The sequence below is a fragment of the Candidatus Nomurabacteria bacterium genome, from assembly GCA_020632075.1.
Classification (GTDB): domain Bacteria; phylum Patescibacteriota; class Minisyncoccia; order Phycocordibacterales; family UBA918; genus OLB19.
In genome coordinates this window covers 57,672-115,342 of record JACKGH010000001.1, presented here as the reverse complement: position 1 = coordinate 115,342, position 57,671 = coordinate 57,672, and the positions used below count along the sequence as shown (strand labels likewise).

60 protein-coding genes (2 of these 60 cut by a window edge) are annotated in these 57,671 nt (G+C 45.4%); 14 read left to right on the top strand and 46 right to left on the bottom strand.

Annotated features, from left to right (window positions below; all coding sequences use genetic code 11):
- The 7 genes from H6786_00615 to H6786_00585 all read right to left on the bottom strand — a co-directional run.
- Positions 1 to 974 carry the 5' portion of a beta-galactosidase gene (locus H6786_00615; GenBank protein MCB9815872.1) on the bottom strand. Its footprint begins 22 nt before the window's first position, so the window shows 974 of its 996 coding nt (coding positions 1-974); it begins with the start codon at positions 972 to 974; its stop codon lies off the left edge, out of view.
- Between the two features lie 18 nt (positions 975 to 992).
- Entirely contained in the window at positions 993 to 1,925 is a 933-nt protein-coding gene (locus tag H6786_00610; GenBank protein MCB9815871.1) for an EamA family transporter, read from the bottom strand.
- Between the two features lie 4 nt (positions 1,926 to 1,929).
- Complete coding sequence (locus tag H6786_00605) at positions 1,930 to 3,159, bottom strand: glycoside hydrolase family 1 protein (GenBank protein MCB9815870.1); 1,230 nt, start codon at positions 3,157 to 3,159, stop codon at positions 1,930 to 1,932.
- Positions 3,160 to 3,185: 26 nt separating this feature from the next.
- The gene (locus H6786_00600; GenBank protein ID MCB9815869.1) at positions 3,186 to 3,911 is read right to left on the bottom strand and encodes a ribonuclease H-like domain-containing protein; all 726 of its coding nucleotides are present in this window, start codon (positions 3,909 to 3,911) and stop codon (positions 3,186 to 3,188) included.
- Positions 3,912 to 3,914: 3 nt separating this feature from the next.
- Entirely contained in the window at positions 3,915 to 4,679 is a 765-nt protein-coding gene (locus tag H6786_00595; GenBank protein MCB9815868.1) for a hypothetical protein, read from the bottom strand.
- 51 nt (positions 4,680 to 4,730) lie between these two features.
- Positions 4,731 to 6,083: an ATP-grasp domain-containing protein gene (locus H6786_00590; GenBank protein ID MCB9815867.1), complete on the bottom strand. Its 1,353-nt coding sequence runs from the start codon at positions 6,081 to 6,083 to the stop codon at positions 4,731 to 4,733.
- A 205-nt stretch (positions 6,084 to 6,288) separates the two neighbouring features.
- Complete coding sequence (locus H6786_00585; protein ID MCB9815866.1) at positions 6,289 to 6,957, bottom strand: thioredoxin domain-containing protein; 669 nt, start codon at positions 6,955 to 6,957, stop codon at positions 6,289 to 6,291.
- Positions 6,958 to 7,029: 72 nt separating this feature from the next.
- Between H6786_00585 and H6786_00580 the strand changes: the two genes are divergently transcribed.
- The 3 genes from H6786_00580 (at position 7,030) to H6786_00570 (ending at position 11,048) form a co-directional block, all read left to right on the top strand.
- Positions 7,030 to 9,702 carry a cation-transporting P-type ATPase gene (locus H6786_00580; GenBank protein MCB9815865.1) on the top strand — a complete coding sequence of 891 codons (2,673 nt, stop codon included), beginning with the start codon at positions 7,030 to 7,032 and terminating at the stop codon, positions 9,700 to 9,702.
- A 15-nt stretch (positions 9,703 to 9,717) separates the two neighbouring features.
- A complete protein-coding gene (locus tag H6786_00575) occupies positions 9,718 to 10,449 on the top strand; it encodes a methyltransferase domain-containing protein (protein ID MCB9815864.1) in 732 nt (243 codons plus the stop codon).
- Between the two features lie 242 nt (positions 10,450 to 10,691).
- Positions 10,692 to 11,048 carry a diacylglycerol kinase gene (locus H6786_00570; protein ID MCB9815863.1) on the top strand — a complete coding sequence of 119 codons (357 nt, stop codon included), beginning with the start codon at positions 10,692 to 10,694 and terminating at the stop codon, positions 11,046 to 11,048.
- Positions 11,049 to 11,094: 46 nt separating this feature from the next.
- Here the strand turns inward: H6786_00570 and H6786_00565 are convergent, their stop codons facing one another.
- Positions 11,095 to 11,763, bottom strand: a complete 669-nt coding sequence (locus H6786_00565) for a hypothetical protein (protein ID MCB9815862.1) — start codon at positions 11,761 to 11,763, stop codon at positions 11,095 to 11,097.
- Positions 11,764 to 11,900: 137 nt separating this feature from the next.
- On the opposite strand from H6786_00565, the gene H6786_00560 reads away from it, so the two are divergent.
- Positions 11,901 to 12,908 (top strand): endolytic transglycosylase MltG, encoded by a 1,008-nt coding sequence (locus tag H6786_00560; GenBank protein MCB9815861.1) that lies wholly within the window; start codon positions 11,901 to 11,903, stop codon positions 12,906 to 12,908.
- Between the two features lie 31 nt (positions 12,909 to 12,939).
- On the opposite strand, the gene H6786_00555 is transcribed toward H6786_00560, so the two are convergent.
- Positions 12,940 to 13,494: a hypothetical protein gene (locus H6786_00555; GenBank protein ID MCB9815860.1), complete on the bottom strand. Its 555-nt coding sequence runs from the start codon at positions 13,492 to 13,494 to the stop codon at positions 12,940 to 12,942.
- 5 nt (positions 13,495 to 13,499) lie between these two features.
- Entirely contained in the window at positions 13,500 to 14,258 is a 759-nt protein-coding gene (locus H6786_00550; protein MCB9815859.1) for a DsbA family protein, read from the bottom strand.
- Between the two features lie 149 nt (positions 14,259 to 14,407).
- On the opposite strand from H6786_00550, the gene H6786_00545 reads away from it, so the two are divergent.
- Positions 14,408 to 16,633, top strand: a complete 2,226-nt coding sequence (locus H6786_00545) for a hypothetical protein (GenBank protein ID MCB9815858.1) — start codon at positions 14,408 to 14,410, stop codon at positions 16,631 to 16,633.
- Here the strand turns inward: H6786_00545 and H6786_00540 are convergent.
- Positions 16,630 to 16,830: a hypothetical protein gene (locus H6786_00540; GenBank protein MCB9815857.1), complete on the bottom strand. Its 201-nt coding sequence runs from the start codon at positions 16,828 to 16,830 to the stop codon at positions 16,630 to 16,632. The two genes, H6786_00545 and H6786_00540, sit on opposite strands and share 4 nt — an antisense overlap.
- Before the next feature lie 46 nt (positions 16,831 to 16,876).
- Complete coding sequence (locus H6786_00535; GenBank protein ID MCB9815856.1) at positions 16,877 to 18,178, bottom strand: pyridoxal phosphate-dependent aminotransferase; 1,302 nt, start codon at positions 18,176 to 18,178, stop codon at positions 16,877 to 16,879.
- A 66-nt stretch (positions 18,179 to 18,244) separates the two neighbouring features.
- Here H6786_00535 and H6786_00530 point away from each other — a divergent pair, with 66 nt between their 5' ends.
- On the top strand, positions 18,245 to 19,357 hold the full coding sequence (locus tag H6786_00530; protein MCB9815855.1) for a hypothetical protein: 1,113 nt from the start codon (positions 18,245 to 18,247) through the stop codon (positions 19,355 to 19,357).
- 5 nt (positions 19,358 to 19,362) lie between these two features.
- Here H6786_00530 and rsgA read toward each other — a convergent pair whose 3' ends face one another.
- From rsgA to H6786_00515, 3 genes are read right to left on the bottom strand one after another with little or no spacing between them, the layout of a single operon-like run.
- The gene (rsgA, locus tag H6786_00525) at positions 19,363 to 20,364 is read right to left on the bottom strand and encodes a ribosome small subunit-dependent GTPase A (GenBank protein MCB9815854.1); all 1,002 of its coding nucleotides are present in this window, start codon (positions 20,362 to 20,364) and stop codon (positions 19,363 to 19,365) included.
- A gap of 3 nt (positions 20,365 to 20,367) precedes the next feature.
- Positions 20,368 to 22,053 carry an arginine--tRNA ligase gene (gene argS / locus H6786_00520; GenBank protein MCB9815853.1) on the bottom strand — a complete coding sequence of 562 codons (1,686 nt, stop codon included), beginning with the start codon at positions 22,051 to 22,053 and terminating at the stop codon, positions 20,368 to 20,370.
- 51 nt (positions 22,054 to 22,104) lie between these two features.
- On the bottom strand, positions 22,105 to 23,046 hold the full coding sequence (locus tag H6786_00515) for a hypothetical protein (GenBank protein MCB9815852.1): 942 nt from the start codon (positions 23,044 to 23,046) through the stop codon (positions 22,105 to 22,107).
- Positions 23,047 to 23,146: 100 nt separating this feature from the next.
- On the opposite strand from H6786_00515, the gene H6786_00510 reads away from it, so the two are divergent.
- Positions 23,147 to 23,671: a hypothetical protein gene (locus tag H6786_00510; protein MCB9815851.1), complete on the top strand. Its 525-nt coding sequence runs from the start codon at positions 23,147 to 23,149 to the stop codon at positions 23,669 to 23,671.
- A 54-nt stretch (positions 23,672 to 23,725) separates the two neighbouring features.
- Here H6786_00510 and pyrB read toward each other — a convergent pair whose 3' ends face one another.
- From pyrB to H6786_00405, 21 genes are all read right to left on the bottom strand, one after another.
- Complete coding sequence (pyrB, locus tag H6786_00505) at positions 23,726 to 24,631, bottom strand: aspartate carbamoyltransferase (GenBank protein MCB9815850.1); 906 nt, start codon at positions 24,629 to 24,631, stop codon at positions 23,726 to 23,728.
- Positions 24,632 to 24,966: 335 nt separating this feature from the next.
- On the bottom strand, positions 24,967 to 25,215 hold the full coding sequence (locus tag H6786_00500; protein ID MCB9815849.1) for a YdeI/OmpD-associated family protein: 249 nt from the start codon (positions 25,213 to 25,215) through the stop codon (positions 24,967 to 24,969).
- Between the two features lie 6 nt (positions 25,216 to 25,221).
- Positions 25,222 to 25,509: a hypothetical protein gene (locus H6786_00495; protein ID MCB9815848.1), complete on the bottom strand. Its 288-nt coding sequence runs from the start codon at positions 25,507 to 25,509 to the stop codon at positions 25,222 to 25,224.
- Between the two features lie 303 nt (positions 25,510 to 25,812).
- On the bottom strand, positions 25,813 to 26,256 hold the full coding sequence (locus H6786_00490; GenBank protein ID MCB9815847.1) for a hypothetical protein: 444 nt from the start codon (positions 26,254 to 26,256) through the stop codon (positions 25,813 to 25,815).
- Between the two features lie 119 nt (positions 26,257 to 26,375).
- Positions 26,376 to 27,641, bottom strand: coding sequence for an NAD(P)/FAD-dependent oxidoreductase (locus H6786_00485; protein ID MCB9815846.1), 1,266 nt, complete (start codon positions 27,639 to 27,641; stop codon positions 26,376 to 26,378).
- An 86-nt stretch (positions 27,642 to 27,727) separates the two neighbouring features.
- Positions 27,728 to 27,928, bottom strand: a complete 201-nt coding sequence (locus H6786_00480) for a cold shock domain-containing protein (protein ID MCB9815845.1) — start codon at positions 27,926 to 27,928, stop codon at positions 27,728 to 27,730.
- A 215-nt stretch (positions 27,929 to 28,143) separates the two neighbouring features.
- Positions 28,144 to 28,572 carry a prepilin-type N-terminal cleavage/methylation domain-containing protein gene (locus tag H6786_00475; protein MCB9815844.1) on the bottom strand — a complete coding sequence of 143 codons (429 nt, stop codon included), beginning with the start codon at positions 28,570 to 28,572 and terminating at the stop codon, positions 28,144 to 28,146.
- Positions 28,573 to 28,728: 156 nt separating this feature from the next.
- Positions 28,729 to 29,019, bottom strand: a complete 291-nt coding sequence (locus H6786_00470; protein MCB9815843.1) for a hypothetical protein — start codon at positions 29,017 to 29,019, stop codon at positions 28,729 to 28,731.
- A gap of 148 nt (positions 29,020 to 29,167) precedes the next feature.
- Entirely contained in the window at positions 29,168 to 29,782 is a 615-nt protein-coding gene (locus H6786_00465; GenBank protein ID MCB9815842.1) for a hypothetical protein, read from the bottom strand.
- A gap of 234 nt (positions 29,783 to 30,016) precedes the next feature.
- Positions 30,017 to 31,345 (bottom strand): hypothetical protein, encoded by a 1,329-nt coding sequence (locus H6786_00460; GenBank protein ID MCB9815841.1) that lies wholly within the window; start codon positions 31,343 to 31,345, stop codon positions 30,017 to 30,019.
- Positions 31,346 to 31,365: 20 nt separating this feature from the next.
- Positions 31,366 to 32,313: a hypothetical protein gene (locus H6786_00455; protein ID MCB9815840.1), complete on the bottom strand. Its 948-nt coding sequence runs from the start codon at positions 32,311 to 32,313 to the stop codon at positions 31,366 to 31,368.
- Positions 32,314 to 32,327: 14 nt separating this feature from the next.
- Positions 32,328 to 32,975, bottom strand: a complete 648-nt coding sequence (locus H6786_00450) for a hypothetical protein (protein MCB9815839.1) — start codon at positions 32,973 to 32,975, stop codon at positions 32,328 to 32,330.
- Positions 32,972 to 33,544, bottom strand: coding sequence for a hypothetical protein (locus H6786_00445; GenBank protein ID MCB9815838.1), 573 nt, complete (start codon positions 33,542 to 33,544; stop codon positions 32,972 to 32,974). The genes H6786_00450 and H6786_00445 overlap by 4 nt, the downstream gene beginning before the upstream one ends.
- Entirely contained in the window at positions 33,534 to 34,604 is a 1,071-nt protein-coding gene (locus H6786_00440) for a hypothetical protein (protein ID MCB9815837.1), read from the bottom strand. Before H6786_00440 ends, H6786_00445 begins: the two co-directional genes overlap by 11 nt.
- 6 nt (positions 34,605 to 34,610) lie before the next feature.
- Entirely contained in the window at positions 34,611 to 35,273 is a 663-nt protein-coding gene (locus H6786_00435) for a restriction endonuclease (protein ID MCB9815836.1), read from the bottom strand.
- An 11-nt stretch (positions 35,274 to 35,284) separates the two neighbouring features.
- A complete protein-coding gene (locus H6786_00430) occupies positions 35,285 to 36,340 on the bottom strand; it encodes an ATP-binding protein (GenBank protein ID MCB9815835.1) in 1,056 nt (351 codons plus the stop codon).
- Between the two features lie 3 nt (positions 36,341 to 36,343).
- Positions 36,344 to 36,937, bottom strand: coding sequence for a hypothetical protein (locus H6786_00425; GenBank protein MCB9815834.1), 594 nt, complete (start codon positions 36,935 to 36,937; stop codon positions 36,344 to 36,346).
- Between the two features lie 4 nt (positions 36,938 to 36,941).
- Positions 36,942 to 38,402, bottom strand: coding sequence for a hypothetical protein (locus H6786_00420; GenBank protein MCB9815833.1), 1,461 nt, complete (start codon positions 38,400 to 38,402; stop codon positions 36,942 to 36,944).
- 8 nt (positions 38,403 to 38,410) lie between these two features.
- Complete coding sequence (locus H6786_00415) at positions 38,411 to 40,903, bottom strand: Hsp70 family protein (GenBank protein MCB9815832.1); 2,493 nt, start codon at positions 40,901 to 40,903, stop codon at positions 38,411 to 38,413.
- Between the two features lie 2 nt (positions 40,904 to 40,905).
- The gene (locus H6786_00410; protein ID MCB9815831.1) at positions 40,906 to 41,412 is read right to left on the bottom strand and encodes a hypothetical protein; all 507 of its coding nucleotides are present in this window, start codon (positions 41,410 to 41,412) and stop codon (positions 40,906 to 40,908) included.
- A gap of 10 nt (positions 41,413 to 41,422) precedes the next feature.
- Entirely contained in the window at positions 41,423 to 41,629 is a 207-nt protein-coding gene (locus tag H6786_00405) for a helix-turn-helix transcriptional regulator (GenBank protein MCB9815830.1), read from the bottom strand.
- Between the two features lie 462 nt (positions 41,630 to 42,091).
- Between H6786_00405 and H6786_00400 the strand changes: the two genes are divergently transcribed.
- Genes H6786_00400 through H6786_00380 form a run of 5 tightly spaced genes read left to right on the top strand, consistent with a single transcriptional unit; the run spans position 42,092 to position 47,358 of the window.
- A complete protein-coding gene (locus tag H6786_00400; GenBank protein ID MCB9815829.1) occupies positions 42,092 to 43,372 on the top strand; it encodes a DNA modification methylase in 1,281 nt (426 codons plus the stop codon).
- Positions 43,347 to 44,114 (top strand): site-specific DNA-methyltransferase, encoded by a 768-nt coding sequence (locus H6786_00395; protein MCB9815828.1) that lies wholly within the window; start codon positions 43,347 to 43,349, stop codon positions 44,112 to 44,114. The genes H6786_00400 and H6786_00395 overlap by 26 nt, the downstream gene beginning before the upstream one ends.
- The gene (locus H6786_00390; GenBank protein ID MCB9815827.1) at positions 44,101 to 44,523 is read left to right on the top strand and encodes a hypothetical protein; all 423 of its coding nucleotides are present in this window, start codon (positions 44,101 to 44,103) and stop codon (positions 44,521 to 44,523) included. The genes H6786_00395 and H6786_00390 overlap by 14 nt, the downstream gene beginning before the upstream one ends.
- Positions 44,501 to 45,970, top strand: coding sequence for a phage terminase large subunit (gene terL / locus H6786_00385; protein ID MCB9815826.1), 1,470 nt, complete (start codon positions 44,501 to 44,503; stop codon positions 45,968 to 45,970). Before H6786_00390 ends, terL begins: the two co-directional genes overlap by 23 nt.
- A gap of 56 nt (positions 45,971 to 46,026) precedes the next feature.
- Positions 46,027 to 47,358 (top strand): recombinase family protein, encoded by a 1,332-nt coding sequence (locus H6786_00380; protein ID MCB9815825.1) that lies wholly within the window; start codon positions 46,027 to 46,029, stop codon positions 47,356 to 47,358.
- On the opposite strand, the gene H6786_00375 is transcribed toward H6786_00380, so the two are convergent.
- The 10 genes from H6786_00375 to H6786_00330 all read right to left on the bottom strand — a co-directional run bounded on the left by H6786_00375 (position 47,343) and on the right by H6786_00330 (position 56,462).
- Positions 47,343 to 48,788 carry a hypothetical protein gene (locus H6786_00375; protein MCB9815824.1) on the bottom strand — a complete coding sequence of 482 codons (1,446 nt, stop codon included), beginning with the start codon at positions 48,786 to 48,788 and terminating at the stop codon, positions 47,343 to 47,345. The genes H6786_00380 and H6786_00375 overlap by 16 nt on opposite strands.
- A 116-nt stretch (positions 48,789 to 48,904) precedes the next feature.
- Positions 48,905 to 50,539, bottom strand: coding sequence for a multicopper oxidase family protein (locus tag H6786_00370; GenBank protein MCB9815823.1), 1,635 nt, complete (start codon positions 50,537 to 50,539; stop codon positions 48,905 to 48,907).
- A 17-nt stretch (positions 50,540 to 50,556) separates the two neighbouring features.
- On the bottom strand, positions 50,557 to 51,117 hold the full coding sequence (locus tag H6786_00365) for a hypothetical protein (protein MCB9815822.1): 561 nt from the start codon (positions 51,115 to 51,117) through the stop codon (positions 50,557 to 50,559).
- A 3-nt stretch (positions 51,118 to 51,120) separates the two neighbouring features.
- Positions 51,121 to 51,885, bottom strand: coding sequence for a thioredoxin domain-containing protein (locus H6786_00360; protein MCB9815821.1), 765 nt, complete (start codon positions 51,883 to 51,885; stop codon positions 51,121 to 51,123).
- Positions 51,886 to 51,889: 4 nt separating this feature from the next.
- Complete coding sequence (locus H6786_00355) at positions 51,890 to 52,276, bottom strand: DUF302 domain-containing protein (GenBank protein MCB9815820.1); 387 nt, start codon at positions 52,274 to 52,276, stop codon at positions 51,890 to 51,892.
- Between the two features lie 13 nt (positions 52,277 to 52,289).
- On the bottom strand, positions 52,290 to 52,775 hold the full coding sequence (locus H6786_00350) for a DUF1573 domain-containing protein (protein MCB9815819.1): 486 nt from the start codon (positions 52,773 to 52,775) through the stop codon (positions 52,290 to 52,292).
- Between the two features lie 21 nt (positions 52,776 to 52,796).
- Positions 52,797 to 53,663 carry a DUF1573 domain-containing protein gene (locus H6786_00345; protein ID MCB9815818.1) on the bottom strand — a complete coding sequence of 289 codons (867 nt, stop codon included), beginning with the start codon at positions 53,661 to 53,663 and terminating at the stop codon, positions 52,797 to 52,799.
- A gap of 61 nt (positions 53,664 to 53,724) precedes the next feature.
- Entirely contained in the window at positions 53,725 to 54,144 is a 420-nt protein-coding gene (locus tag H6786_00340; protein ID MCB9815817.1) for a hypothetical protein, read from the bottom strand.
- Between the two features lie 9 nt (positions 54,145 to 54,153).
- Complete coding sequence (locus H6786_00335) at positions 54,154 to 56,190, bottom strand: heavy metal translocating P-type ATPase (protein ID MCB9815816.1); 2,037 nt, start codon at positions 56,188 to 56,190, stop codon at positions 54,154 to 54,156.
- Positions 56,191 to 56,192: 2 nt separating this feature from the next.
- Positions 56,193 to 56,462, bottom strand: coding sequence for a metal-sensitive transcriptional regulator (locus H6786_00330; GenBank protein ID MCB9815815.1), 270 nt, complete (start codon positions 56,460 to 56,462; stop codon positions 56,193 to 56,195).
- A gap of 556 nt (positions 56,463 to 57,018) precedes the next feature.
- On the opposite strand from H6786_00330, the gene H6786_00325 reads away from it, so the two are divergent.
- Together H6786_00325 and H6786_00320 are read left to right on the top strand one after the other, a co-directional pair.
- Positions 57,019 to 57,264 (top strand): SHOCT domain-containing protein, encoded by a 246-nt coding sequence (locus tag H6786_00325; protein ID MCB9815814.1) that lies wholly within the window; start codon positions 57,019 to 57,021, stop codon positions 57,262 to 57,264.
- 171 nt (positions 57,265 to 57,435) lie between these two features.
- Positions 57,436 to 57,671: the 5' portion of a phosphatase PAP2 family protein gene (locus tag H6786_00320; GenBank protein ID MCB9815813.1), read on the top strand. It continues 142 nt past the right edge of the window; only the first 236 of its 378 coding nucleotides appear in the window; its start codon is at positions 57,436 to 57,438; the stop codon falls past the right edge of the window.

Below are 57,671 nucleotides of genomic sequence, written 5' to 3'. Positions count from 1 at the left end.
CCTCGCTCCCACATTGCCGGTTCGCCCTGCAGCTTGAGCCAATACCACCATTCCGCTCCCCAAAGATATTGTTGTTCAAACCTTGTCTCTTTTGCATATTCGAGAATGTCTTCAAACTTTTCTAGGTTCATGCGCGTGAATTGCACTGAAAGAGGCACGTCTGTCACCGGCTCAAGTAACCACGGCTCTGCCGACAACTCGATAAGCATTGTTGGTTTCTCGCCAAACAATACCGCCATCAGATTATCTTTCACCCGATAGAACCAGGCTGGTAAGACTGTTCGAAACTGTCCTAGTTCAGGATTCCAAAAGTGTACATACACACTCGTACCAAACACATCGCCACTGCGGTACGCTCCTGCCCAGGTACCCAAATTGCCGCTATCGGTCACGAGTATCGGACGAGTCTGATCAAGCTCGTGTACTCGAGCGATCTCTCGGTCAAGGAACTGTTTATCGAGTTCACCACAATGCTCAAACGCAAACACTTCTAAAAACGGTTCGTTCTCAACCTGCCACATGACCACAGCAGGACTGTTCTGATACCGAGTCACAACTTGTTCCATGTACCTGAGCTGCGCCGCTTGCCGTTCCTCCGATGAGATATCTGCAGCCCATGCTGGCACATGACATTCTGGCCACCGCGGCAAGCGGCGCCCGACCGCCAGCACCACCTCAGCCCCCACTTCTTCAGCTCGCTTGATCTGATAATCAAGCTCTTCAAAATTGTAGACACCCGGCTGCGGTTCTACCATTGGCCAGTGTGCGGCGAGACGCAGATGTCGTACCTGCAGCTCATCGAGGATCGCGTCGTACGCCTCCTGCCAATTGAGACCAAGCTCGCGTGCGTACGGTGTATTAAATGACATTCCATATGTGATATCACTTGGCTCTTCCTTTTGCGCCAAAAGGAAGAGTCCAAAAAGGCCTACCACCAAAATACCCACCAAGCTGTACAAGACCTTTTTTATCATGCGTTGTTATACATCGTATCACGTGAAGAGAACCACGAACCCAACCAAGATGATCACCACATACAGCAATCTACGGAAGAAAGTCTCAGGGCGAGTATCTCGATCGGTTGCTGTGGACGGCAATTGGTGTGCCAGTGCAATACTGATAAGCAAAATGAACACGTACTGCAAGCCACCAAGGGCTTGCACGACAGCTGGCTCGCCTAAGTGTGTTGCTTTAAGTAAGAGGAATGAAGCCACGCCAGCCAAGATCTTTGCCAACAACACAATAATGCCAGCTTTCCTTGTCGTCCGCTTACTGACCGTCTTCACCTTCTCAAAGTATGCTGGGATCAAGAGGAGCGACAAGGTAAAGAACACAAACCCAACTCGTGACCAAAAGAAGCCGTCATCAAAACTGGTCTCCAAAAACAAACCTTTCATGGTGATATAGTGCAACGCGAAAAAGAGACCGCTATGTAGCACCTGAAGCACGGTATCCACCCGTGGCAGGGTCTGGGCGACCAACAGCGTACCAACAGCAAGAAGTACGATACCAATGATAAAATTGTCGTGAAGCGTTGCATCCAAAAACAAGTAACTGAATCCAAAGGTTGCCAAGGCGGACACAGAACCGATGATCGGTAGCGCATTAGAAGCATCTGCTCGGCGCAAGGCATCATACATAGAGACCAGCGCAATAAAAAAGGTGTACGCTGCCAAAATAGACATTCCCACCACTTGAATGGTCGGCGTTTTAACGTTCTCAAGCGATGGCATTCCCAGATCTGAAAGACCCGGTACCCACCCCAAGAAAAAGATGATGATCCACCCGCCCGTCACGAGACACGAGTAAAACGCGTACACAAACGGACGAGGCAAGACCTGTTCGTCAGAGACGATGTACTTATCAAAGATGGCTACAATAGCATTCAAAAATTGCCCTGCAGCCGCCAAGAGTATCCAACCCATGTAATCATTCTACTATGGCGTTTTTCTCGATTATTTCCTTATACACGTAGGCTGATGGACGAATTGTTCGCTCAAGCGTCTTGTAGTTGATTTGGATAAGGCCAAACTGCTTTTCAAACCCAAGTGCCCATTCGTAGTTATCCATCAGCGACCAATACAAATGCCCACGAACATCGGCTCCATCCTGGATTGCCTGCCACGTAGCAGCAACTTGCTTCTTGATATACTCGGCACGGTCTGAATCATCATGATCAGCCAACCCGCCTTCAGACACAAACAATGGCTTCTTGTACTTCGCCAGCATCATGAGTGCATCGTAGATATGCTCCGGTGCAAAATTCCAATCCATATCAGTCTTTTTCCACTGACGCTTATCACCAAACTGTGTATAGAAATAGTAATTAAGACCAATCGAATCACAGTATTTATGAGTTCGACCCATGAAGAGTTTTGTCCAGTAGAAGTTGGCGACTGCTGCGGCTAGCTTATTGAATGGGTTCCAATTAGCAGCAAAGACGATGACATGCTTCACCACGCTCACTTCGGTCTTTGGCGAGACGTTCTTAATAGTTCTATATGCAGCATTATGGGCCAAAGCAAGATTCTTCATGACCTTAAAATATGTTCTGACCGGACCAAAACCCTTGTCGGGCGCAGCTTCATACGACTTCCCAGAATTCGTGATCGAAACCATATCAGTAAGCTTGAAACGCTTGAATGGCGGCCACGTACCACGCAACCAACCATTGCTACCAAACACATTTGGCTCATTCATGGTTGAAAAATGATCGCAAAGATCGCCTAGTTGCTCGACCACAAACGCGGCATAGCGAGCGAATATTTCAGGCGCATCGCTGCGCTCAAAGCCACCAGACTGTGAAAACCAGAGCGGCAACGTAAAATGCCAAATAGTAACAAATGGCGTCAGTTCGCGAGCTTTGAGCGCCGATAGCACCTTCCGATAGTGCTCAATTGCCTCTTGATCAAACCTCCCTTCTTCTGGTTCAATTCGTGCCCACTCAACAGAGAAACGATGCGCGGTGTGACCCAGTTCTTTTGCAATATCAAAATCAGCTTCATATCGATTGTAGTGGTCACACGCACGACAACACGGCGGCACGCGCTTCGCGCGTGCCGCCTCAGCCCAATCACAGTTCTCTACCCCCCCTTCAACCTGATACGAAGCAGTCGCTGCTCCCCAATAGAATCCTTCCGGAAATTTCTTTTCAGTCATAGTGGCAGTATATCAAAAATCACTACTTATCCTTCAAGAGCATTGATAAAGGAATGTGGTGCAAGATTCTCTTTCCACTTCTCATAGAGTCCATTGATCGCCTGCACATCACCCATGTTCTTTTCTGCAATGTACCGATAGCGCTCATCGGCAAAAGCGGCGTCGATCTCGTCGCCACTAAGGAGACTACTATTGTCGATCCCGTATGCACCACACAGCAGTGCAAGCGATGGGCGATGAGACATACCACCGTAGAATGAAAGTTCATCGAGTAAGTCGACATGGTATGGCAATGTCTGTTTGGTGAGATAGCGCTGACGTGCGATATCAACCGTTGGTTTGACGCCCTGCATGACAGAACGATGATGTATAAATGGCATCAGGAAAGAGCGTCCATTGAAAGTGACGAATACATCATAACTTGTTGCTCCTTCCCAAAAATCTTCGAGGATCTCCTTTTCCGTACGAGCCTTGAAGGTGAAATCATCGATTTCAAACGAATCTTCAGACTCATTCGATACAAAATACACAGCGCCGGTCTTTCGCTCGACATCATACACAGCCAGAGAGATGATCGATGCCGTAAATGGCGAGAGCGAGAGCCGTGACTGCACCGTACTCAGTTTCTTACGTTTTTCTTCATAGCTGAAATCAGCTTTTTCGATCCACTGCGTGAGTGCACTGCGCGTAATCCCTGGAAGAGCCTTCCAGTCTTCGGCCTTGGTCTCAATATCCACGATCAAAGTTGCCATGTTTTAGAAAGTTACTGGTGTAGCTGAGAAACAGTTCAGTATTTGCGTCTGCCCAGCTGTCAGACGGTAGCCGTACTGACCACCCACCACCGCACCACCACACGTGTCAGTTTCGACCGCACTGGTGCCATAGATCGGAAAACCATCTAGCGCATAGCCGACAATTGTCTCAGCACCAAACACACCATATAGACCCGCTTCATTATTGCGGATCAGTGAACCATCTTGCGCAATGCCGATCACGTCAGTACGCAGACAAGCAGGCTGGGCTAGTGCAAACGGAGCAACAGGGAGTTGCAACAAGACTGAACGACCGGGAGCAATGGTGACATCGGCCGAATCAAGACCACCAGCCTCATAGACCAAACGCGCCCCTTCAGCCACCTCGATCGATACACCAGTACGCGGCCACGGACCGGTATATGGCGCATACTGCGGACAATACACAGGAGCACCTGCTAATACTTCAGTTTCTGTTGTGGTAGCTGGAGTTGCTACAGACTCCTCATTGTCTTCAGATTCGATGACAGGCGCCTCAAGTGTCACTCCTTGCCCGGCCGAGATCTTTTCTCGCAGCGCTGCTAGACGCTCTGCTCGTGAGATCGTCGGCCCCTCGTACACTTCAGCAACATACGTCTGCTCAGCGTCAGGCGCAATGCGCAACTCCGGTTGTCCACTACCTTTTTGCAGCACTGTCGTTGCGGTGATTGCCACCAGCAAAAACACGATCGACGTGAAGATCAGAATAAAATCGCGTGTTCGAAACATCCTGTAATCATACCAAAGGCCGGCTCCCTATGGGAGCCGGCCTTACACACCCTACTTCTTACCCTTCTTCGATACTGTCTTTTTGGTCGCTTTTTTTGCGGGTGCCTTCTTCACTCCACGATCTGCCACTTTGATGTTGACCAATTTTTCAACCCGACGAATATCTGCCAATAGATTTGAGCGGTCAACGTTGTACAGAAACAGATTAAAAACAGATCGACCGCCATTCCGAGCAAACATAACTCTGTCACCAACCTTGTTCCTTACAAAGATATTGTGAAACGAATCAAGCTCCTTAATTTTCTTAATGCCTTTCAGTTCAACCAGCTTTCCTTCCTTATCGGCAAACCACTTCATCGCACAAGCAAAACCCTTACATTTCTTTGGAATTTGCACTTTCTTAGGAATACGAGTCAGCACATCGTTAAGCGTGTGATTGATGTCACAACTCAAACTGTGTAAATCATGCCGAAAACCACCTGCTCGAGCAGCGATCTCAACCACCTTCCACTCATCATCTATCTTCATAAGTTCAGTGTGAGCTGTGGTACTACGCAAACCTAATGCGTGAATGGCTTTTTCAGCCACCTCCTCAGCTCTCGCCACCGTAGAAGACTTGAGCGCGGTTGGGGTCATCTGTAGGTAATTATAAAAGTCATCACGTCCAATTTCCTTGGCGGTTTTCTGGCGCACCAATGGACAATGTGAAACCGTACCACGCGAATTTACATAGGAATCAATTGAGTATAAATCCCCTTCCATAAAGCTTTCAGCAATAACTTTTGGCTCCTCTAGACGATCATCATTTTTATATGCTTGTTTTAGTTTACGAAAAATAGTTCGCAACGTTGAGTCAAGTTCTTCCTCGTGATAACAAATTGTCACAAACAAACTTGCTACCATGTTTGCGGGTTTTACAATCATAGGGAAGCCTATCTTTTTTACTACTCGGTCGCGTTCTTTTTTGGAATTTTGTTTTACTAGGGTGAATTCCGGTGTAATTCTTGCATCATACAGTTTCAAACGCTTGCGCATTTCGTACTTATCACTTGCCCACAACAGCGACTCTGTGGTTGGTGTACGTAAATATGGCACATGAGGAATGACGTTTATGAAACGAGGTAGGTACTTTTCAGAACGACAAGTTATAGCGAGGAGCTTGTCCTGATAGGGCAAAAGTGCTTCTGCGATTTTCCATGGTTTAGAGAAATCACATGATACACAATAGTCCAGATTGTACTTTTGAAGAAAATCATCACCTTCACGACGTACACGTGAATCAAGCAAAAACATGACTTCAATTTCTGAGCCAAACTTATTTTTGAAATCTTTAACTTGCCTAACAGTATCGACACCATCAGGTAGATTCATCACGAAAACGACAATATTTTTCTCCTTCTTCATAAGATTCACTAAGAAATAAAAAAGCAGCCTTTTCGGTAACACTGCATATCAGAATTGCTGTATTCAGACTGTAAAAGCATACACCGAAATCAGACCTGATTCCAACGTGAACACACATGTTGTGCAGTGACAACTCTTGACAATTTTTGAGAAAGAAAAGCGGCGCGGAGGCAAAGCCTCCGCGCCGCTTTTCTTCTAGTCCAATCTAGAATCCAAATCGCACATCACTTCCGACGGCAGCCGTACCAGACGCTGACGATGGATCGATCGCAGCGGCGATCTGACCAAGAAACTCATCTAGTGTCTCGTACTTCATCTTCTGACCATTGAGCAGGAATGACGGAGTTCCGGTCAGTCCGAGTTCACGGGCTTCATCAAACTGAGAACGGACTCGCTCCTCAAGGAGTGATGAATTGAGCTGGCTACGAAACTGCTCGATATCCAATTCGAGTTCTTCAGCATATTTCACAAAGAATGTCGTTGGCACCGCAACGGTAGACCACTCTTGTTGATTCTGAAACAGTAGGTCATGGAACTCGAAAAACTTTCCCTGCTGCCCTGCTGCTTCAGCTGCGATCGCTGCACGAAGCGCATGTGGGTGAATTGTGATCAATGGAAAGTGTCGATATTCAAAGCGAATCTGGTCGCCATACTGTTCAAGCACGCTCTCAACCACCGGCTGGAAAGAAGAACAAGCGGGACACTGAAAATCGCTATATTCAGTGAGCATGACCGAGGCTTCTGGATTACCCTTTACATGATCAGTAATAGTGATGCTTTCATTACTTTCTTGCGCTGACTGGTTCGACAGGAACACCGAACCAATGATCAGCAACACGACGACTACGCCGACTGCTACCCATGGATTTTTCATATGAAAAATATAGTAGCACATTAGCTCACACCAACTCACTCTAGACAAAATATTGTTTGATACACTTAACCTATGTTTACTATTCCACACAGTCCGTGGTCTGATGATGCTGATCAGCTAGCCACGACGCTGCAGACAGACTTACATAAAGGCTTAACAGAAGAAGAAGCATCAAAGCGTCTTAGCGAAGCCGGTGAGAACGTATTTGAATCCCGCAAGAAAAAAGGGCCAGCGCAGATCTTCTTTCAACAGTTCGCCAGTCCACTTATCATCATTCTTTGTATTGCAGTGCTCATTACTGCAGCGCTGCAAGAGTGGCTCGACACCATCATTATCGCCTTTGCGGTACTAGTAAACGCCGTACTCGGCTTTGTGCAAGAATTCAAAGCAGAAAAGGCTATCGATAGTCTGAAGTCATACATCACTCATCGCACCCTGGTGATCAGAGGTGGAAAGGAGACCGAAGTTGATCCTCGCTTTATCGTACCAGGAGATATCTTACACATTGCCCGTGGGGCTCGTATCACTGCCGATGCACGTATCATAAAGGAGATCAATTTTACGTCTGACGAAGCTATTTTGACCGGCGAGTCACTCCCCGTTGAAAAAGACGTGGCTACCCTGTCCGAAACAGCAGCCTTGCCTGAGCGAAAGAACATGGTATTTGCAGGCACACTCAATATTGATGGTTCAGCCTATGCAGTAGTCACCGCGACAGGCTACGACACCGAGATCGGAAAATTGGCCCAATTGGTAGACGAAACGGACTCTGAACACACACCGCTGCAAAAAGCACTTTCGAAGCTAACCTGGGCGATCATCATCTTTACCGCCCTTGCAGTGGCAGCGCTGTTTATGATCGGAATCTGGCAAGGGCGTGGCATGGAAGAGATGCTTTTCATCTCCATTGCCGTATTTGTTGGATCAGTACCAGAAGCACTTCCGATCGGTCTCACCTCTATTCTTGCCATCGGTGTCACACGCATCGCTAAGAAGAAGGGAGTAATGCGTAACTTAACCGCCGCTGAAACACTCGGCTCTACTACGCTCATCATTACCGACAAAACGGGCACGCTGACGCAAGCAGACATGCAGCTCATTGATATCGATACAAAGGACCAACTTCTTGCTGCCGATTTCACTCCATCTGATCATAAAGACAGCTTCAATTCCCTCCAAAAGGAAATTCTCACTCTGGCGCGCTGTGCCAGTGACGTTGTAGTAGAAAATCCCGAGGATACGTACACCGACTGGGTCATGAATGGTTCAGACCTTGAGACTAATATTGTCAGAGCCGCTGCACACCACGGGATCACACAAACTGCAGAAGATCGCACCGAAATACAGATCCGGATCCCGTTCAGTTCAAAGTACAAATTCTCGGTCATACGCATCCCCGCACAGTATCTTCCAGCTCACCTGAGCGCTTTTGAAGACCCTCATGTGGTCATGGGAGCACCAGACATCCTCCTAGACCGTTCGTATCTTTCTCACGAAGAACGCACACAATTGCAACATGCGATCGACGAACACAGTCGCTACGGGCGACGAGTTTTAGGGGTTGGACTACTGACATCACACGCCGAACCAGCTGCGATCTCGATCGATCACGTACAAGACATTTCGTTTCTGGGGGTACTCAGTTTCCATGACCCGATCCGGCCAGAAGTACCGCAAGCCTTAGAACGTATACATGGCTATGGCACAAAGGTCATCATGGCTACCGGCGACCTGCCCGGCACCGCACTAGCGATCGCAAAAGACCTTGGTTGGAAAGCCACTGAATCAAACGTACTTACCGGTACACAATTGCAACAGCTCTCTGATGAAGATCTCTTGCAGATCCTTGATCGCATCATCATCTATGCTCGCGTGACTCCAAAAGACAAACTCCGCATCACCAAGTTGCATCAGTCTCGCGGCGCAGTGGTTGCTATGACTGGCGACGGCGTTAACGACTCACCATCACTCAAGGCCGCAAACATCGGAATCGCGGTTGGCTCAGGAAGTGATGTAGCAAAAAGTGTCGCTGACCTCATTCTACTTGACGACAACTTTAAGACGATCGTTGCGACAATCGAAGAAGGTAAACAGATTCTCGCCAATATTAAGAAGATGTTTGTCTACCTCATGTCAAACGCACTTGATGAACTCATTTTGATCGGCGGTGCGATCCTAGCCAGTGTTGCACTACCGCTTTCCGCTATCCAGATCATCTGGGTGAACTTGTTCACTGGCAGTCTTCCGGCGATCGCCTTTGCGTTTGACCGTCAGAGAATGCGTGAAGAAGGCGCGGCCAGCAAACAGTTCTTTAGCACACGAGTGATCTTTCTGACGATCTTCATCGGTATAGTAGTCTCGCTTATGCTCTTCGGACTATACTTAAGCTTGCTACAGTTCGGCGTACCAGTCGACCTCGCTCGCAGTATCATCTTTGCAAGTTTTGGTACCTACACACTCTTCATTTCATTCTCTTTCCTTGATCTCAGTCGCTCGATCTTCAGCTACTCACTACTTGAAAATCGATACCTTATGGGTGGTGTTGCCATTGGCACAGTACTCATGATCGCAACCTTTACCGTTCCGTTCTTAGTGGATATCTTTGAAGTCACCCCACTCTCTTTTGGCTGGATCTGCTTTGTGGCAGTGTGGTGCTTGATCAACATCATGGTGGTTGAATTCTCGAAGTGGATCGCAAATACCTTTATCGTACGAGAGGTAGACAATAAGCCAAAAGTGTCGTAGTCTCTTGCGTACTGTATGGCAGTCAAACCAAATTTCACTCGGAAGAAAAAGCGCAAGGTGCACGGTGCGGCTTTTTGGGATAAGGAGTACACCAACCCGGAGCACCTCAAGCTCTCTGAAGCTGAGAGTGCCGACCTCGCTAAGTTCACTCGGTGGACAGAGCGGCGCAAGCGTGAGGATATTCTGGCTACTGGATCAAGTGCGATCGATGCTGGCTGTGGTAACGGACGTAATCTCATCTATCTGGCACGCGAGTTTGGTATGAATGGTATTGGCGTCGACATCTCTTCTGCGGCAGTTGCGCAAGCACGGCGCGCCAGCGAGGGGCTTGCGATTAAATACCACGTTGGATCAGCTGGCGCGCCGCTCCCTGCCGAAGACGAGTCACAAACGATTGCGCTTGATATGATGACTTCGCATTTCCTCGATAAAGCCGGGCGCGAGCACCTCCGTGACGAACTCTTTCGCGTGCTCGCGCCCGGTGGCTTCCTCTTCATGAAAACCTTCCTCAAGGACAAAGACCTCCACACCGCTCGGCTCCTCAAGGATCATCCGGGACAAGAAGAAGGAACCTATATCCATCCGGTCATGGGAGTGCCAGAGTATGTCTACAGTGAGGAAGAGTTAGTAGCATTCCTAAGTGAGCGATTCATTGTTCACAAAATCTATCGCTCTCACAAACACACCTCAAAAGGTAAGGCCCGCAAGCGCCGTACTATCTCTATCTACGCAGAGAAAGACTATTAGGTATACTAAAGGTCTCATGTTTAGAAAAATAGTAATCGCAATAGTTGTTATGCTCATACTGTTGTTGGCCTACGTATACACAGAGGTGGGCTACACACCAGACTTTGACGACCTTCCGCCATGCGGATATGACCCTAGCCTGCCTGAATGCGGCTCGATTTTTAAAACCCCCCAAACCCCCGACTGATCAGTGATAACGAGAAAGTATTCAGAACCATGGTGTATAGTAAAATAGTGAAACTATGATCAAAAAATACTTTCGACGCTTCCCACACGCACTACGTGGACTCACCTATGCATTACGACATGATTTTGGCTTCGCTAGTCAGGTAGCACTTGCTGCCATTGTTGCACTGCTCGCCTACTACTTTTTCAAACCGTTTTCTACTATAGAGGCGCTTTTTCTAACTCTCTCCACGTTTCTCATTTTTATCACTGAACTCCAAAACTCTGCCCTTGAAGCGGCCCTCGACCGCATCCACCCCGAACTACACGACGGCATCAAACACAGTAAGGACATGGCTGCTGGTGCAGTGTTCTTGGCTGGCATCTTTTTCGCCATCGTATTAATCACGATCGGAGTTGATAGATTGGCATAGAAAAGGTGCGGGGCCCAAGGGCCCCGCGCCTTTTCTATTAGCTCCACTACGGTAATTCTGGCATTTGCGGCATCTCGAATCCTTCAAAATTCGGCATGCCTCCTCCTTCGTACGTAGTACCGTATTCCATACCAGACTCCATGACAGCACTCATGTCCTGAAAGAGCACATCACCCGGTGGTACAAACACCGTGCGGTCGACGTTGCTCCAGCGCACACAACGATAATCAACTCGATCATCCATTCGCACCGGTTCTTGTGACACTGCAGTCTCTGCATTTACATCCTCCTCTACCAGTGAAAGATCGATCTTCACCCCATACTTTTCACCTTCAAGTTCAGTCCAAACATACATCATATCCTCAGAAATGATCATAGAAGACAACATCATGCCGCTTAGGTCTGGCGTCTCGGTCAGGAAGTCACCTCTGATCTCACCATCACTCACGAAGTAGGTTCCTTCAACAGTCGTCGCTTGCTCTCCAGCCACCACAGCGATAGTACATTCGAGGTCCTCGCCCAAGAGTCGCAACTCTTCGAGCGTTCCGCTACCCTGGCGTGTATCATCAGTAGCTGGCGAAACTCCCGCTTCCTCAGCCAACTGCGCAGCTTTTTCTTCACTAGTCTCTGATGACGTATCACCACCAAACAACATGAAATACCCGGCTACAGCAACCACTATCGCTGCAACTACTAAGAATCCAATAATTTTCATGCTTTTCATACGTACAAAATTAAGCCTGTAAGGTCTACCTATTCTACTCCTCACCACGCCAGGCCACAAATTATAAGACTAGAGAATTACCCACCCATTCAAGAATCTATCTCATTGCAATATGGCATAATAATCACATGCTGAACAAACAGGCGGTGCTTCGTGGAATCGCGGGTCTCATAATCATGTGTAGTGTCCTTGGGTCAATGGGGTTTGTTCTTCTACTCGAGTCAAAGAGCATGATCTTTTCTTATGCAGTAAAGCAGATCGAGGAGATCGACCGCCCAGAGCCATTTCCGGTCAGTGTTGACCCGATCGCAAAAACGATCATAGAAGACCCTGCTGCAGATACCTTCTTCACAGACGCGCTTGCAGCGGCTCCAGATTCACGCCGTAACTGGTGGAACAAGGTCGCTGCTTTCTTTGCTGAAGATGACTGGTATCAAAACCTTGCCTCACCAGTCGGTCGGATCGTTGTGATCTGGCCAGGCGAACGAAAAGAAGAAGCAGCAAAAAAGATCGGGGAGATCCTTCGCTGGGACGTTGATGACCGGTTAGAGTTCCAACGACTCGTCGACGAGACAGCGCCTACTTTTAGTGACGGAAAGTACTATCCAGGCCAATACATCGCACATCGTGGCGCGACACCAGCCGACATGCAGCAGCTCATCAGCTCTTCATTTGAGAAAGAAATCCTTGCTCGGTATACTCCTGAAGTAGCTGAGCAAGTACCGCTTGAAGACGCGCTCATCATCGCATCATTACTTGAACGCGAAGCCAGTGATTTTGAGAACATGCGCGAAATTTCAGGCGTGATCTGGAATCGTCTCTTTATAAATATGCCACTACAATTAGACGCGACGTTGCAGTATGCACGCGGGAGCCGCGCCTACGAACCAGCCTGGTGGCCAGCAGTTCGCCCAGCCGACAAGTACATGGACTCACCATATAACACCTACAAGAATGAAGGCTTGCCACCAGGACCAATTTCGAATCCTTCGGCTGAAGCTATCTTAGCCGCCCTCAATCCGATTCCAACAGACTGTCTATTCTACTTCCATACCAGCAACGGTACCTATCACTGTTCTGCTGATTATCAAGAACACGTGAGTAAGTTGCGTTCAATCTACGGCCGTGGGAGATAAATGCTAAAAAAGAGCCAGTGGTGGCTCTTTTTTAGTACTTAGTTGGACAAACGATTGGATCATTGATCCGCCGCATCAAATATCTGATCGATACGATAAGCAAGATCAGACCAAGCACACCAAACTCGATTCCATGAAACGGTAGCAGGAGCAGCAATCCAGTAGCACCAAATAAACCAAGTACTGCTGTGATCACTACCGAGCCACACGCCGCACAGCCAATCCCAAGCATCGCACTCACAATCCCTCCAATACTCGCCAGATGCGCCGCCGCACCTTCGGTGCGCTTGGTCTGCCGTCGACGAATGTAGAATGTCAAAATGCCAACATTGATCCCAAACAGTACTGCGATCAGCAATAGATACAGGGCTGAAAATACAGTGAAGTTAGTAAAGATCGAACCATACAAACTAAAGACAAAGGAAAGTTTTGCACCAAGACCGATCGAACCAGAAAACAGTATCTGTACTAAAATACCCCAATTGGGCAACATAACACCAGCGGTCAACACCGCGAACGCTACCAACGCAGCACCGAACACATACCTTCGATGTCGAAAGACCCGAGTCAAAACTCCGGACGCCATACTCTCTAGTAAGCTTCTTCTTTTGCTAGCTTGATAAGATTCTCGATCGTTGCAGCTGGAAGCGCACCATTGATCGGGTAGGTCTTGCCAGATGGCCCAACCAAAATACTCCATGGTGTACCGCGACCACCGGTCTCGACCGCATCAGTCATGTCTTCCTGGATTGCTGCGTTGTGACGACCACTATCGTAGCACTCTGTGAATGCTTGCTGTGACACACCAACTCCGAGAACCAGCTTTGGAATAAGTTCATTGTGTGCAGTTTTATCGCCACTGCCACGAGCTGTCATATAGCTATCTGTGAATTCCCAGAACGCATCATTACCACCGAGCTCAGCGACACATTCTGAAGCAAGAGCGACAGCAGCTGCCTGTGGATGAAGTTGCTCAAGCGGAAAATGACGGTATACCCACGCCACTTCATCACCGGAATACTTACTTGTGATCTCCTGCATTGCCGTGTGGTACCGCGTACAGAATGGACAGTCATAGTCAGAAAACTCGATGATCTTCACCGGCGCTTCGAGACTGCCACGAATATGGTCTGCGGCAGTCACTGGATTGACCAAACTAGTCTTATCATCAGCTTCAGCTGCCTGAGTTGGTGCAGCAACACCAGTAGAGCTTGCTTGGCCACCACCAAAGTAAAGTCCAGCGCCAATAAAGCCACCAGCAATGATGATCGAAACCGGGATCATAAGATCTTTCATTAGCGTGCTTTGCTGCGTGTGAGGTTGCGTTGATTGTACTGTTTGGTCTGACATAATGACTGTTACTACGTGACTATTTAACTACTATTTCAGCATAGTATACACGGTATTTGAATTACCCTACTACCCTATTTGGTTCAGAAAAAATTACACCACATTAATCATTACTTGCAAATACCAGTTATGCGTATATAGTAGTGTATATGAACGTCCTACGAAACTCATTTCTAGGCTTGTTGGAAGTGCTACTGCTGTCGCCAATTTTAGTGAGTGCAGCAACTTATACTGTCGCCCCAAACGCCACGAACTACTCTCCCAATGAATCGATCGTTGTTTCTTGGACTGCGCCAGCAGATCACAATGCAAGCGACTGGGTCGGTATCTATAAAGTTGACTCGGCCAATACTCAGTACCGTAGCTGGTCATACTTATCGACTGCCACCGAAGGGTCGCTCATCTTGTACGAGGGAGTTCCTGGCACCTACGAACTCCGATTGTTTACAAATGCAGGATTCGAACTTGTTGCTACCTCAGAAGCATTCACGATCACGACTGATCCAGAAGTGACGTATATCCTTTCTACCGATGCAGGCACTGTCGCAGCAGGTAAACAAGTGACAGTAAGCTGGGAAGTCACTGGGACCACAGATGTGACCTATGACTGGATCGGACTGTACGGTGTAGACAGCAGCAACACCTCCTATAGCGATTGGGCCTACACCAACACCACCGACGGCAGCAAGACTTTCACCATCAACACACCCGGAACGTACGAATTCCGCTATCTTATCGACAATAGCTACACTGATGTCGCGACTTCAGACACGATCACTGTGACTGAGGCGGATGATTCTGATGATGGGGACGATAGCACTCCCGGCTACTCCCTCACCGTAAACGACACCAGCTTTACACAAGGTGACACCGTGACAGTGGCCTGGGATGCTGACGCAGACGATAATCTAACCAATGACTGGATCGGACTGTACGCTGTCGACACAACCGATTACAGTTACCAAGACTGGGCGTACATTACCAGTGCAACCGGAGAAAAATCCTTCAATCTCCCACAGATCGGCACATTCGAAATACGATACTTCAAGAATAACGGATATGAACGCGTTGCCACCTCAGAAAACTTCACTGTCACTGCACCAGACCCAAATGATAACAACAATGCGTACACACTAAGCACCGATGACACTGAATACGCGCAAGGTGCGACTGCAACCGTAAGCTGGGAAACTGACACCAGCGACAGCTTGACTCAAGACTGGATCGGACTGTACCAGTTAGGAGCCTCAGACTACAGCTACAGCAGCTGGGCATACGTCACTGGTGTTACTGGAGAGCTATCATTTGCACTGCCGAATACTGGAGAATTCGAGTTTCGCTACTTCAAGAACAATAGTTACAAACGAGTTGCCATCTCAAATAGTTTTTTGGTCACTGCGAATGACAACCCGAACGATCCGCCGCCGGTCACAATATACAGTGTTGAACCGGACAAAACCTCATACGACTTTGGTGAAATAGCCGATGCTGTTTGGAGCGGACCTTATTCCCTGCTTGACTGGATCGGACTATACACCGTAGGATCTTCGGATAGCAGCTACTTAGACTGGGAGTACACCGACACTCTGTCGTACCGAGAACAGTTCCCATTGAACACTGAAGGAACCTTTGAGTTTCGATTATTCAAAAAGAATTCCTACACGAAGGTCGCCACTTCAGAACCATTCTCAGTTACATTCAATCCCGAAAACTGTAACGGTTTTGACCTGAGTCAGATAACCAATTACCCGACTGGCAGCGGCCCGGTGATCGCACTCGGCGATAGCATCACCTACGGTATTGGCGCCACGCCTGGCCAAAACTACGTTGATGAGCTTGAGAAGAACTTAGGGATCAACATCATTAATGCTGGCGTCTCTGGAGACACAACCCAAGATGCGCTCGAGCGACTCACTGCCGATGTGCTGAGCAAGTCACCAAGCACAGTGATCGTCTTTCTAGGTGGTAATGATGAGATCCGTCGTGTCTACGAAGCGCTAAGCGAAACTGCGGTCGATCGCGAACTGACCAGCGAGCTTGACGCGATCGCAGACCGACTCGGCTACGACTGGCAATCGGTACCACTCCTTACTCAAGCACAGACGTTTACAAACCTACGATCGATCGTGGATCAAATTCAAGAAACTGGTGCGAACACGATCGTGGTTGGTTTTGATAATTACCTCTTCAACGACACTGTGTATGCAGCCTACGAAGATGTCGCGAGCGACACTGGTTCTGTTTTCATTCCAGACATTTATAAAAACATCTTCGGCAATCCGTTCCTCATGAGTGACTTAGTGCACCCAAATGACTTTGGCTACGATATTGTTGCCGATCGGATCGAACTTGGGCTTGAGTGTCTCGTACCTTAGTACAGGCCAAGTAAGTGACCTATCACCAGCACGAGCAAAAAGTATAGCGCTGACCAACCTTTGGCAGGCGGAAAATATTCAGCGAACACACCTAGGTTGTGTATCCACCAGCGGCGACCGCACCACGACATAATGATCGCACCGACACTGTCGACCACAAGCAGTGAAAACACGATGATCTGCCAATGAGGTTCCATATGAAAATAGTATACCAACAGCCGGGCGCTTCGCGCCCGGCTGTTGTTAACTCTGCAGATACTGCGCAGTCGCTGCTGCTAGTCGCTCAACCATGTCTTTAAATTTCTTCTCGTCTGGCTCAAGCATGGTCATTCGGAACCCTTCGCGATGACTGTTCATGCCAGAAAGCGGTACAACACAGATACCAGTTGCCCCGAGCAGGTAGTACACGAAGCGCTTATCGTTTGGAACGCTCTTCACCAACCCTTCAACATACGCACGAACCTTATCATCCTCGATCGGTAGAGTTTGATCATTCCGCAACACACCTTCAGCAAAGAGCGGTGAGGCATAGAAAGCTCCCTGTGGTTTTACTACTGACAGTCCCTCAATCTTATTTAAAATTTCTGCCAGCACCTCAGCCTTCTTCGCATACTCAGTTGCCACTTCCTTGAGATGGGCAGGATACTTCTCATGTGAAAAAATAAGCGGCAAGGCTTTCTGTGGCAAGGTGGTCGAGCACACTTCGAGCTGCTTCGCATGTACGATCGAATTCGCAAACGTAGCAAAGTTCTCGTCCTTTGACTGATTGTAAAACTCTACCCAGCCACAGCGACTCCCCGGCCACGGAATCTCCTTTGAAAGTCCCTTAAGCGCCATCCCAGGCACGTCACCAAGCACCTTTGAGAGTGGGCACATTGGCGTCTCGCCGTACGTGATGCTCGCATAGATCTCATCGCTCATAATAAACAAGTCAAACTCTCGCGCAATATCAACGATCCCTCGTAAAACTTTTTCTGGATAGACTGTCCCCGTTGGATTATCTGGATTGATGATCAAGATACCTGAGATGCTCGGGTTGTACTTCACTTTTCGGTAAAGATCTTCAAGATCTGGTAGCCAGCCATTTTCTGGCAAGAGATCATAGGTTAAGTGTTCACTACGTGCATGTGCTGCCTCAGCCGAGCTGTGTGTGGAGTAAGCCGGATTCGGACCAAGTACACGTGCGCTTTGGTTGAGGTACATGAAGATGGTCTGGATAGCATCACCGAGTCCATTGAAAAAGAGGATGTCATTTGCTGTGATCTCAACTCCACCCTCGGCATTGCGTGCTTTCGCGATGTATTCGCGTGTCGAGAGAACACCCTTGGTCGGCGAATAGCCCCACGAACTATCATCATTGGCTACTAAGTCAGCCACAATATCCTTGATCCACTCCGGCATCTTTCGACCTTTGGCGATCGGATCACCAATATTTTCCCAATAGATCGGCACGCCAAGATCGCGCAGCTTTTCGCCCACCGCTACAATCTCGCGTATTTCATATGTGAGCGAACCAGCTCCCGGATGCACAATATCTCTTCGCATAATTATCGAGCAGTATACGCTAGCTGCACGGGAGTACAAGGTAGCCACACAGTGTACAATGAGAACATGAAGAAACTCGTGATTCTGATACTGATCATCATTGGCTTTGCAGTGGTCGCCAATACCACTAGTGAGCCAACTCAAGTTGTAGTCGTAGCTGACGCGCAGAACCCTTTCACTCGTGAGGAAATGGACACCACACCCGTTTCGTCAGATATGTCGGCTTCTGCCACGATCCTTGATACACTTGCAGATCTTTCCTTCAAACCTACATTTATGTCTGGACAACATGTTGGTCATGCCACAGACGACCTGACAACAAAATTCGAGCATAACATCACAAAGCTGCACAATGAAACAGGCTTGTACCCGAAGATCTTTGACCTTGGATACGGATTTGGTAGCGTGAAGGAGGATTTACACGATATCAATACGATCGCGGTCGACCACTGGAATCGCGATGGTCTTGTAACGATCAACTTCACGCCCAACAATCCTTTCACAAACAACGGACTGTACGATAGTAGCTCCAGTGACTTTGCAGACATTTTTACTCCCGACACAGAACCTTACACACGTTGGAGAGACGACCTACGTAAAGTAGCAGATGGACTGGAAGAGCTGGAGGCAGCAGGTGTTGTTGTGCTCATCAGACCACTACATGAGATGAACGGTGACTGGTTTTGGTGGTCATGGGAGAATGGTCAACCAATAAGCTCCGAGACGTTTCAAAAACTCTGGCAAGGCATCTTTGAATACTTCACAAATGAACGTGGCCTGAACAACCTAATTTGGGTCTATAGTCCCAATAGCACGTATGGGTCGCAGTATAGACCAGTGCTTGAATTGTATCCGGGCGATGATCTGGTAGATATCCTTGCTGTCGACTACTACCGAGACGACCTGAGCGAACTAAATCAAACGGGCGATCTAGACGAGCTCATCTCAAAGCAAAAACCGATCGGACTGGCTGAGATTGGGTCACTTTCTATTTCCGGCTTCAACAACCAAACTATTGCAACTGATATTCAGCAGCACTTCCCGGCTGTTTCATTTGCGGTGCACTGGTCGAGCTATCCGATCTTCTTCGGCTTAACACAAAAAGACCGCTCCATCATCGACAATGACGAAGCGACCGCGTATATGCAAAATGAAGGAGTTGTCACTGTGACTAAGTAAGCTGACTATCTCCCAGCACGACGTTTCAACTGGTCGCGTTTCATCGCTTCGATCTTTTGACTAAGTCTTTTTTCATTTTGACGTCGGTGTCGAGCCGCGGCCGGCGAGCCCTTGCTGTCGTTGAATTCGCGCTCGCGCTGCAGCTTGAGGTAATTCTGCAGCTCCCGCTCCTCCAGCTCGCCGGCCGCGATCGCAGCGAGAACCGCACATCCATCACTCTTCTCATGATCACAGTCACGATACTTACACTGTTGCGCCAGCTCTTCGATATGCGCAAAAACCAATAGTTCATCATCAGCATCTGACTCAAGCACACCAAGCTCGCGCATACCTGGCGTGTCGATCAAATACCCACCGTGTGGCAATGCAAATAATTGTCGTGAAGTGGTGGTATGACGACCATGACTATCATCGGCACGCGTTTCATTCACCTCCTGCACTTCTTCCTGTAGGAGCCAGTTGGTCATGGTCGATTTCCCCGCACCTGATGAACCAAGGAGCACCGCAGTAGTCTCTGAAGCAATATGCGCCAATACCGTATCCATCCCCTTACCAGAAAGTGCTGAAATCACACACACTGGAGTATCACCAGCCACCGCTTCGACTTCTGTTTGGTACGACGTTGTATCATCAACCACATCTGACTTATTCAAAACAACTACTGCCGGCACAGCGCTCTGCTGCGCAAGGAGTAGGTAGCGTTCAAGGCGGCTGATGCTGTAGTCACCATCGAGCCCCATGACGATAAAGATAACATCAACATTCGCGACGATTGTCTGCTCTTCTTCTGCATCAGCCGCCTTTCGCTTGATCACACTCTTTCGTTCTAACACTTCCTCAATCACTGCTTTATCATCAGCAAGCACTTTAAGTGACACATAATCACCCACCACCGGAAACGCACCTGTCACATGAAAATCACCCCGCACCGTGGCGAGCAGCTCACGATCGTCGACTCTGACCGTGAGGTTAGTACGATGCACTTCGGTAACTCGACCAGTCTTCATAGATTACATGCGCTCTGGCGCAGAGATACCAAGCGTCCACAAGCCTTGTTGCAGGGTAAGCGCCACAGCCTTTGCAACTGCAGCCTTATACGGCGCGTACTGATCTGCAGCATCGGCAATCTTTTCTGCAGCATAGAATGAGTTGAAGGCACCAGCGAGTTCTGTGAGATAGCCAGTGACCTGGTGCGGCGCTCGCTCCGCGAGCGCCGCTTCAACGACACTCGGGAACCGCTCTAGCAGCTTTTCGACTGCGTAAGCCTCTGGCGGCGGAAGCGACGCGTCCACCTGGACGCCGGCTTCCGCCGCCTTCTCGAGCACTGAACAAATCCGCGCATGCGTATACTGCAAATACGGCCCAGAATCTCCCTCAAACGAAAGCGCTTTCTCCTTATCAAAAACAGAGTCCTGCAAAATATTTCCCTTCAGTGTGGCGTACTTGATCGCAGCGATCGCTACCTCATTCGCAAGCTGATGACTTGGTGCAGCCATTTTCTCAGCCGCTTTCTCTGCTACTTCAGCCACGAAGTCGATCGCCGGGATCACATCGCCCGTTCGAGACGACATCTTGCCGGTACTAAGGCGCACCGTACCATGCCCGATGTGCTCGGTCTTCGCTGCCAACTCTGGATAGAGCAAACTCATCGCCTTGAGCAACACCTTAAAGTATTGACTCACTTCATTAGCAGTTGAAATCACTGAGTGATCATATTCTCCAAGTCGCTCCTTCTTCAGCTTCGCGAGTGCAAGCTCTTTTGCCTCGTAGGTCGGCAGACCTTCCTTGTTCAAAAACACACGAGTGTGCAGGCCATACTGCTCACCATCAAAGATCCGCGCGCCATCACTCTCTGGGAATACTTCTGGATGCGCGAGCACCAGTTCCTTCCCCTTCGGCCCAGCCTCGCTTTCGAAAAAGTACTCATCAAACTGCGTGCCCACGAGCGCATAGATCGTTTCAAAGTACCCAAGCGATACTTTTCTTCCTGCATCATAGATTTCATTCACCGCAGCATCGGCACGACTGTAAACCAGCTTGTTGATCTCACGAATTTCATCGGCGGCAACTTGGTCTTCCTTGTACGCAGTCGCACCAGTGGCGTATGCCTTGCCTAAGATTTTTGGAGTAAGTTCAGCTACATTAGTCACCCCCAGTTTTCGAAGCCCCCAAATAGCGTGCGCAACATGCAAGCCCACGTCACCCTGGTAGTTGACTCGCTTGGTGTCTGCTCCATTCATCATGAACAGTCGTGCAATACTTTCACCAACCGCATTGGTAAACAAATGTCCAACATGGAATTCTTTAAACGGATTTGGGTCGGTGTATTCCACCAACACCTTCTTCCCCTGCCAAGAAGCATTCTTACCCCAGTTTTCGCCTGCTTCAAGCGCACCTGCAAGTACGCTTGTAAAGTACGACCGATCAAGGGTGAAGTTTATGAAGCCTGACCCAGCCACTTCGACTGCAGTGACTTGCGGGAGGGCAGGCAGCGCCGCGAGCAGTTGCTCCGCAACAGCTCGCGGCGCGCTACCCACCCGCTTACTCAACACCATCGCCACATTGGAAAAAAGGTCCGCCTGCGCGTTTTTATCGGTCGGGTAATCCACCACAAAATCGACCTCTTCCGGCCAATCATTCTTAACGACCGCTCCCACCAGCACGTCGTGCAGCATCTGTTTCGGATCTAGCTCCATATCAAATATACGTTGTATACCATAGCATATCACCCCAAAATGTCAGCAGAGCTACGACACCATGATCGTAAATTGTGCCTTGAACGTGTCGTGTGCCGCAAGTTTCTTAAGACCCATACCATTATTGAAAGCATCAGCTGCACAGGTCATTGGTTCGATCGCGATCGACTTTCTCCCAGGTGGTGTATACAACTGCACATACTCATAGTTATTCCCTTCACCTTCCATCCAGATCGTGAGATACATACCATGCGAATCGTCATATAACTGTATCTCACGCTGGTCGCTTAAAAAGTGAAAACCAGTATCAAACTCTGTCTCTCCGATATATGTTGGTTGTTGAAATTTTTCGTACACTTCAGTCACTCCAGTCGGGATCAGTCGCGCATCAACATCGATCCGTTCGACAGGTGGCAAGGTCAGCTGTACCTCATCGATCGGCACCGTCAGCTGGAAGTATGGGTGCCAGCCAAAGCCGATCGGTATACTCGTCTTCTCCAAATTGGTCACAGCAGTGTCGACAGACAGCCACACGCCACCGAAGCGATACGTCACCGTCGTCTTAAATGCGAACGGATACCCTTTCGCACCTTCTGAGACATGTTCAAGCACGATCTCGTAAAAATCTTCAACCACGTCTGCAGACACTACCGTGAACACCTGATCGGAAATGAAACCATGAATCGCATTGTGTTCTTTCTTCTTATTTATCTCAAGCTGATATGATTCGTTACGATACGTGAATTTCCCGTCAGCGACACGATTCGGAAAGGGTGCTAACAGTGAACTCTTGGCAGATGCTTGCTTCCCGAGTTCGAGTGGAGTCTTGTAGCCATCGACCGCCGGTACGGTTTCTCCATGTAAATTCACCAGGAACCGATTGAGTCGAGCACCCATCTCGGGAACAATCCCGATCTCATTGCCGCTTTCCTCATGAAGGACCAGGAGTTTGGTATATGAGCCAAACTGCTCTTCCGAATATGCATATGACATACACAGTGGCTTAGCTGCTATATCAATAGTATAGCAGAAGTCGAGTGATGTTTTACAAAGTTTGATATCTATGTCATATTTTGGATAAATTTCTTGTCCTTTGGAGCAACCAGTGAAGCAGATCATTCAACTATTGCTTGTGTCATTATCAGTCATTTTTCTTGCAGGCTGTGGCAGCTTTATCCCTAATGCGATCTCTGAAAGTTCAGAACCTCATTGGGAAAACTTTGAGAATGAACCAGATCGTTCGATCTGGCGCCACAAGGAATCACAACGAACAAGGTACAAGCGCGCGATATTAATATGGCTATCGAAGGATGAGCCGTACGCTGAGGTAGCGATCGACATGCGCAAAAGACCATTCGAAGACACTCATGGCACCAGAAATCTAGTTGCCTACTACTGCTTTCCCGACGGGTCACTGGTAGTCGAAAACTACTACGGTGATGAGTTGAAACTGATAGAAGACAGCAAAGACTACGTACACCACCTGGAGTCTGGCACTACCCTGTTCTATCTGGTAGACGATTTCACCGAGGAGAACTGGGGCCAATTCAGCCCAGAGGAGAAACGGTCAGCTGCACTACTACAGAACATTCGCGAGTGGATACGTAACCCGCGCTAAACAAAATGCCACGCCGAGATCGGCGTGGCTTTTTAATACCTTTAACAATACTTCTCACACTTTCCCACACACCAGCAGTAACAACGCCATCCGCACCAACAACCCATACCCTGCCTGACGAAAATACGCAGCACGAGGATATTCATCAAGCGCAGCATCGATCTCGTCAACTCGTGGCAGTGGATGCATGATCACCGCACCCTCTTTCATACCACTCGTATTCTCCACCGTCAGTACATACACGCCTTTGTATTTTTGATACTCTGCCGTATCACTAAAGCGCTCGCTCTGGATCCGCGTCTGATACACCACATCAGCATCATCTATCACTGCCACAAAGTCATCATGCTCCTCGTACGACACCCCATGCTTATCAAGATACTCCTTGATATCATCACCAATCTTAAGCGCCGGTGGCGACACAAAATCAATGTGTACATCCTCATACTTACCCAGCAAGTATGACAGTGAACGCACCGTGCGCCCATTCTTCAGGTCACCCATCATCACGACACGAATATCATCAATCTTGCCGCGCTCACGTTGGATCGTGTAGAGATCAAGCAACGCCTGCGTTGGATGCTGGCCCGCTCCATCACCAGCATTGATGACCGATGCCATTGAGACTGCCGCTGCCTGCTTGGCAGCACCCGCTTCAAAATGACGAAGTGCGATCACGTCCGCATATGAACTCACTACACGGATCGTGTCTTCAAGCGTCTCACCCTTGGTGGCAGAAGAAAATTCTTTAGCATTCTCAGTACTGATCACACCACCTCCGAGCTTGAGCATGGCTGACTCAAAAGAAAGCCGAGTTCGGGTACTCGGTTCATAAAATAAAGTTGCTAATATTTTCCCTTTAAGAGCGTCTGATGGTTCATGCTCCAGCCGAGTTGCTGTCTCAAATAGCTGTGCGATGTCTGCAGTACTAAACTGCTGCGCTTCAAAAATATGTTCCATTAGAATCTAAGTATACAACACGCGAACAAAAAACGCCTCCGAAGAGGCAGGTTTGGTCAAGTAAGTTCATTTTTTTGTTAAGTGTTCCAACATGCCTGGAACATCCTTCAAGCGATCTGCTAGTGCAACGAGATCTTCATAGAATTCACTTACCTCTTCATCGTTCAAACTTGCCAATGAGGCAATAATCCTCTCCGCATGTTCTGAATCCCCGTACAGCGAACGGATAAAATCTATCACTGTTTCTCGCTCACGGTGAGACATGGCGCACCTCCTTGATTTGTTAGTTACCTAAAAGTGAGAGTACGATTATTTAAACAGATTGTCAATAATAGCTACCGGTGTGGGCACCCAGGCCAGCAGCAGGGCCGTCGCTTCCCTTTCAACATATCTTCTTTCACTCGCCTGATATGATCAGCTCTTGTCTCAGCCTTTTTCACTGAAGTTGTCCAGCAGATCCACTCATTGCGCGCCAGTGGCGTGAGGTCATTCCAGGCTGCAGCGATCTTCTCCGAGGATAGCAACGCTTCTCGCATGTCAGCCGGGACTTTGTGGACGACGCCACTTGATAATCGTTGTGTCATAGAAATTTATCGCAGCTTCTTATACAAACTTCCAGTGAGCGTAAGCGTCCCTAAACCAATAATCAAAACCATGATCGGATGCTCAGCAAAATAATCGACCTGATCGATCGCTTTCTCAAAGCCATACAAGGTCGCTACCAGACCAAACGTAGACAGCAGCACGAACAACACTGGGAACCGCGCAAATACTGAGTCACGGAGACGCTTCGACTTGCCAGTAAGCGATCCACCCATAGCTTCGAGCTTTTTGATCTCAACCTCCACCCGCTGTGCCTGTTCACTTATCTTGTTCATTAAATGAAAGTATAACAGACACAAAAAAGACGGTCATCAGTTGCCGTCTTTCATGAACTTACCTTACTCCTCCACTGGCTTGAAATCATTATGCAGTCCATCGGTGCACGTACACTCTACGAGCTCATGCTGGTGATTTGCACAATCTGGCGCTTGGCACACTCCCGGATGAGCTGATACCCCTCGGCACCCCCCAAGACAAATGTAATGTTTTTCTGTGTTTTCCATATAGGTTTAGTATAGCGTACCTAAACATTGAAAAAGCCCCGTCACCGAGGCTTTTTCGGTGCGGAGCGTTTGAACTTACGCCAGACCCTTTTCGATATGCATGAAAAGCAGTTGACCCCCCAGAGTAACCACGAGCATGAGCAGTATTTCTCCACCGGAGAATTCCTCATGTCCGCCGAGCAGTCTGGTGCGTTTATCAGCGAAGTAGTAGTAGAGAGATAGCGCCAGCAGGTAGACCTGCGCGATCGTCACGGCAACATTGGCTGCCGTGTACCCCATCACAACGACGTGTGAGAACCACTTTGCCTTCATCAGGAAGGCCAACCGCATGGCGGCTGCACCGCGGATCGCCTGATATCCATGGCCCCAGATCATAAACCCGAGAACCGATGACAACCAAGCCATCGCACCGTGCTTTTTGCCTTTCTTGGCTCTGATGAAACTACGATATGCAGGACGGATAGCCGCCCTGCCAGCAAACGGCAAACGAGACACTAGCTGAGTGAATGCTCGCAACATGACGACCTCCCCAGATCTATGTGAGTTACTTACAGTTTTAGCTTTTTACAAAATAACATATTTTTGTTACTTTGTCAATTTCAAGCGTCTCTGTAATTTTTCACTGGCACCACACTCTTCTACTCAATGCCTGCAGCATGGAGCCCAGCTACGTACCCAGTGCTCCAACAGAGCTGCAAGCTGTACCCGCCCGACGGGCGGTTGATATTGAGCATATCACCCACAATGTAGAGCCGTGAAACGAGCTTTGATGACATGGTTTTAAAATCCACTTCAGTCAGCGCCACACCGCCGGAAGATACGATTGCCTTCTCTACCCCAAGCAAACCCTCGACTGGTAGTGGAACCGCCTGGAGGTACTGCAGCAGCTGTGTCCGATCTTCTTTCCGTACGCTATGACACGGTGTCTCACCGTCGATCGATAGCTCGGCTAGTATTCCCTTTACGAGCTGTAGTGGCAAAAGCTCACTGAGTGCGTTCTGGAGTTTTTTATTCGACTGCAAGACCTCGTGTAGGTACGTTTTAAATTCGCCAGCGTCGTACTGCGGAAACAGATCAAAACGGATTTCTACTGGATCGTGCGCTAGATGATCTGCGATCAATTTACTCATATTCAAGATCAACGGGCCAGTTACTCCAAAGTGCGTAAAGAGTACACGACCAGTCTTCACCAACTGCTTCTTGCCACCAGTCCATACACTGACCTTTACTTCTGGAAGCGTAATGCCGCTTAGTTCTTTCACCCAGGCAGATTGCAGCTTCACTGGTACGAGTGCGTCGCTGACCGACTCGATAGCATGACCAAGTTTCTCAAGCCACCGAAAGCCATCGCCAGTCGAGCCAGTGTCTGGCCGGGCGTAGCCGCCGGTTGCAACCACGCAAGCCTTGGTGGTGAAAGCTTCGGTGACAGTATGAATGGTGAACAGTTTCTGTTCCTGAGAGTACGACACATCAGTCACTGGCTGCCTGGACCGCACCTCGACTTTTTGCCGCTTGAGTTCTGCTACGAGTGCATCGAGGACAGTCTCCGCAGAGTCTGTCACCGGGAAGAGTCGTCCTTCGTTTTCTTCTTTTACCGCCACGCCACGCTCAAGGAACCATTCGAGTGACTCCGCCACACCATGCTGCGTAAAGGTCGAAAAGAGAAACTTTCCTTCGTCTTTGTACGATGCAAGCATATCGCGGACATTTGGCTTGTTGTTGGTGATATTACAGCGCCCGCCCCCGGTGATCGAGAGCTTTTTGCCGAGGACGTCGTTTTTCTCTAGGAGCAAGACTGTTGCTCCTTTGGCCGCCGCTATCGCGGCGGCCATCATCCCCGCTGACCCACCACCGATCACGATCACGTCCCACACTACACTGGTCTGCTCTCCGTCATTTTTCATGCTGGTAGCATACGCTGAGGGAGAGGATGTGGCAATAAAAAACAAAAAGCACCCGGTTGGGTGCTTTTTGTATAGTGCTAGTTAACTTAGTCAACCAAGCTTACGTTCACAGCGTTAGGACCCTTTGATCCTTCGCCTACTTCGAACTGGACTTTATCTCCTTCGCGAAGACTGTCAAACTCAACTCCTACGAGTCCGCTTACGTGGAAAAAGAGATCTTTCTCCTGTCCTTCTCGCTTGATAAAGCCGAAGCCATTTCGTAGGCTTGCAATAGTTCCTGTTTCCATTTGTTTTGAACAAAAAGTGAATAAATCTCAAACCTATGAGACTGTGATAAACACTTCTGCTTACAACAATTTCGATTTGATGTAAATACTATACACTTTTTTGAATTTTTGTCAATATTGAATACGCTGGCCGCTTGGGACGAAGTTAGAACCTTTTGTAAATAAGAAATCCCGCACACATTGCGCGGGATTTATAGGTACACAAACGGACAGAATCAACCTTCGTTCATCATAACCGCTGGACAGTCCCAGACCTTGAGCAGTCGGCCATTGTGGAACGTGCCGCCCTTGGAAATATTCCATGGTGCGTATGGATACACCTTCACGGTTGCACATTTACCACGTGCCTTGTCGCCCCGATAGACTGCCCACTGACGATCATCTGTCGAGAAAGTCAGATACGACTGGTCTTCCAGCTTCATCGAAACTGCAGCAGAAAAAACAGCGCTTCCCGTTGCCGCAATCAGGCCACCTTCAGGAATAGCCGACTCGACACTCTGTAGTTGACCACTTTTCTCCTCTGAGAAAGCCCAGCCGTAGAGGCCGGCACCTCCGACACCAGCCAGAATTGCGACCAGTATGCCGAGAATAGCCACGACGATCATCAGTTCGATCAGTGTAAAGCCTTTGTGTTTGTTGAACATTTCATACCTCTTGCGGTTGTTGAGAAAAACCCAAAACAAAATAGCACATTAAATGCTATTTGTCAATCTCGCTGGCAGTTTGGGACGATGTTCGAACTTTTTTTGAGTATTTAAAATAGAAATCGCCCTCCGTAGAGCAATTTCTACGTAGGGCGTTTACACGGGAATCCCGTGCTCGACTGCCATCGATTTCATGTGACTGATCATGTGCTGAAGAGCCTGTCTGTACTCACCCCTTTCACGCATCGCACTGCAGGCAGCAATCACGCCGAGAGTATGGATATTCCAGGGCACCTTATGCTCTTCTAGCAAAGCTACAAGCCTGTCACTCTCAGGAATCAAGTCAAAACAGTGTTCCATGTGTGCAGGAGTAGACCTCACACTATCAGATTGCTCCTGTGTAATAAGACCAGCTTTCGTCAGCGCTTCACTCATTGCGGTGGGCATGATTTTCTCCAGAGTTGCAAACTAGTATGTAAAGTAGCACATTAAGTACTATTTGTCAATCTCGCTGGCCGTATGGGACGAAGTTGGAACTTTCTTTGTGATTTAGACAAAAGAAAACCGCCTCCACCGGTTTTCTTGGTGAGGCGGCTTATGCCCACTCGACGATAGGTACGCCACGACGCACGCGGCCGATAATCATCGGCAGTGAAATCGTGAGTCCTCCAGCAAGCATGTAGACGGTCAGAGCCCAGTTTGCTACTGTATGTGTTTCGATAGCAAAGCCTGAGAGCCCATATCCAATACCGAATACGATCCATGGAAACGGTTTGTCCGACAAAGGATCTTTGAGGACTTGCACCAATGTTGGCCAGACAGCAAAGAGATCTACGAAGATCATCCAGTACAGGGACCACGACGCTGCAGCCGGCTCGTTTCGAACCCAAAACCAAAACGCATATCCCATTGCAGCCAGGATCAAACACCACTTTTCATGTGCTTGTAGGCTGTATGTTCTGTTTTTAGACCGGAAAAAGATGACGGCGGCTATAACCGTAGGATTGATCGCGCCAATAAGTGCACTCCAGTAAACAGCTCCAGCTTCTGATGAGTCTGCAGTCAGAAACAGAGCAACACCTACAAAGGCCCAGACACCCCAACTTACAGGATTGGGGTCGACATGCCCCTGCCAAGCACGGATCGCGTAGTACGCTCCACTGATGGCGACCACCAGCGCTGACACGTATGTCCAACTTTCTGCACTCACAATTACCTCCTTGGAAATTGCTTTGTGGATTTACATTAGAAAAATCTACTATTAAAATAATAGCATTAAATATTTAAAAGTCAAGGCTGCCCACTACGGTTCTGAACCTCTGAGGTCAAGCAACCTAAGGACATATTACACCTCCTTCTACTCTTTAGCAGAGGCACTTCGGTCATGCTGCTGTTTTTGCAAGTGAGACAAATGAGACATAAATCACCCATCTCGGTCACTGTCTCATTTACGCTTCTTGCGCTTCTCTCTAGCAGCTTTTACTTTCTCACGATGCAGTCTGCGTTTCTCCGCTTTCTCCTGACGTTCTTTCTCTCGTTGTTCTACCTCTTCTGGAGACAGTACTCGTAAATAATCCATGATCTTGTATCCTTTCAATATTTCGTGCGGATCACCAAAGCAGTACCAAGGCAGTATTCGCACCTCCTCTTTGCCATTCTCTACAACTCGACCCCGCTTTGATTCAAGTAACTTCTTAGGAGGCAGGAAATCCTTGTTATCTTTGACAAGGAATACTTGCGTATGCACACCTTCACCGTAACGACTCACCGTTCGAGCTTTTACCAGACCTTCTCTAACCCATTTATTGAGCGTCTGACCCTTCACATTAAAATAGTGTTCAAAGTCATACTTTCGATACCAGCTATCCTCATTCTTGGCGAGTGAGGCTGGTATTTCTTTATGATCAATGGACCACTGACACACTAGACATTTGATACCCCATTTATCGTACCAGTTGTCTCCTGCAGGGGTACTATTGCGACAAATCGAACAAGTATAGCCAGCACCCTCAAGGTGAAATCCTTTTGGGTTCTCCTCTAGTTTCTTGGCACGAGCTTTTTCTTTCTCTTCCCACTCCTTAGCAAAGTCACCCATGCGCTCCATTTGCCATTTCATGTCTTCTATATTTCTCCCTTCTTCATCTGAAACACAGAATCGATCACGATCCGTCGCGAAGTGTTCATCGTATTCATCTTCTGGCTTATTCCAGACGTACTCATCAACTTCAACATGATGACAAGTTGGACAAGTGTACGTTGTGACCATTTTCTCTTTGTCATCAGAGACCGTGTGATTGGTTGGATTGCCACAACGAGCACAGAGGTGTGGGGTACTGCGCCATTCCTTACCATCATCAAAAAATGCCCGCCGTGGAAGACACTGGTTCGGGCAGTCATACATAAAGAGGACACGATCTGGCTTATCTTCATCACCGTGCCAAAGCTGTCGGTGATTAGGTTCCATACGATTACGACACGTGAGGCAGCGGATATCTTCTGGCGCTTTGGCTGATTCTAATAGCTCGTCTCGTCTTCTATCTCTCTCCATCCAATCATTAATGGTCTTTTCTTTATTGGACCAGCGAGACCCTTTCTCAAAGGTAAGGATGAGGTTGTGTGCCCAGTCGTTGATTGCTTCAGCTTCTTTCTTACTGACTTTCTTCGGGCGATCTGCATCAGGCATGCTATTCGTACTTTCAATACGACGACAGCGTTCGACTGTATGTTTATCGTAGAGGTCAGTGTAGTAGTGTTTTGGTTTGAGATACTCCATTAGTCCTCATTGTATGCTCATCAGTCTAGAATGCCAGCATCTCCATATTTTGCATTTACCTCTAGACTAACTATGTCCAATAATAGTTCGTGAAGTTTGTGCATTTTTCCACGTTTATCTGCATCTTTGACATTGATCGGTCTGCCTCCGTGAGTCACAAGTGCAGAACTTCTCAACTTATTCCATTGTGGGACATATTCAGCACACGACTTTATTCTTTCTTTATCAAAACTGTTTAAATACGAAACAATCTTTTCGTTTGTAGCGGTTTTACTATTTAAGCTTTCTGTCGATAACTTCTTTTCTAGTGCAGGTATATTGATATCAGTATAATCTAACTGGAGTGTTTCAAGTATTGTATTAGAAAACTGTGATAGCTTATCTAGATCATTTTCGGCTGTGAACAACTTACTGTCGGCATCGTGCCTCTTGGAAAGCTTTTGTAATAGACCAAACTCTGTAATAAAGCTTACTTCTGAGTGATTGTATGCGTTTACTACCAACATTGTTGGTACAAGTTGTGAAAAAGCAGTTGCGTCATCGCGCAATAATGAAAGTAAAAATCTGATAGTGTTACTTGGTGAACGTAAAAGGTCTTCAAAAAGTCTTCGCGATATTGGATTGCAGCTATCAATGTTCCAGTGGTGACTTGTTGGATAGTATGGAAATTCTTTGAAGTAGTATTGAAGTTCAAAATTCTGACCAACTACATAAGCAATCGCGAGGGAAATCTTATAAAGAAAATCGAGGTCAGCTTCAGGTGTCGAAACAACACATACAAAATACTTATCTTTCTCTAGTACAGTTTTCACTTCCGCCCTCTCTAAGGTCTCAGTCGTTTCGATTAGCTGACCTTTGTTAAAGGATACTACCTTGTTTGAAAACTCGAAGTTTACTATTAACTTCTTATTGTCTTCTGTAATAAAGGCACCTCTAATTTTATGTTTGTCATATAAGTTTTTATACATACAAAATCCATAGATTACTCAATCACGATACCGCAGAATCTAGCTACCTCTTCCAGATTTTCATACCTATAAAAATCACCTATTACAGTACCAATTTTATATTCGATTGAATTGCGATTCCAAATATACTCGAACCTATTGCATCTGAAATCATCTCCTGGTTCAGCACAACGCTTTTTAGGTAAGGGCATAAAATATCTTGCACCATCACAATATACAAATTTATACTCTGCAATTGTGTTCTCTCCATGCTTTAAATACACGTTGTACTCAGAAACATGAGGGTCTGGAAAATTTTGCATCCAAGGTTCAATGTTTGGTTCCCACTCACGTATTGACTCGTCACCAGTTACAATTTTGTAATTGTTATCTCTAGAATAGAAATAGACATCTGAATGATCAATAGTGCGACGTTCCCAAGAAGCTGGATCGTTTAAGAAATCATCTACATTCTGTAAAAAACGATTGTTCGTTTCCTGCTTTCTACTTTTAATCAGAGTTACGACAACATAAATAAGCACCGCAGTGCCATAGACAATGAAGGTTGTCATCTTTGCTTCTGGAAAAGCAACCATTAATACTAAAGTTGCAACTGAAAACAAAAGAAAATCGTCTTTAATCTTGTCTACACATTTGTGTACTATTTTTAATAATTCAGTCATGGTTGATAAACACAAAGGTTAATAAAAATCGGGAACAAAACTTGGAACAACTGACCTAGAATAAGACCCATAAAGGAAGCGTAAAGAACAAGGATTAAAACAGAATCCTTACCTTTGTTTGCTTCCCGAAAGACTTTAAGTGCACCAAGCTTATCAAATTCACGCTTCGATTCTGGATTACCAAACAGCTCGCGGTACAGTCGATTAAAAAACATCACGCCTATAAACAAAACACTTATTCCAATCAAGCTCTGTAGAGAGTCGTCTGCAACCTGTTCGTTAAGAGGTAAGGCGCAGTACGATTGAGCAATGAACAACACTAGTGATAGTCCTGCACCAACAACTAGAAGAGACCTGAAGATAGCCAACGCTGCCATTGACCAAGTAAACAACGTGACCAGCATTAGAGAAATTAGGAAAAGAATGTAGGTAGTCTTGTTTGCATATTCAGGCCACTGAATAAATAAATAAGAAACAACGACCACCGTAGCAACATATAGAAAAAAAAGACCTGCCAGTTTCTTGTCAGTTTTTAATCTTTGTATCAATTTCTTTATTCTAACTTTCATAATCACTTAACTTCGCTACAACTAGACTATCGCTCAATCCCTCATCATGTTCAAAATAGATAAGTGGAATTCCAATCTTTTTGCAAATATTCCTCTTCTTTTTATCTCTTTGTTGCAACTTTTTTAACGCATCTTCACCACCCCAGTGTTTTACTGGCTTGTAGTGCTGAATGCCTTGGTACTCAATACCTATATTCAGCTCCTCAATGTAAATATCTAATTCTAGACCATCTAAAAAGTCAGGACGATAGTGACGGTGGATTGTATGTTCAGGATATAGTTTTTTTACTATGTAGTAGAGAATTGTTTCACTAGTCCATGCTTCACCAACATTCTTATGACCAAATTTCCTTCGCACTTCGTTCTCAACAACATTGTTGATCTTTCTGTAGTGTTTTGAGAGACTTTTATCAATATTTCGAGCTTCTTGGAACAAAGCACTGTATTCTTGTCGATCTACATCTGAAATGTTTGCAAAATCTCTATCGAACTCAAACGTTTTATCTGCAATTTCTCTTCGTCTCTTTCTACCATACTGGAAGGATTCATCATTGACCAACTCAAGAAGATCTTCAGGACACAAACTGTCGATCAACAACTTACTTTTACTCCTATCAAAACCCCACTCGTATGCTTGTTTTCCTATGTACCAACCATAATTTTGCTTGAATGCACCTCCGTACATCTCTACACAATAGCGATACGAAGGAGTTTGCAAATTGCACTCATGACATAACTTGTCAGCAAAGTTAAGATTCGCCAACACCTGATCGTCAGGTATGTTGGATTGCATCAAAGTCTGGACAACAGATTTTGGAAAATCGTGGGAATCCAATAAGTACATACGATCAGGGTATGAGTTCAATGGAATCTCAGATGACTGTCTGATTCTAATGTAGTTTTCTATTGCTTCGTACGCACATGAACAAAAGTGAGGTTTTGCTTTTTTATTCTGCTTAAATGCGAAAAAGGAGCCGTAGAAACCGGGATATAATACTATTGGATATGGTAGATCCTCACAGGCTGTTGTGTTTGGCTTATATGCGACTTCTTTATCCATATAACCTTATGCGAGTTTCTTTGTGTAGTCACACTTTGGATACGTACTACAGCCCATAAAGGGACCGTATTTACCACTGCGACGAATAAGCTCGGATCCGCACTTTGGACACACGACGGGAGTGGACTCTGGAACTTCCACATTCGCCATGTGCATGTATTCCATCAACTTGAACTTATCAACTAGTTCAATTGGTTTATCTTCTGCAAAATGTTCAGCATCAAGTGTAAAAACATTTGTAGTGATGAAATAACCCTTTCCACCATCAATCCTATCTGCAATAGCACCGTAGAAGTCACGCACTGCTCCAACGGGTACTTTTGATGTGATGAATTTTTTGCATTGAATGTAGTGTTTGATGCCGTCTTTTTCTGCTTCAACATCGACTCCTCCATCACCCTTACCGCCAGTTACAACTGCTTGATAGCCAAGTGATTTAAATAGTTCGGCGATATATTCCTCAAATTGTGAAGGTGTGAGCTTTTGCAAGTCCTGAACTTTTTGCTTGCCTAGAAACCACTTAATTTGACTTTGTCGGCTCATCAAATCCATAAGGATTCTTGCAATTAAGGCCAAGACAACCACTCCAAACAGCATGAGGTATAGTGACTTCATTTCCCACATCCCTTTCAACAATTGCAGAATGATTTCTTTTGAGTCGATTTCCATTGATTACTAAATTACGCACCGAAACCAAATCTCGGCTTTTCTTCTTCTACAGGTTTAAGTTTAGCTGCTTCTTTTTCTAGTAGTTCCTGATCAATTTCTTGTTTATCCATGTTCGCAGCCAGACGAGCAGCTCCTTCAACTATACCCTCAATAATGTCAGCGCTACTGTAGCCATCGGTTATTTTAGCTAGGTGTTCAAAGTCGATATTCTCATCGTGCGGACGACCTGAAAGACCAAGCTTGAATAGTTCTTTTCTGGCTTCTGCGTCAGGTGGTGGGACATGAATCTTTTTATCCATTCGTCCTGGCCTCAATATCGCTGGGTCAATTCGATCAATATAGTTCGTTGCACCTACAACTAGAATATTATTATCAGCAGCATCGTTAAGCTGAATCAAAAACTCGTTAACCTCTTCCTCTTTGTGTGAAGATGAATCATTCAAATTTTGACGGTTTGGTACAAGACCACTGATTTCATCAAAAAATACAACAGCTGGTGAATTCTGTTTTGCGGTTTCAAAAACCTTACCAATATTACCTACTGATCCATGTATAAAAGGCGTTGCAAGGTCTGAGTGTTTTACTTCAAAAAAGTTATATCCCAGCTCTTCCGCAAGTTTTCTTACGATGAAGGTTTTTCCGCATCCCGGAGGACCGTAAAGCAAAATTCCGTTAGGTATAGACACTTTGAATTTTTCAAATCTAGCAGGATCTCGTAGCGGATTTATCACTTCTGCAATCAATAGATTCTTTAGTTCTTGCATTCCAGCAATCTGATCAAATCCTCGCAGAGTAGTTAACTCCTCAATGACAGAAGCGGGGTTAGTATTACTTTTTACAATAGCTCCAATCCACTCCTTAGAAGAGATATTAATCCTCACTAATTCATACCGCCCTCGCTTATCGATAATTTCGTTAGGATTGAGATTTAGGAAGAGGTAGAAGTATGTGTCGTTATCAAGGTGATAAATCTCAGTGAAAAATACCTTGTCGATACGACTCTTTACTTTTAGGCCTTCTCTGATTTCAAAGCCATTATGTAGAATTGGTTTTGTTTGAATTGACATAATTTATTGTGGTCGGCAGTTAGTATCTAGGTAATTGTTGTAAGCATCAATTTTTCTATTAAAAGAAGTGTTTTTTAGATTCCAACTATCAATATCGGCTTGTAGTCTATTTTTCTTAACATTATATGCATCAACAGCTGCGTTGTAGTTATCAATCGACCACTGGCTATACTCATCAACATACATTGCGTCTATCCTAGCCGCTTCTGAGTCTAGACTACTAATACGCAAATCTAGAGCTGCACTCTCTGAATCTATTTGTGCGCTCAGTGTTGCGTCTGGCCTCAATGCCATCGCTTTATCATAGTGATAATCAGAACATCTAAAAGTTTGCCCATCAAATACTAATGAATGATCAGCAGAAGTGTTCGTGTTGTTGCTGTACGTCGAGTTGGTTGTTGGTGTATAAGTTGAACCTGTTGAACCAGAATCTTCCATCGCACCAATAACAATAAGGACACCGAAGATGACTGCTGCTATAATCCAACCTTTTTTACCCCCACCATTTTTGGGTTGGTTATCATTAGATGGACCCTGATTCTTACCAGAAACAGGATTATTTAAAAAATCTGTGTTGAAGTCTAAGTGATCATTCATAAGCCTAGCTGCTAAACATCATAAGCACGATAATACCGACCGCGATCAAACCCACCACCTTCCAAATCTTTTGCCACTCTCGCAATTCCAACTTCCCCTGGAAACTGTAATTGTCACCATTATTAACCAAGGAGTATCGAGAGAGAGGAATTACTGGTATGAACAAAAGTGTGACATACAAAGTGTCACCATATATTTTTGTACCGAAACCGTTAAGAGTAAACAAGGTGGGGGCACTTTTTACTGGTTTACCATGTTGGACGATACGTTCCTCAATAACTTTTTTAATTTCTAATAACGTTTCTTTTAAATCAGGGTCAGTACTTTCGTTATAGATGTAAGCATTAATTGTCTGAAGTGCCTTCTCTGAGTCGCCAGCTTTAAAAGTGGCCAGAATTGGATCAATAATAGCCTTTTGCTTTTCTTCCTTTGCTTTATAGGCTTGATTTTCTTCAAGAGTTTTAATGTCTTGCTGGACCTTGCTCTTAAAGCTGGTTGTTCCTGAAATGCTATCGGCAATTTTACTTAAACCTAATGCAATATCAGCCTCATTTAAGTTGTTGTTTACCTCAATACTTAGTTTTCTTAGGGTAGCAGCAGCTCTGTCACGTACAAGTTTAATCTTACTATCATCGTACAAACCAAGATCTATTAGCTTATTTAGTTCAGATTGGATGATGCCAATAAGTCGCTTAATCTCTGCGGTTTCTTTTTGATCTAACACCCCGTCATCACTCACGCCAAGTGCATCCAATTCTTCAACGGCGTCATTTATCACTTTATAGATTGGGTTCAATACATCAGCCTCCATCTTTTCACCCTTAAGTCCAAAATTTTTTGCGAACAAAGTAACAAAGTCTTTGTCCTGATGAATTGAAGATAACTCTGCATAAATGTCAGAAAGATAATCGGCAACCTTACTTTTGAAATCACTAATAACTTCTGAGTCAGAACCCAATTCATCATGTAACTTATACACTTTTGAAAACCCGTTCCAAAATTTATCAGACCCTATTAATTCACTCCACAATGAGACTGACTTGTTAAGGAGGTCATCATCTTTTGATTTGTACAAGAGAATTGTAACTAAAATCGCCAAATTCTTTTTATAGAGTAATGACTTTATGGTATCTCCTTGGCTATGCTCCTTCCATATTTTTGCAGCTTCACCAAATTGTCCTTTTCTGAAAAAATCAACAGCTTCTTCGTCTACGCTATCTGCAACCTGAAACCAAAAGAAGTATTCTTTTATCAATTTCTTAGGATTCGATAAATTAGATTGTGCCAGTTTTACCGAATTCTCAGTTCTAAAATTTGAAAAGAAATTTAAGTCAATTTCGTACTCTGGTACATCGTCAATTTTTAGGCGCGTTAATATTTCTTTTGACCTCTTGGAGATCTCTTTTTGGCTTGCTGAAGTATCTAAGCCTAATATGTGGTATGCATTATCTTTTAAGAGATTCATATTCTATTTTAATAAGTTATACCTGACATTGAACTTTGAATCATGTGCTGTTGTTCAGGGGGTAGCAACAACAGCAATCCTCTAACGCAACGCTTTAGTTCTTCGACATCACCAACCTCAATTGACCTAAGTCCCTTGTTGATGAAATATTCAGCTTCTTTGTCGCTAATAAAATTCTTATTTTCTGACACTATCTTTTGGAAAAGATAGGCCCATGCAGCAGGATTTGAAAAGACAATCTTTTGCTTAAGCTCATCAATTTGTTCATTCACTCGAGCCAATAGATGTTTGTCGTTGTTTTCAATTGCAATTTCACCTTCAGCCTTTAATGCTTCAAGTAATTCTTTGTGCTGATTGTATTCTTCCTTATCACCAAGTTCTCTAATTGTTTCGTCTGCATTCATTAGGCCATCACGAAATTCACGAGTTAGCTGTGGCATTTCTTTGTCTCGCTCGATGGAGTCAAGTTGAATCTTTAAATCTTTGAGTTGCTTATTAGCTTTTCTTTTCTCATCCTGATCGTCCTCAGCTCTTTGCAAACTATCGTCTACGGATTCGTATGTGTTTTCCAGATCTCTACGTTCAGCATCCGAGCAGTTTTCCTTGGCATTCGAAATTCGATTTCTTTGTAGTTCAAGCTCTGACTTCATTTGCTCAACGTCCAGTTCTTCATCATGAATAGTTGCCCGGGCATCTACAGAAAGATCAATTGACTCAATGTAAGCATTAACTGAGACTTCGCGAGATTCATTAATCTTTATGGTAATTTCAACAGGAGTTCCTTCAGGAAGATCATAGGGTATCTGCTCACCAGTTAGCTTGAGGCTGCAGATTCTTTGATTTCTGTCCTGTCTGTCAGACTCTCCCTCATATACATTGATAGGTAGAGCGTTATCTTTGTCGCCCTTTTTAAGCTTTCTGAGAGTCTTAAAGATTTTTGTCTCTTCGAGTGGCAAGGTGCTATTTTTTGAAAAGTATTTATCAAATACTTCGGTAGCAATACCTGTCTTAAAATCCTTCTTAACAACTCCAACCCCAACAGAATGAGGGATTGGCGCACCAGATATAGACAATCCGTGAATAATAGTAAAGGAGTCAGGGTCAATCTGAATAGTGTTTCCCTCAGAATCGAAAAGATAAATCCAGAATAGGTTAGTTTTATTTTTGTCGAGGGTTATAGTGTCAAAAAATTTACCTCCTTTAACTTTAATCTTTGGGCCACTATAGGTACCTGAGTCGCTTTGGATTTGAATATAATACTCTTCTTCCGAGTCCCTCAAATCCTCAACTACACCACTAATGGTTGTCTCAATATCAGATGACAGTGAGTCGAAGTGTAATTTTACCGACATTGATTCAGCGGCATCAGCTCTTTTTTCCAGAAATTCTTCAGGTATTTGTTGACTGACTCCGTAGATACAAGCCCCTCTTGCAACAATTGTTAGAGGATCGACACTGGTATCAACCTCAATCTTTAGGTCTCGTTCAAGGCGATCTTTTATATAAGGAATTAATGTAGGTCCGCCAACAAGTATGATTTTATTGATTGAACTCTGTTTAATGCCAGATTCTTTAATTGTTTCCTGACTCAGTTTTATTGTTCGTTCTACTAGAGGTTTGATAAGCTTCTCAAATTCTGACCGAGTGAAATCAATGGATAGATAAATTTCATTTCCATTCATATCCTCACCAATGTTTTCTACTTGGATATTAGTCTTATCAGATGAGGTTAGTTCAATTTTTGCTGTCTCTGCTAGATTCTTGAGTTTAGAGAAAACGACTTGATCATCTTTTAGGTCGGGTACGTTGAATTCTTCTTTGATTTTTGGAATTAAGACTTTATCGATTATCAATTTATCGAAGTCTTTTCCTCCTAAGAAGTTGTCACCGTTTTGAGCAACAACAGTAAGATTTCCATCTTTTGCAGAAATTAATGCAACATCAAATGTGCCGCCGCCAAGATCATATACTAACCAGTTTTCGTTCTTAGCATTCATAAAACCGTAACCGATTGCGGCTGCGATTGGTTCTTGGAGCAAAACAACATAATTAAATCCAGCTATATTTCCAGCTCTCTTGGTTGCTTCAGCTTGAACAACAGAAAAGTGAGCGGGTATCGTGATGACAGCAGACGTAGTCTCAAAGTCACTATACTTTCTTAAAATGTCTTCTTTTAGTGACTTCAAAATCTCTGCGGAAATCTCTTCAGGTTGTAATTCTTCATTTGTTCTATCAAAACGTACTGTCTCTGAGGTTCCCATGATTCTCTTAACCTCAGCTTTGTTGTTATTTAGTTCTTCGGTTGATGAATATTTAAACAATCTTTCATAGGCTTTTTTACCCACGATTTTATTTTTTGATTTATCTACACCAAATACTGAAGGAGTATACTCATCATTAAAACCATTCTTGATTATTTCAATAGCAGATCCATTATTAATTGCCACCTCTGAGTTTGTGGTACCTAAATCAATTCCAATTTGTATATTTCGAGTTGCCATAACTATTTTTGATTTGATGCCAATATGATTTTTGCCCTCTTCACCACCTTACCTCTGCATGTAATGGTAGGCTCAACTGTTTCTTTTACGATTGGTGATTCAAGAGTCGGGTCCTGCTCTCTGGAGAGAATGTCAAAATTTAATCCATCGTTATATTTTTGTCCTGTATAGTCATGGATTTCTACATCGTACTTATTTAAGTAACTCTTTAGACGATTTATTGAATTTGAAAGACTGCGTTGGTGTATCTCTGGTATATTTTCGGACGCTTTAGACAACCTTTGTTCCATTCGCCACACTTCTACCGCAAGGTCGACGATTTCCTCGACACCAAGTGGTATATCGACCATTGGTTCGAATGTGAATTTGATATCATTCTTAATCCTCTCGTAAATATCACCAGCGTCACCGTTTCTGGCAGTATCATTCTTAGTTAAAAACAGTGCGATTACAAAAATGACAGCGACTGTGTTGATGAATAATAAGATTAATTGTGGGTCGAATGTCATGTTATTAAAATTATTTTGTTAATTCGCTCACAGAGACTCCAACAGTTTTTGCAAGTTTCGAAATAGTCGACAAAGTCGGGTTTGTTTTACCGTTCTCGATATTGCTTATAAAGCTTCTGCTTACCTCAAGCTCACGAGCAATGTCACCCTGCGAAATACCTTTCTCAGTTCTAATTCGTTTGAGGTTATTGCCCAATTTTTGCGACTCGCTTTTCATAATTTGACTATACGCCTTGTTGCAATATAACACAACGTTATCATATAGGATACTACTATTGCTCAGATTAAACATCGCTTTTTTGTAGTTATTTTGGCACTCTAGCTTACTTCAGGGTATTTGCGAAGCCTTAGTTACCTACTTCTGAATAACTAGGTTGCGTAATTTCAAAAACGTACTACCCTTATAAGTAGGTTCATCAGGAACACATACGCCTTTCAGCGCCATAACAAAATGCGGCGACCAGATACTTTTAAGTATTTGATGAGTCAGAGGAGGATGCCGGAGCCGGTCAGTCACTGATCGGAGACAAAGGGGTCTTTGACGAAGGTAACAAATACAACCATTTGGTTGCTGTTTGTTGCATTCGTCAACTATCTCTTAAGGCTGAAAGCAAAAACACCAACCATTTATTTGAGTTGGTGTTTTTGTTGGACTGATTAGTAGTTAAGCCCACATAACATGGCTAAACAAAAATTAGTCTGGCGTACTGAACGTCGGAAAGTTAAAGACCTTATTAGATACGGGAAAAATCCCCGTAAACTCACAGACTCTCAACTAGAGGGACTGAAGCGTAGTCTCAACAAGTTCAACGTTGCTGAGCTGCCTTGTATTAACACAGACGGAACCTTGGTGGCTGGAAATCAGCGGGTCTTGGCACTATCGCTCCTTGGTCGTGAAGAAGAAGAGATTGAAGTACGAGTCCCAAATCGACCACTCACTAAAGCTGAATTTCGTGACTATCTTCTCACCTCAAACCGCTCAGGCGGAACGTGGGACTACGAAAAGCTCGCATCAGATTTCAACATTGATGAACTCCTACTAGCTGGATTTGAGTCACAAGATTTGTCATTCATATTCGATGACAACTTAGAGATTGTGAATGATGAGTTTGATGAAAAGAAAGAGGTAGAGAACGCACAGGATACAAACATCAAACCAGGAGATTATTTTTCTCTTGGTAGACATCGTCTGATGTGTGGAAATGCCTTAGATCCCGAGACAGTAAAGCAACTCACTAATGGTGTGCGAATAGATCTCATAAACGACGACCCGCCATTCAATATAGGATTGTCATACGACAAAGGTGTCGGGAATAAAGCAAAGTACGGTGGTACTACAAATGACAACAAATCTGACGATGAGTATCAGTTGTTTATCCGCACCATCATGCAAAATGCGCTGTCGGTAGCAAAACCAGACGCTCATGTAATGTTTTGGACCGACGAGCGATACGTTTGGTTATTCCAGCAACTCTACCGAGAGCTAGGAGTAGATTCGAAGCGGCTCTGTATTTGGATCAAAGACAATCAGTCACCCACCCCGAAGGTGGCATTCAACAAAGTTACTGAATATTGCGTGTACGGCACGGTTGGTAAGCCGTATCTGAATGACTCACTGAAGAATCTTAACGAAGTGATTAATAAAGAAGTCTCTTCTGGCAATCGGCTAACTGACGACATTCTAGACCTCTTCAACATCTGGCTCGTAAAGCGGATTCCTGGTAGCGAATATGAACATCCAACCCAGAAGAATCCGACACTGCACGAAAAAGCATTACGCCGTTGTACCAAACCAGGAGACACTGTACTCGACCTGACCGCTGGCTCAGGGAGTATTCTCTCAGCTTGCGAGCAGCTAAAGCGTACTGCGTACCTCAACGAAATAGAGCCTGTCTTCTGTCAGGTGATTATCAACCGATTTAAGAAACTCTCACATGAGCCAGTTACAAAACTCAATTAAGCACGGAGACATCTTCGTGCTTGGCGAGCATGTCCTCGCCTGTGGTGATGCTCGGAATGCTGAGCTAGTAGCCAAGATTATTGGAGATAAAAAGATCAAAGCGGTTATAAGTGATCCTCCGTATGGAGTGGCAGTAACGGAGAGTAAACGTAACTTCCAGACTCTCGCTAAAGACAAAGTAATTACCAACGACCATATCCAAAGTGACGATGAATATCGCGAATTCACCAAAGCATGGCTTGCTCCTGTGTTATCACATCTAGAACGAAAGAATGGTCTCTATATCTTCAACGCAGACAAGATGGTGTTTGCGCTGCGAGAAGCGATGAATGAACTAGATGTGAAGTTTGCCCAGTTACTTATCTGGGTGAAGACGCATGCAGTTGTAGGTCGGCTTGATTACGCACCACAACATGAACTGATTGTGTATGGCTGGTACGGCACACATGAGTTTGTGAAATCCAAAGATAAGAGTGTGCTCGTGTGTCCAAAGCCAAACCAAAGCAAGATGCATCCGACCACAAAACCGCTTGATTTGATTCGTCGTCTGATTCTGAACAGCACTCGAGTCGGTGATGTTGTTTTCGATAGCTTTCTTGGCTCTGGAACGACACTACTCGCTTGCGAGCAGACTAAGCGAAAGTGTGTAGGTATTGAACTCGACCCTGAGTACTGTGCGACTATCATTGCCCGCTTCGAGAAACTTACCAGCATTAAAGCAAAACCGTATGAGCAGGCGTGACACTATTCACGCTCGGCAAAAGAAACTCAAGGAAGCGTTTCTTGAGCAACTTAAACGTACCCCAACCATCGAGACAGCATGTCAGAAAGTGGGTGTTGGTCGAGCCACTGTGTATCGCTGGATCAATAGCAACAAGCGTTTCAAAAAACAGGTCGAAGATGCGCTTGTTGAGGGTCGAACGTTTATGTCTGATGTTGCGGAGAATCAACTGTTTTCTCTTATTGGTGATCGAGAGTTTAAAGCAATTCGCTTGTATTTGACCACGCACAATTCTCGGTACAGCAACAAGCTTGAGATTTCAGGAAAGGTATCGACTGATGAACCATTAACGAAAGAGCAAAAGCGTCTCATAAAAGAGGCGCTTCGGCTCTCGTCCGTAAATCACTATGGCAAGAAAAAAGAAAAGTAGTGTCGAAGACTTTTTCGATAAAGTACTCTCCGACCATTCGCTTCGTCGAAACCTCGTGCAAAAAAGCTTCGAACACTTTTTTCCGATCTACTTTCACAAATACATTGAGTATGAGGTTGCACCCTTCCATGTTGACCTCTTCCGCATCCTACAAGATGAAAGCGTGAAGCTTGCGGTGATCGTTGCGTTTCGAGGATCAGCTAAATCCACCATTATCACCACTGCATACGTGCTGTGGGCGATTTTAGGCGTTCAACAGCGTAAATTCATCGTCATTGCAGGGCAAACCGAACAAAAGGCGCGGGCATATCTCACAAACATAAAAAACGAACTTCTGCACAACGAACTCCTCAAGCGAGACCTTGGGCCGTTTGAAGAAGAACGGAACAGTCTTGGGAATGCTACTGCACTCATTATCAAACGGCTCAACGTGAAGATCATGATCACATCAGTCGAGCAGAGCATCCGTGGTATGCGTCACGGTGAACATCGACCAGACCTGATCATCCTTGATGACATTGAAGACATTAATTCAGTAAAGACACGTGAGGGACGAAACAAGACATTCGATTGGCTCACAGGGGAGATGATACCAGCCGGTAGTAGGCGCACACGTATCATCGCTGTTGGGAACCTGCTCCATGAGGATTCGGTACTGAAGCGACTACAGCGAAAGATAGAAGCTGGTGAGATGAATTCCCTCAATGCTATGTATCGTGAATACCCGATTGTAGATGTCGATAATAACCCGCTATGGCCGGGAAAATATCCCGACACAGAGAGTGTTGAAGCAGAAAAAGAGAAAACTGGTGACGAGGTGTCATGGTACCGCGAATACATGCTGAAAATCATCTCGACTGCAGAACAGGTGGTACAACCACAATGGATTCAAACGTACTCATCACTCCCATCCCAAGGGTTACACCAGATTGCCATTGGGGTGGACTTGGCGATCAGTGAGAAAAGTTCTGCCGACTGTACCGCTATGGTGGTCGGCTACGTCTACGGGTATGGGAAGAATATGAAGATATACATTCAACCCAATCCCACGAACGCGCAATTAACTTTTCCCGAACAGGTCGAACATATCAAAGCATTGCACGCAGTACATAAAGACAAATGCTACCGTGTGAAGCTGTACATTGAGGACGTTGGATACCAAAGAGCACTCGTACAGGTCTTAGATACGAACCGTTACGATGTGGTCGGAGTACCGACTGGGCGTGCTGACAAAGGCGCTCGACTTCGCCTCACCACCTCATTCATAAAAGAAGGCAGGATTCTTTTCCCCGATGTCGGATGTGAGGAACTGATCGAACAAATGGTTGGCTTTGGGAAAGAGACGCATGATGACCTTGCAGACGCTTTCGCAATTGTCGTTCTTAGAATTCTTGAAGACAGCCCTCGAGTCGCCACTGCAGGCATCGGACGCCCAGATGCGATTTAGTTACCAACTTCAGATGCCCTAGACTCCTTCAGGGTATTGCGTCATTGATTGTGGTAATGGAGACATACGCAAGCAACGCTCTGGTGACAGAGAAAAAAGTGGAGGTACAAACAACCGTCAGGTACTGCCTCTACGCACGAAAATCAACGGAACAGGAGGATAAACAAGCCCTCTCGATCGAATCACAGGTACGGGAGATGCTTGATCTTGCCTCCCGTGAGCAACTCAACGTTACTGAAATCAAACGTGAATCACATTCCTCGAAAGAGGTTGGTCAGCGACCCATATACAACGAGCTACTTGCTGAGATCAGGAGTGGCAAGTTTAACGGTATTTTGACCTGGGCACCAGACCGTCTCTCCCGTAACGCAGGAGATCTCGGATCGGTCGTCGATCTCATGGACCAAGGATTGTTGCACGAAATCCGCACCTTCGGACAACGATTCACGAACAATCCGAACGAAAAATTCCTTCTCATGATCCTTGGGTCACAGGCGAAGCTTGAGAATGACAACAAGGTGGTCAATGTGAAGCGAGGTCTCAAGGCACGGTGTGAAATGGGACTGTGGCCCGCAGTCGCACCGACTGGATACCTCAATCATCCTGACAGGAATCGAAAATGCGAAGTGATTATTGATGAACAACGAGCAGACGTCATCAAACAAATATTTGAGAAGGTCGCATACAATGGCTGGTCTGGACGAAAGATATTCCACTGGCTTCGGGACGACTTAGGGTTTGCAACAAAGAACGGAAAACCACTCACGCTTAGCAACGTGTATATCATCCTCAAAAACACCTTCTATTATGGAGAATTTGAGTATCCAAAAGGTAGCGGTAACTGGTACAAAGGTAAACATGACCCAATAATTTCAAAAGAGTTGTACAAGGCAGTTCAAAACAGACTCACCAACGAACACGTAGTAAGAACTCAAAACAAAGAATTCGCCTTCACTAAGATGATTAGTTGCGGACTCTGCGGTTCGACCATAAGCGCTGACGAAAAATTCAAGACACAGAAAAACGGCAATACACATCGCTACGTCTACTACGGTTGTAGCAAATTCCACGATAAACACTGTAAGTGTGGCTACATCAGAGAAGAAGATTTGATTGAGCAACTAGCGCAACTACTCGACACAATCTCACTCGATGAAATTGGTATGAAAGATCGTATCAAAGCCGAGCTAGAAGCACACAATGAGTTCCAGAAATCAGTGTTAGGAGAAGATTCAACTAAAGTGAGTGTGAGAGATATTGATATACGGAATTACGCTAAGCACATTCTAAGAAAGAGACCAATTTATGAAAAACGAGAGTTACTGGGCTGTTTAAAAAGCAAACTTGTGCTACAAGATAAGCAAATCAACATCTATTCTTCAAAATAGTCACCGGGTCTACTTTGTATATTAAATCTTCCGTCAGCACGATCATTTTGAATGAGTTTCCGTCCTGACAAGTAAGTATTGCCAGCGCGATCCTTGTATTCAAATTTTACTCTCGCATCAGATATCTGACTATTAAAGAGCATTGTATCTGTGTAACGATAGTTTATTTCAGGACTACATTGTGTTGGTGAAATGCTGTGTGCAACGCTAATTTTCTCCACCTCTTCTCCATCGGCTACAAAAATGGCTTTAACATCAACAGCAGATTCCTCTCCATCGTTTTTAACTTTAAACTTTAGGAAGTTTCCGGCACTGCTTCCAGAAACCGAAAAATTTGTCTCCAAATCTAATTTTGGTCGTTTTGCATCGTGATCTGAAATCTCTTCTAGAGACTCCCGTGTTGATCTGATTTTTCTACCATCACGTAGTGTGAGAACCGATTCAATCTTACTGATCAATTCAGTTGGTTCTTGCTGATTGTCCTCAACACGGATCTCGCCGGTCTTTCCGTCAATGATCAGATGGGCCTTTTCTGGACTACCATCCCTTTTACCTATAAGGAGATGTTGGTCTTCATCCTGAGACCGACTCTCAACAAATAAGTCTTCGGTTTTTAGACGATTCTTAATTGTCTTTACAATATTTTCAACTGAATCTACTGGATGAAGATTTTTCAAGATGTCATTAATTATTGACTCCCACTCAGCAAGCTTAGATTCGGCCGTCTTTCTATTATGAAAACCACTCTTCAGCATAGTTCTCCATCCAGAGTTAAGCTTTTTAACCTTTAACTGAAAAACCTCGTTACCAACAGCGTCTGCAATTTCTGTCATTTGTGTTCTCACATGCTCTTCTGTGTCAGATAAACGCTGTCCCTCTAGAACTCCTGCATCACCCAAGGAGTAACAAGAATGAATCTGCTCAAGCAAATCATGTAGTCTTTTTGTCACTCCACCTTCATGATCAGAGGTTTCCCCAGGAAAAGTCAAAGGACCTAGATTAGCGTATTTGCCCAGAACATAAGACTCAGCCTTCAGTAAAGCCTCTATTGGCCAGATTAGATTCTCTAGTTTGTAAATTTCGTCCTTGTTAGCGTCAGTGAGATATGTTTTTCTTTGAAGTTTTACAAGTCGTTTTTTCCAAGCAAAGAGTAGCCGATGAGAAAGACGAGCCAAGTTTTTAATCATTTCGTCTGGGATATCAATTTTGATCTCATCAGGCTCTCCATCGTAAGAACGATTAGGGTCATCGTAATTAAGACCATGAGATTCTATCTTGGCATCAATATCTTCATATGCCTCAATTAAATCTTCTATCTCTTCTCTTACGGTGGCATCTGTTACGTTATCACACAACTCTCTAAGAGTCGGTAAGAATTCCGTGATTGCAAGGTGAAAATACTTTAATGTTTGTGCATACAACTCACTCATGGTTGCAAGTATAACAAAATTGAAACTTATCGTTAAAAAAGAAAAAACGCCGACAATGGCGCTTTTTCTTTATTTTTTACAGCAGTAATTATAGTCCTTTCAATTTTTACTCCCAGTTACTCAACCTTAAACTGGAACATCATCCCTGAGTGCAAGTGTTCTGCAATGTGACAATGTGCCATCCATTCTCCTGGATTACTCATGTCAACTAGAAGATCGACTGTCTGACCCTTTGGAATCAGGACCGTGTCTTTCCATTGCAAGTCGTCATTCAACTGTCCATTACGTGCCAGAACAACAAAACGTTGTCCATGAAAGTGAATTGGATGTTGCATTGGGTGTTCGCCTTTTTCGTCGTTGTAAATGCGTACTTTTACCAGGTCGCCTTGTTTGAAGGACCAGTTAATATCCTCGTTTTGTTTTTTGGTATCTTGATCTTCAATGATCCAGGTTGTGTTTTTGTCTGTGCTCACCCTATTCATCATTGCCATATCATCTTCCCACTCAATACCAGCTCCAGGCTCACCACCATTCTCTGTAGTGAACTGCTCGCAACCATGCATTTCGGGCATGAGCTTACAGTGTTCCCGCAGTGCTTCGTTGTTGTTATCCATCATTCCGCCTGACATCATGTCACCCATCTGTCCCATCAAGTCTACATCAAGACGGAGACGTTTATCCGGTGCCTTGGCGAGTAGTGCTGTTTGATTTGTGCGAATGTCTGAGTAATCCGCCGCATGTTCAGCCAAGACTGCAAATTGTGCCTGTTTATTTTCAGAGCTTGGCTCTACTACTACCGTACCGATTTTCTTACCACGATGCAGGATGGCATACGTGCCCGAATCTTTATAGAAGACCTCAACAACATACCGTTCGGCCGGCGCAATAATGACATCGTCAACCATTTTCTCTTTTTCAATTCTACCTATATCACCACCAACCATTTTTACTTCAGCGCCTGTGAGCGACAAATCAAAAGTACGTGTGTTGGCTACGTTGGTGAAGTTAAGTCGTGTTATCTGACCTTGTTTTACCGTAAGTGTGTAATTTGTTTGGTCGTTAATGAGTAGCGTGTCACCAAAACGACCCATCATGGTGTTGGTGACAATTGTCGGACTATAGTCACCATTTTCGAGTACATCATCGACGATTAGATATTCTTCTTGATCGACATCATTCCAGTAGCCAGGTTCCGTTACGACCATGTTCCCATAGAGACCCATGTCTTGCTGGTAGTCTTCTCGAACGTGCGGATGATACCAAAACACACCAGTGTCAGGGAAGGTGATTTTATACGTGAAGGTTCCACCAACCGGAATAGGGTCTTGTGAGAGTGGTGCTGCGCCGTCCATTTTGTAATCACCTCGAATGCCATGTGAGTGCAGCGCGGTTGGCATGTCGATGTTATTGGTAAAGTTAATGGTTACAGTTGATCCTTTTGGTGCTTTAAGGATTGGCCCTGGGATTTGCCCATTGTATGCCAATCGTTTTACCTCTCGATTACCAACCTCTTGCTTCACAATCGAAGCAGTTAAGTTATAAGTATCACCGTCTTTTAGTTCCACTACTTCAGTAGGGCGGACAGTTGCCACCTGTTCGTCAGTGAGTTTCGTTAAATCACTAGCAGATTGAATGTTATTGTAACCAGTTGTATCTAGGTGGCTGGTAGTAATCGTGTCATTTTGATTCAGGTACCAAAACGCAGCACCTAAAAGTAACACAGCCACAATAATAATGAGTAGTCGTTTCATAATTTTATCTTTCTAATTCACTTCCTAAATAAATTTGTCTCACAGGTAAGACTGGTATTGATCTTTTTAAGTAACTGGTGAATGTTTACTAACAGTAGAGCAATACCAATGACTCCGAATTCTTTTCCTCCGAATGGTAAGTATACTAATATTCCACCAGCTCCAATCAGCACCAGTACGGAACTTAAGATAAAGGTTCCGCATGCTGCACACCCGACCCCCAAGAAGCCACTTATGACACCAGCTACACCCATACCACTAAAGGAGCTAATGCTTGATGTTCTAACTCTAACTTTCTGGATGTAGTACAGAAGTAATGCGACATTCATACCAAAGAGTATCGCCACCACAATGGTCGTACCAGCAGATAGAACCGTGAAGTTGGTAGTAAGTGAGCCTAATAGGCTAAACAGAAAAGTCACCTTCTCCGCAGAGGTACCCACATTTGACGTAAGAACAGAAGCTATCAAACTGACATTTGGTAACCAGACTGCAAACACGAATACACTCACCGCAACGAGTGTCGCTACGAGTATATACCGTGGTTGTTTAAAGACTGTACCGAGTGTTCGCAGCATTGCTTATTGTTCTTTCTTTGCCAGTTCGATCAATTGCTTTACGGCTTCGAGTGGCAGCGCTCCATTCAGTGGAAAGGTCTTTCCATTTGGAGCAATGACAATACTCCATGGGGTGCCACGCCCACCAGTATCAATAGCGTTCTGTACATCGGCCTGGATATGGTCATCATACTTTCCACTTTCGAAACAACTTTGAAAAGCAGTGGTATTAAGACCAAGTTCATTTACAATCTGCGGGATTACGGTTTGAATATCGGTCTGATTATTCGACTTGGTAAGTGCAAAGTAACGATCAGTAAATTTCCAGAACGTATCGTTGCCACCTTGCTCATTAGCACACTCAGATGCCACTGCAACTGGTCGCGCTTTGCTATGTAGTTGGTCAAGTGGAAAGTGGCGGTATACCCACGCTACGTCATCCGAATTGCCATACTGTTCCATTATCTGATTCATGGTGTCGTGGAAACGTTTGCAGAATGGACATTCAAAGTCCGAATACTCAACAATCTTTACCGCTGCATCAGGTGAACCTTTGATATGATCGGTTGCGGTAACTGGATTTACTTTCTCTGGTGAACCTTGCTCAACGGCTGGTTGCGGAGTAGCCACAGCTGCTTTATTTGCTTGAACAGTTGATGACGTGGCGCTGCCACTGAAATAAAGTCCAGCCCCAATGAGTGCCCCGGCGATTACGATCGAAAGCGGAATGAGGTAATTTGTCCTTACTGGCATAGCGGTAACTTTGGTTGTTTGTTGTTCTTCATTCATAGGTTTATGCGATTGCGTCAACAACAGTTTTAAGCTTTGCTTCAACTGCAGTTGCGATTTCGTGTAATGAGTCGTTTTTAACCATTTGCATGGCGACCGTTGGCAGAATGGCGGAGACATGCACACTGCCGTCGCGCTCGTAAACAATTACGTTGCACGGAAGTAGTAGACCAATCTCTGGTTCTGCCTCGAGTGCTTGGTGGGCAAACGCCGGGTTACACGCACCAAATATGACGTACTGATTGAAATTAATATCGAGTTTTTTCTTCAGCGTGGCAGCAACATTAATCTCAGTGAGCACCCCGAAACCTTCCACTGCCAGTGCGTCTTTAGTTTTTGTCACCGCTTCCGTAAAGGGTAGCGCTACTTGTTTTGAATAGCCGTATTGCATAGGTTTTTTCTGATTAATTGTTTTCATTTTTAGCGACGTCTCCATTGAACATCATTCGTACTTCCGGTGAAGCAGTGGAGTTGGTCTTAAGGACCAATTCTCGAGTGATCTTACCGGTACCATTCGGACCATGAGCGAGTGGGTCGAAGGTGGCGGTCACTTCTTTTTCTGCACCGGCCGGGATGACAATGTTGTGCACGTTACTACCATGCATACCGAATGTATAACCGTCTATTTCGCCTTCGGTACACATACAGCTCGTTTGGGCGTTGGTGATAGTGACATCATCGGGTCCTTCATTTTTGAGCATGTAAGTTGTATGTACTTTGCCGCCAAAGATATCAATTGTACCGAAGTCATATTTGTCTCCCGTAACAGTGATGATAGATGTGGCTGATTGTTTGGTGGCTGCTTGTCCAGCGTTGTTGCTCTGGGTCGAGACCATTACCAGCAACAGAATGGTTCCCAGCAAGATCGCACCAATAGTGTATTTGTTCATAGGTATTATTTTCATTAATGATTACTGACCCTCTGCAATATCGACAGTGATTGAGACTTCTGCTTCAGGATTTCGGGGGTCGTTGGTAGGAATAAAGACGGTACGTTTAAAGACATCAAGCGGTTCCTCGTGGAAGTTTGGATCGAACACCACTGTCAGAGTTGTACTTTTACCGGGTTCAATAGAGGTTTCCGCGATCATTGCGCTCGTACAGCTGCAGCTCGTCGTTAGGTCGCCAATCTGTAACGTCTCTTTGCCGGTATTTGTGACCGTGAAGGTCGTTTCAACCTTGCCACCGTATTGCGGAATAACCCCAAAGTCGTGACTGGTTTGATTAAAGGTAATGTGAGGGCCAGTAGCATCGTCCGGCATCATAGTCTCACCGTTCATCATTTGATTTCCTTCGTATACACCTGACTCAGTAAATGGGTAGTTGTCTTCTTCCCAGTGGATCATACCACCAGCCACACTTTTAATGTTGGTGTACCCGAGCGAGCGCATGATGTTATACGCCGTCTGACTCCGACTGCCGCTACGACAGTAGAGGTAGATCTCCTTGTCTTTTGCGTTTTCGCCGAGTCCGATTGCATTCAGTGACTGCTGTGAGAGTTCTTGTACCGGAAGCAGTAGTGCACCCTTGAGGTGATTTTCGGCATATTCTTCAGGTGTTCGCACGTCAAGCAAGACAATGTTGTCATTGTTCTTAATTTTTTCAGCAACATCACCTGGGTAGATTTCATATGGTTCGATGGTGCCATCGTCGTGGGCACCCATCATAGCTTCGTGACTGTCGCTCGAGTCCGTGTGGCGGTTGTAGCCAACGGTGTAGTAGGCTAGTCCACCAAGGAGAAGCACAAACACGGCAATTACTATAGTTTTGTTATTCATCGTTACTTTTCTCATTAACTAATAAAACAACAGAAAAAGGCCTGTTGTTGGAATTAGTTAACTAGAAAAGCTTCGGGTGTAGGATGCCGCTTGAAAACAGTTCTTGGAGCGGCCGGTAGCTAAAGGTGTATATCTGCTCGCGTAGATATCGTGGCGATGATGGCTCACTGAAGCGAGGTGTGGAAAGTAGATTGGGGGCGACTGAAGCCAGCAACAAAATACTCACTACCGTAAGTGTTAAAAGACCAAAGGTAGGGACGATAGCAGTAAAAGCAGACTGCCAGGCAGACAGATGTTCAAGTGTGTTCATGGAACACAAGACCTCCTCACCGTGAGACATAAAAGGACACCCCGAAGCGCCCGTGGTCATATCCATACCCATCGGCATCTGAAAGAGACTGAGAAAGAGCACAGATACAAACATAGCGGTAATGACTACCCAGATGGCTTTATGTAACTTCCACAGTCTTCCAAATTTCATGTGATTATTTTAGCGTAAATTAACCCGTTTGAGGAGCATAGCATTAGCAACCACAATAACCGTTGAGAGACTCATGACAAACGCCCCGATCTCTGGTCGAAGAAAAAAGCCCCAGTATGCGAACATACCCGCAGCAGCTGGAATTGCAATGATGTTGTATCCAAGTGCCCAAACAAGATTCTGAATCATCTTGCCATAGACCCTTTTAGAGAGCGTAATAAGCTTCACGATGTCTTCAGGATTGCTCTGTGTCAGTACTACGTCACCAGCTTCAACCGCCACATCAGTACCAGCTCCGATTGCAATGCCAGCATCGGCTTGAGTGAGGGCCGGAGCATCATTTACCCCATCACCAACCATCAAAACCACATTGCCATCGGCTTGTAGTGATTTGATGTGTGAGTACTTGTCTTCTGGTAGTACCTCAGCAAAGAAAGTGTCGATACCAAGTTCCTCTGCCACACCCTTAGCTACTTCCTTGTTGTCGCCCGTGAGCATAGCCACTTTCACATCCATATCGTGAAGTTTTCTAACTGTCTTGTACGATTCTGGTTTTATAGTGTCCGATAGAGCAATCAGACCAACAACGCTTTCTCCGTCCGCAACAAAGATGGTGGTTTTTCCTTTGGAAGCTAATTTTGTGTATTCATTTCCAACTTCACCGAGTGGAATCTTAGTGTCCTCAATGATCGTCTTGTTTCCGACAATGTAGAGCTGACTATTCAATTTGGCCTTAATGCCTTTCCCAGCAATATTTTTAAACTCCGCAATTTCCTCAAACCTAATACGCTCCTCTCTGGCATATGCAACGATCGACTGACCAATAATGTGAGATGAGTGCTGTTCAAGAGACGCGGCAATTTTGAGTATCTGATCTTTTGTTTTTCCACCAAATGGAACAATGTCAGTCACACCAAAGACTCCAGTGGTGAGTGTGCCGGTCTTATCAAACACCACGTAGTCTGTTTTTCTGATGACTTCAATTTTAGCGAGATTCTTGATAAAGAAGCCGTTTTTGACTGCGAGCGAGGTGGTAATGGTGGTGACGGTAGGGATAGCAAGCCCGAGTGCATGAGGACAGGCAATAACGAGCACTGTGATGGCGAGTGTGATGGCAAAAGTAAAGGTTTCACCAAGTAGTAGCGACCACACGAGGATGGTGAGAAGTGCAGTGATACCAGCAACAAATGTGAGTACCGCAGCCGCTTTATCGGCGATTCGTTGTGAATTTGGTTTTGTCTGTTGTGCTTCTGCGATCAGTTTTTGAATTTGTCCGATGGTTGAGTGCTCACCGACCCGAGAGAGCTTGACGGCCAGCGAACCATCAAGACAGATAGAACCGGCCACAACTTCGTCTCCCACACCTTTATGGACTGGTTTCGATTCACCGCTAATGAGTGCTTCATCAACGTTGGCTGAACCAGAGACAATCGTTCCGTCAGCCGGAATCTTCTCACCGGGTTTAACGAGTACTTGGTCGTTCTCATTAAGCTCAGTAATATCTACATCTTCCTCGACCCCGTTAAATAATTTATGTGCTTGTTTTGGTAACAACTTAGCTACTTCTTGAAGCGCATTACCGGCCACCGCTCCAGACTTTGCTTCAAGATAGTGTCCAAAGAGAAGCACCCAGATTAAAGTCGAGATTTCAAGATAGAAGTCAGCATGAAGCGATGGGATAAAAGTGGCGGCTACAGAGAAAAGATACCCCGCTCCAACCGCTAGCGAGACGAGTGTCATCATGCCGTACTTGCGAGCTTTTATTTCGTGTAGCGCATGCTGAAAGAATATAAGTGCAAACCCAAAGATAACCGTAGCAATGCCAAAACCGATCCATTTACTTAGTGTATACGCTTGAAATCCAAACGCATGCATGACCATCTCGTTGGCAAACACGAGTGGTATGAGGAGAAAGGTAACGATCCAGAAGCGACGTAAGAATGTCTGAGCCGAACCGTGACCCATGCTGTGATCACCATGCCCATGATGTGTAGGTTCATGGTTATGACAGTGATGATGTTCGTGGTTGTGATGAGAGTGATCCATACCTATCTTTTTTTACCTACCTTAAATACTTTCATGATCTCCTCAGTAGCTTTTTTGTCTTGCCCCTTTTGCATTTGGTGGACCACATGTTCCCCGAGGTGATTTTCGAGCATCAGATCCTCCACAGCACTGAGTAGGTGTCGAACGGCCGACGCTTGGGTGATAATGTCGATACAGTATGCATCTTCGTCAACCATCTTTTGAAGACCACGCACCTGACCTTCAGCGATCTTAAGCCGCCGCACTACTCCTTTCTTGACTGATTCTTTCATAAGCGTACAATACCCCCTAGGGGGTATCAGGTCAACACCACCACTGTTATAAATACTTAATCTTTATTCTATGAAACAATTAATTATTACGCTGGTGGCTGTCTTCGCACTTACCCTCGGCGTTGTCAATGTCACTCACGCACAGATGGGCATGATGGGTGGTACTTGGGGGACAACTCAAACGAACAGTAATACGAGTCAGGAACTCCGGGATACATTATCTGCAATTCTCAGCACACAAAATATTTCTGACCAGTCGAAGGTGGACTGCAGTAAGGTCACAGACGATCAATTTGAGAAACTGGGCGATGCCTACATGGGCACCATGTTTGCGAGCACTGCACAACACGAGGCTATGGACAATATGATGGGCGGCGAGGGTTCAGCCAGTTTGCGCCAAGCACACATCAACATGGGCCGCTCATATCTCGGCTGTTGGTCAAACTATAACTCTGGACCAATCGCAATGCCCATGATGGGATACGGCGGAGGCCATGGCATGATGGGTACCTACGGGTACCAACCCGACATTACAAGGTCTAACTATCACAACAATATGATGGGCTATGGATTTAATGGATTCGGTGGAACTGGGTGGCTTGGCGGCGGTCTTGTGATGGGACTGTTCTGGCTCTTACTGATCGTAAGCGTTGTAGCTTTGGTACGTATGGCGATGCATCGAGGCGGAATGCATCACACCGCAACAACAAACACAAGTGCTATCGATATCCTCAAAGAACGCTACGCTAAAGGCGAGATCGACAAGGAAGAATTTGAATCGAAGAAGAAAGACCTCGTATAAGCATTGCCCACTTGGACGACATTCCCACTTTAGCTAAAGTGGGAATGTCGTTTATACTAGTAACTTATGTTAGACATTGTTTTTATTTTTGGGGCGAAGTATTTGTTCCTTATAAGTCTCGCTATTGTTAGTGGATATTTCCTGTATGTTTCGAAAGAGATAAAGAGACAAATGATTATCACGTCAGTGATTGCTTTGCCACTCATCCTCATAATCACACAAATTACTTCCCACTTCTACTACGACCCTCGACCGTTTGTAGTCGGTAATTTCACCCCACTAGTACCTCACGATCCTGACAACGGTTTTCCGTCAGACCATACGCTTCTCACCATGTACGTCGCTGCATTGGTGTACCCTCATACCAAGAAGATTGCATACCTACTCCTTGTTCTAGCGATTATGGT

Bases quoted from the DNA above. Each gene is read 5' to 3' on its own strand.
- H6786_00440 (MCB9815837.1), bottom strand. From the start codon at position 34,604: ATGGATAAAGAAGTCGCATATAAGCCAAACACAACAGCCTGTGAGGAT.
- H6786_00395 (MCB9815828.1), top strand. From the start codon at position 43,347: ATGAGCCAGTTACAAAACTCAATTAAGCACGGAGACATCTTCGTGCTT.
- H6786_00355 (MCB9815820.1), bottom strand. From the start codon at position 52,276: ATGCAATACGGCTATTCAAAACAAGTAGCGCTACCCTTTACGGAAGCG.
- H6786_00400 (MCB9815829.1), top strand. From the start codon at position 42,092: ATGGCTAAACAAAAATTAGTCTGGCGTACTGAACGTCGGAAAGTTAAA.
- H6786_00600 (MCB9815869.1), bottom strand. From the start codon at position 3,911: ATGGCAACTTTGATCGTGGATATTGAGACCAAGGCCGAAGACTGGAAG.
- H6786_00555 (MCB9815860.1), bottom strand. From the start codon at position 13,494: ATGGCGTCCGGAGTTTTGACTCGGGTCTTTCGACATCGAAGGTATGTG.
- H6786_00480 (MCB9815845.1), bottom strand. From the start codon at position 27,928: ATGGAAACAGGAACTATTGCAAGCCTACGAAATGGCTTCGGCTTTATC.
- H6786_00540 (MCB9815857.1), bottom strand. From the start codon at position 16,830: ATGGAACCTCATTGGCAGATCATCGTGTTTTCACTGCTTGTGGTCGAC.
- H6786_00415 (MCB9815832.1), bottom strand. From the start codon at position 40,903: ATGGCAACTCGAAATATACAAATTGGAATTGATTTAGGTACCACAAAC.
- H6786_00335 (MCB9815816.1), bottom strand. From the start codon at position 56,190: ATGGATCACTCTCATCACAACCACGAACATCATCACTGTCATAACCAT.
- H6786_00435 (MCB9815836.1), bottom strand. From the start codon at position 35,273: ATGGAAATCGACTCAAAAGAAATCATTCTGCAATTGTTGAAAGGGATG.
- H6786_00350 (MCB9815819.1), bottom strand. From the start codon at position 52,775: ATGAACAAATACACTATTGGTGCGATCTTGCTGGGAACCATTCTGTTG.
- H6786_00450 (MCB9815839.1), bottom strand. From the start codon at position 32,975: ATGACTGAATTATTAAAAATAGTACACAAATGTGTAGACAAGATTAAA.
- H6786_00550 (MCB9815859.1), bottom strand. From the start codon at position 14,258: ATGTCAGACCAAACAGTACAATCAACGCAACCTCACACGCAGCAAAGC.
- H6786_00330 (MCB9815815.1), bottom strand. From the start codon at position 56,462: ATGAAAGAATCAGTCAAGAAAGGAGTAGTGCGGCGGCTTAAGATCGCT.
- H6786_00545 (MCB9815858.1), top strand. From the start codon at position 14,408: ATGAACGTCCTACGAAACTCATTTCTAGGCTTGTTGGAAGTGCTACTG.
- H6786_00595 (MCB9815868.1), bottom strand. From the start codon at position 4,679: ATGTTTCGAACACGCGATTTTATTCTGATCTTCACGTCGATCGTGTTT.
- H6786_00460 (MCB9815841.1), bottom strand. From the start codon at position 31,345: ATGGAGTATCTCAAACCAAAACACTACTACACTGACCTCTACGATAAA.
- H6786_00455 (MCB9815840.1), bottom strand. From the start codon at position 32,313: ATGTATAAAAACTTATATGACAAACATAAAATTAGAGGTGCCTTTATT.
- H6786_00495 (MCB9815848.1), bottom strand. From the start codon at position 25,509: ATGAACAAGATAAGTGAACAGGCACAGCGGGTGGAGGTTGAGATCAAA.
- terL (MCB9815826.1), top strand. From the start codon at position 44,501: ATGGCAAGAAAAAAGAAAAGTAGTGTCGAAGACTTTTTCGATAAAGTA.
- H6786_00390 (MCB9815827.1), top strand. From the start codon at position 44,101: ATGAGCAGGCGTGACACTATTCACGCTCGGCAAAAGAAACTCAAGGAA.
- H6786_00340 (MCB9815817.1), bottom strand. From the start codon at position 54,144: ATGAAATTTGGAAGACTGTGGAAGTTACATAAAGCCATCTGGGTAGTC.
- H6786_00580 (MCB9815865.1), top strand. From the start codon at position 7,030: ATGTTTACTATTCCACACAGTCCGTGGTCTGATGATGCTGATCAGCTA.
- H6786_00610 (MCB9815871.1), bottom strand. From the start codon at position 1,925: ATGGGTTGGATACTCTTGGCGGCTGCAGGGCAATTTTTGAATGCTATT.
- H6786_00470 (MCB9815843.1), bottom strand. From the start codon at position 29,019: ATGCCCACCGCAATGAGTGAAGCGCTGACGAAAGCTGGTCTTATTACA.
- H6786_00565 (MCB9815862.1), bottom strand. From the start codon at position 11,763: ATGAAAATTATTGGATTCTTAGTAGTTGCAGCGATAGTGGTTGCTGTA.
- H6786_00375 (MCB9815824.1), bottom strand. From the start codon at position 48,788: ATGAGTGAGTTGTATGCACAAACATTAAAGTATTTTCACCTTGCAATC.
- H6786_00410 (MCB9815831.1), bottom strand. From the start codon at position 41,412: ATGACATTCGACCCACAATTAATCTTATTATTCATCAACACAGTCGCT.
- H6786_00380 (MCB9815825.1), top strand. From the start codon at position 46,027: ATGGAGACATACGCAAGCAACGCTCTGGTGACAGAGAAAAAAGTGGAG.
- H6786_00605 (MCB9815870.1), bottom strand. From the start codon at position 3,159: ATGACTGAAAAGAAATTTCCGGAAGGATTCTATTGGGGAGCAGCGACT.
- H6786_00445 (MCB9815838.1), bottom strand. From the start codon at position 33,544: ATGAAAGTTAGAATAAAGAAATTGATACAAAGATTAAAAACTGACAAG.
- H6786_00535 (MCB9815856.1), bottom strand. From the start codon at position 18,178: ATGCGAAGAGATATTGTGCATCCGGGAGCTGGTTCGCTCACATATGAA.
- H6786_00500 (MCB9815849.1), bottom strand. From the start codon at position 25,215: ATGACACAACGATTATCAAGTGGCGTCGTCCACAAAGTCCCGGCTGAC.
- H6786_00575 (MCB9815864.1), top strand. From the start codon at position 9,718: ATGGCAGTCAAACCAAATTTCACTCGGAAGAAAAAGCGCAAGGTGCAC.
- H6786_00530 (MCB9815855.1), top strand. From the start codon at position 18,245: ATGAAGAAACTCGTGATTCTGATACTGATCATCATTGGCTTTGCAGTG.
- H6786_00560 (MCB9815861.1), top strand. From the start codon at position 11,901: ATGCTGAACAAACAGGCGGTGCTTCGTGGAATCGCGGGTCTCATAATC.
- H6786_00515 (MCB9815852.1), bottom strand. From the start codon at position 23,046: ATGTCATATGCATATTCGGAAGAGCAGTTTGGCTCATATACCAAACTC.
- H6786_00570 (MCB9815863.1), top strand. From the start codon at position 10,692: ATGATCAAAAAATACTTTCGACGCTTCCCACACGCACTACGTGGACTC.
- rsgA (MCB9815854.1), bottom strand. From the start codon at position 20,364: ATGAAGACTGGTCGAGTTACCGAAGTGCATCGTACTAACCTCACGGTC.
- H6786_00360 (MCB9815821.1), bottom strand. From the start codon at position 51,885: ATGAATGAAGAACAACAAACAACCAAAGTTACCGCTATGCCAGTAAGG.
- pyrB (MCB9815850.1), bottom strand. From the start codon at position 24,631: ATGGAACATATTTTTGAAGCGCAGCAGTTTAGTACTGCAGACATCGCA.
- argS (MCB9815853.1), bottom strand. From the start codon at position 22,053: ATGGAGCTAGATCCGAAACAGATGCTGCACGACGTGCTGGTGGGAGCG.
- H6786_00585 (MCB9815866.1), bottom strand. From the start codon at position 6,957: ATGAAAAATCCATGGGTAGCAGTCGGCGTAGTCGTCGTGTTGCTGATC.
- H6786_00325 (MCB9815814.1), top strand. From the start codon at position 57,019: ATGATGGGCTATGGATTTAATGGATTCGGTGGAACTGGGTGGCTTGGC.
- H6786_00370 (MCB9815823.1), bottom strand. From the start codon at position 50,539: ATGAAACGACTACTCATTATTATTGTGGCTGTGTTACTTTTAGGTGCT.
- H6786_00490 (MCB9815847.1), bottom strand. From the start codon at position 26,256: ATGTTGCGAGCATTCACTCAGCTAGTGTCTCGTTTGCCGTTTGCTGGC.
- H6786_00590 (MCB9815867.1), bottom strand. From the start codon at position 6,083: ATGAAGAAGGAGAAAAATATTGTCGTTTTCGTGATGAATCTACCTGAT.
- H6786_00420 (MCB9815833.1), bottom strand. From the start codon at position 38,402: ATGAATCTCTTAAAAGATAATGCATACCACATATTAGGCTTAGATACT.
- H6786_00485 (MCB9815846.1), bottom strand. From the start codon at position 27,641: ATGAAAAATGACGGAGAGCAGACCAGTGTAGTGTGGGACGTGATCGTG.
- H6786_00405 (MCB9815830.1), bottom strand. From the start codon at position 41,629: ATGAAAAGCGAGTCGCAAAAATTGGGCAATAACCTCAAACGAATTAGA.
- H6786_00430 (MCB9815835.1), bottom strand. From the start codon at position 36,340: ATGTCAATTCAAACAAAACCAATTCTACATAATGGCTTTGAAATCAGA.
- H6786_00425 (MCB9815834.1), bottom strand. From the start codon at position 36,937: ATGAATGATCACTTAGACTTCAACACAGATTTTTTAAATAATCCTGTT.
- H6786_00365 (MCB9815822.1), bottom strand. From the start codon at position 51,117: ATGCTGCGAACACTCGGTACAGTCTTTAAACAACCACGGTATATACTC.
- H6786_00475 (MCB9815844.1), bottom strand. From the start codon at position 28,572: ATGTTCAACAAACACAAAGGCTTTACACTGATCGAACTGATGATCGTC.
- H6786_00345 (MCB9815818.1), bottom strand. From the start codon at position 53,663: ATGAATAACAAAACTATAGTAATTGCCGTGTTTGTGCTTCTCCTTGGT.